Consider the following 57,671-nt stretch of genomic DNA (forward strand, 5'->3'; position numbering starts at 1 on the left):
CACTTATATTAATCATTCCTGGGTGGCTTACATTATGGTTAGCCATATTTGCTGACATGGGAGCTACCTTGATCGTTGTTCTTAATTCATTACGATTAATGAATGCGAAGTACAGTGATTAGTGGTTTCTAAAGAGGGGTAATTCGATTAAATTGAATTATCCCTCTTTTTAGATTGGATTAAGTAAAATTATTTCTAGATCATCGACATTAAAATCCAGTAAATCCACCGAACAAATAATTTGTTAAAAACGAGATGATTTTTCTCATCCAGTTAAAGTAAAGTATGATACCCATTAAAATCATTGTATAACCACCAATCTTCATGATTAGTTGACTATATTTATTAATACACCTTAACTTTCTTATAAAGAATGTTAAAAGAAGAAATGGTATGGAAAAACCAATAACATACCACATCATATAGAATAGACCTGCGCTTGGATTAGTCATCCCTAATGCGATAACAGCTGCTAAAATTGGTCCGGTACATGGTGTCCATCCAGCTGCAAATCCCATCCCTATCAAAACCGTTCCAATATAACCAGATGGTTTTTTCTTAAACTTTATCCTTTTGTCAACCATTAGAAAATCAAGTTTTAACAAACCTGTAATAACAAGGCCAAAAAAGAATATTAAAATTGCCCCTATTTGTCGTAATAGTTCTTTATTTTCAACAAAAAATGTACCTATAAAGGAACCCGATAATCCTAGAACTAAAAATATGACCGAAAATCCTAATAAAAAGAAAATTGAGTGTAAAATAGCTAGGCGCTGCATTCCTTTTTTATTGGTTAAATCTTCTACAGTCATTCCCGTTATGTATGATAAAAACGCAGGATAGATAGGTAATGTGCACGGAGATAAAAAAGATAAAAGTCCTGCAACAAACGCAAAAAGTATCGTTACATCTTGCATAGGAATGCCCCCTTCTACATTTATGGTTGAATTAATTTCATGTAATCTATTACACTTTGTTGAGTCATACTTCCTGTTATAATTTTAATTACCTTGCCATTTTTATCGATTAAATAGGTAGTAGGGATTGGACCAATTCCATATTGTTGTGTCACCGCTCCATTTCTATCCATCAATATAGGGAATGTTAAACCGTAATTATCAACGAAGCTTTGCGCGACTAAATTAGTTTCCTCAATATTTACAGCAAGGATTTCAACACCACTATCTTTTAACTTTTTATAGGCGTTCTCCATATATGGCATTTCCCGTTCACAAGGTTTGCACCATGTACCCCAAAAATTTAAAAATACCCCTTTACCTCTGTAATTTTTGAGCTGCACACGTTCACCTTGAAGCGTTTCTAATGAAAAGTTAGGTGCATAATCACCAACAATGACTGGAGAAGTGTCCTTTATTTGAGTAGAATAAATGGTATAGGCAATAGCTGATACCATAATCAGTAGCAACAGAGTTCTCAAATATTTTCTTTTTTTTCTTTTCTTCACTCTTTCTGTATTCATACATACCACCACCTAGTAGTCTTGTTAAAAATTGTATCTTTTTTCATTCTATATGTTGTTCGCAGCCAGCTACATCATTCTCTACATCTTCAAGCACTACATCAAACATAGTTAATAGATCACGAACCAACTGATTTCTCACTCGATAATAGACAAACTTTCCATCTTGTCGTCCCATAATAAGTCCACAACCTTTTAAACAAGCTAAATGTTGTGAAATGTTCGATTGATTTCCTTCAAGATCAGTGACAATTTGAGAAACAGTTTTTTCTTTTCCTTTTATGCATTCCAATATTTGAATGCGTGTCTTATGCGAGAATCCATGTAAAAATTTCATTTTTGTGTCCAAATCAACCTCTAACATGTATATCCTCCTATTATATTAGACTTTGCTAATATGATTTGCTATTATCACATTAGCAATACCTAATATGTGTGTCAATCTTATACCATTGAATATTTTTTGAACAATTCATGATTAAAACTATTACTATGAATTTTGATGGTAAAATTGTAATATCATAATAAGAGAGGTGCTTAGATGAAACAAAATAATTCACCATTTAAATTTGCTGTAATTATTACGTTAGTAGTTGTTGCTCTAGTCGCTGTTTTGATTGTTATTAATGGTGATGATACAGCAAGCGACAAAGATACACAGAACAAACAACCTTCAAGTACTGGTCAACCCACTTTAGGAGATCCTAATGCACCAGTTACAGTTGTGGAGTTTGGAGATTTCAAATGCCCTGCTTGTAAAGTTTGGGGAACAGATATTTTCCCACAACTAGTAAATGATTACGTTGAAACTGGTAAGGTAAAATTTTCTTTTATTAATGTGCTCTTTCACGGTGAAGAATCAAAATTAGCATCATTGGCAGCTGAATCGGTTTATAATCAAAATCCTGATGCATACTGGGAATTCCATAAGGCGCTTTTCAAAGCACAGCCTAGCCAAAACCATGACAGTAAATGGGTTACAACAGAAAAAATACTCGAGGTGGCGAGTGGAATTTCTGATATTGATACTAACAAACTAAAGTCACCTATTGAAAATCAGGAAGCAATAGATGAAGTGAATAAGGATGCAGAATTGGTAACCGACTTTGGTGTCGAACTTACACCAACAATCATGGTAAATGGAACCGTTATAGAGGATCCATTTGACTATGAGACAATTAAACAAGTCATAGAAAAAGAATTAGAGGACAAATAGTATATGAGTAAAACAGCTACTAATCAGCTTTTCTTATACATTGCTTGGTTGATTTCCATTGTTGCAACACTAGGAAGTTTATATTTTAGTGAAATTAGAGATTTTGTTCCATGTGAACTTTGTTGGTATCAACGTATAGTCATGTATCCCTTGGCACTAATACTTGGTATAGCTACATTTCGTAGCGATTTATCTATTAAAAAGTATGTACTACCGATGGGCGTTATAGGTGCTTCTATTTCACTTTTTCATTATTTAGAGCAGAAGGTGCCTGGTTTTGCCGAAATAAAACCATGTGCGAATGGTGTTCCTTGTAGTGTAGAATATATCAATTGGCTTGGATTTATCACAATACCCTTTCTTGCACTAACCGCGTTTATAACGATTATTCTTTTTGTAATTTTCATAAAACTACGTGATTAACTAGAAAGAGATGTGCTACTCATAATTGAGTGCACATCTTTTTGTTTGGTAATAAATAATTATTTTTCTCTCGAAGACGTTTTGTGTCCTTCTGGAGTAAATTTTTTACATTTGTCTCATTTCCAATATGATGTAATCTTTAGTACATTAATTTATAACGACTGTTACAAATGGAGTGAAACAATGAAAACCAATGAATGGCTATTGTTAACGTATAAAGTACCATCCGAACCCTCCAAAAACAGGGCTGCAATATGGCGTCAAATCAAAGGGCTTGGTGCGATATACATTCAAAAGGGGGTATGTATCGTACCGAAAACAGAAGAACATAAAAGGCATTTTAAAATCATTCAGAAAGAGATTACGTATATAAAAGGTGAAGCTTTTCTCTTAGAAACTGTTGGTTTCGATCAAAAGGAAGAAGAGCACATTATCTCACGCTTTAATGATGATCGTAATGCTGAATACCAAGAATTTTTGGGGCGGTGTGAGGGGTTTTTTGAAGAAATCAGGACGGAAACGGAAAACCAACATTTTATCTATGCAGAAGTACAAGAAAATGATGAGGACCTACAGAAATTGAAGCGTTGGCTGGAGAAAATAAAAAAACTTGATTTTTATGGTGCCCCCCTTTTAGCAGAGGCCGAGAAACAACTTAGCCATTGTGAAAAAATGCTTGAAGAATTTGCACAAAAGGTTTTTCATGCGGAAGAAAACGTTTAAAGCTTAAGGGGGAAGGAATTTGTGAAGTCTCTATATAAACCCCAACTGAATTCAATCGTTCGTTTGGCTGTCCCAACAATAATAGAAAGTTTTCTGTTTAGTATTGTTGGTGTGGTGGACATCTTTTTTGTTGTAAAGTTGGGATTAGTGGAAGTCACTGCCGTGAGGGTAGCGACGACGACCCTCCAAATTTATATTGCGGTTTTTATTTCGCTCGGGACTGCTGCAACCATTTTGGTATCCCGTTCAATTGGAGAGAAACGTGTAAAGATTATTATTCCCCAGACGATTTATATCTCAGCAATCATTGGAATGGTGACAGGTATCGTTTCCTTTGTTTTTGCGGAACCCATGCTTCAGCTAATGGGTACCGAATCAGAAGCCTTGTCTAGTGCAACCCTCTATTTCCGTATTGTTGCAACCTTTTCTGTCGTCATTTCACTCCAGACCGTATTGGGTAGTATATTACGTGGCGCCGGAGATACAAAATCTCCGTTAAAAGCCGGTTTGTGGATGAATGGGGTTCACCTCGTCTTGGATTATGTGCTTATTTTTGGTTTATGGTCCTTTCCCGGCTTTGGTTTAAAAGGGGCAGCAATTGCAACGGTTTTAGCTCGACTTACCGGTGTCTTTCTACTGATGTTTTATCTTTTCAAAAAACAAAAGATAATTGCCCCTCTAAAAATTCTGGTTGGAAATGGCAATGGTCCATTCAAAAAAGGGTCATTCGGTTTAGTTATCCGGCAGCCATTGAAAGACTGTTTAAGCGAACTGGACAGATACTGTACTTCGGGATGATCGTTCGTATGGGAACTTTGATGTTTGCTGCACATCGCTTGGCAGGGAACTTTACGATTTTTACTGATGTCGTTGGAGCTGGTCTGTCGGTTGCTGCCACGACGTTAATTGGACAGCATTTAGGAAAAAAACAAGAATCACAAGCCAAAAGTTATGTTCTTACTACGATGATTCTAACGATTTGCAGTATGACAGGTATTTTGTTGATTCTCTTTTTATTTATTAAACCAGGAGCCTCACTTTTTACAGATAACTCTTTTGTCATTCAGCAAATTGCTTGGGTGATTGGGATTGATGTCATCACGCAACCTGCAACAGCTGTCGTCCTTATTCTTACCGCAGCCTTACAGGCCGGCGGAGATACGAAATTCCCTATGTATGTAACGGGGGTTGGGATTTGGATTTTTCGAACGTTAGGTGTCTATATTTTTGGGCTATATCAGGGTTGGGGTCTTCCAGGGGCTTGGTTTGCAATCTTACTGGATAATTACTTCCGAGCAGCGGTGCTATTCTGGCGATATCGAAAAGGAAAATGGATCAAAGCGGTGTAATTATCGTGACAGGAGGGTCATTTGATGGGTAATGGAAAGGTTTTAGAACAAGTAAAAGCCTATGCCAAAAGATTAAAGAGAGAATTGTTTGTTCTTTACTTTGCTTATAAAGATCATCGCGTCCCTTGGTACGCGAAAGTATTTTCCATATGTATTGTAGCTTATGCGTTTAGTCCGATCGATTTAATTCCTGATTTTATACCAGTGTTAGGCTACCTTGACGAGCTCATTCTTATCCCGTTAGGTATTTCACTAGCGCTAAAAATGATACCAGATTCGGTCGTAGACGATTTAAGAGTTAAGGCTGATGAAATGGAGCAAAAAGAAAAACCAAGAAACTGGTTCGTAGGAATCTTGTTTATTTTTATATGGATTGTGCTTGCTTTATGGGTTGGTCAGATGATCTATCGTCTATTGAATTAAAATGAAAGTAATGAATCAACTGGATGGTGGAATAATGTTCATCGATACTCTTTACTGATACAGGAATAGTGACACTTGCATTCCCCCCTTTTTCAAAGGGTTCCGACAACCATACCCAAAAACGCTAACAATATCCCGGCTGAATAGCTGATAGCTAGGTAAATCACGAGGACCTTCCATTCCTTTTTAAGACACAGTTGAACATTTTCTAACTTAAATGTTGAGAAAGTGGCAAAAGCCCCCATAAAACCGGTTCTAAATAGCAATTCCCACGATGATTTCCAACCGTTTCCGATAATCAATCCAAGTAAAAATGCGCCGATTAGGTTGACAGTCAGTGTACCGTAAGGAAAAACAAAGTCAAAATGCCGGTTGACCCATTTACTCATTCCGAAACGTGACATTGCTCCAAAAAAACCGCCAATGGCGACAAGAGCACTATTCAAAATCATGATTTTTGGCCCTCCTTTGGCTAGTTTGAAACAAATAGTCTCCCGTTTTATAGCCAAGCCATGCCGTCAACAGGCCACCCCACAAACTTAATAATACATAAAGGATCGCTGTCCCCCAGCGATAGGATTGAATCAACGTCACAGTCTCCACGCTGAATGTCGAAAACGTCGTAAATGAACCAATCAACCCCGTTCCGAGGGCTGTTACAATATAGGGACGGATGGATTCTATTCTTGCTATGCGGGTAGTAAACCATCCAAGTACAAAACATCCGACCATATTGGCTAAAAATGTACCCAGAGGAAAATGACCCATCCACCAAAATCAAACTATCACCCCAACGAAATAACGAAGTAATGCACCAATAATCCCGGCAAAACCAACTACTAAATAAGTCATTTGTTGTTGTACGACTCCTTTTCTGCCTTTATCGATGTTTTAGCTAAATAATCAAACTCCTACCACCAAAATGTGGTAGGAGTCATCAGCCTTATGGCAATTCGGGCGAACTCCATCGCCTATCAATTTGATATAATATTACTACAATGACAAGGTAAAATCAACTGTGACACAGTATAAGAACATTTTGATTTAATAGACTTGACATTTATTTCGATATATCCTTTCATTTACATCAATTTTATTCTTGACTTTGAATTGAGAGATGAACCCATATTTTGGAGAGATAATCCATATGTGAACGGTGTGCTTGCAATGCAGAATAATATCAATTAGCCTTGATTTATCACAATTCCCTTTCTTGCACAAACTGGATTTATATTAAATTACTATCTTTAGGATCTTCATACTACTCGATTAACTGAAAACTTTCAAGACTTACTGAACACCAATCATGATTCCTAGGTATAGAGAAATAACCATTAACAAAGAAGTAAACATTGAAACTAATAATGACCTTCTTACGACTGCTGCAAAAAGTGTTACAGCAAGGAAAATAGCACATAACCCAAATAATACATAACTTTCAAGCCTAAAAGACATCGCTACATTAAATATTGCTAAACTATTTGCTTGTTGATAAGCATTAAGTATATCCCCATTATAAAGAGCTTTAAAAAGTGGTGAAGCTCCTTCTGTCTTTAATAAACTATAAATTTGATGTGGTGGCCAAGATTGACCCATAAATGCTGTCAATCCAAACACAATTAATGCATACACACTTTCCAACCGTGCCCATTTGAGTGGATTATATGAATCTATGTCATATTTTCTCCAAAAAAGTACACCATTGATACATGCAAATAGCACTAATGAAATGATAAATATGTGTTTTAACAGTAATGCTTGTCCGTAATTAACAAGAAGACTGTTTTGATAATCTTGAAAAATATATGGGCTTGGATCATCATTTGAATTAATATCAATTCCCATAGTGAAATAGCCTGCCACAAACGCAATGATTAGACACGTCAATGCAACCGGAGTAAACCATTTTATAAATGCTAACCAATTGGTTTTATTCTTCCCAAACCAACTAGCGACAAATAGGATACCAATCCAAACAACGACAGATAGAAAATGAAGCGTATGAAATACAAATCCTTTCCACTCGGTAATGGTGGCCGCGTGACTGGATTGTGTATACCCAAGTAGCATTAATAATGTAAGAACTAATGTCCACATAATTAAGTGCTTTTTCTTTGTACTATTTTTATTAAGTAGAACGATCATTAGAATGACGGACACAAATGCTATAAAAATCCACGATTTTCCTATTTCAAACGTCAATATAACATTTTTTAATACAAAGGCTAGTCCTAAATTTCCCTCGGCTAGAATATTTGCTGTTTGAAACACTGGTAAAAAAGCAGCAACAGGTATAAAGAAAGAAGCTAAAAAAGGGTTTTTTTAGGTATGGATACGGGGGGTTTCTTTTTTTCTGGAACCAGTAATAAAATCAAAGAACCAATTAGAATCGCAAAACAAATATATAAAATAAATTCTGCTAGCGTTACAAAAATCATCTAACTCCCCCTATTTCTTACGTTTACCAATGAAAAACCAAGCTAGTATTGCTATTGGTGCCACTACTAGAAAGAAAATTATTCCGTTGATAAATGGTTCTCCTTTATCATTATTTTTTTCTTGATCAGATACATATTGTATTGCTTTATCCTTTTGCTTCTCAGTATTATTATTCTTCGCAGTGTTCTTATCATCTTGAGTCGTATTATCATTTGATTCAGCAGTTTTCGTTCCAACTACAGTAAAGGAATACTTACCTTCTATGGGATGACCGTCAGCACCAACAATATTCCAATTCACCTTATAAGTTCCAGGCTCAAGTGCTTTTTCATATGTAGCCTTTAGTACATTATCAGTCACCTCAATGGATGCTGGTTCCAGTTTTTTTCCTTCCACATTTATCAAATAGAGTGTACTTAAGTTTTCAATCTTGGTATTGAAAGTTAATTCTATATTTTTTATTTCTTCTTCCACACTTTCCCCTGCACCAGGGGTTGCACTCTCGATTCCTGAATGTGCACTCGTAACATTTGGGATGAATAATCCCAATAATAATGTTACAAATAGTAATAAAGGCAATCTTGTCTTAAACATGATATCTTCCTTTCTTTTTTCATCTGTATAACGATTATTATAACTTTAATTAGTGGACAAAACGTTCACATTTGTAACTGTCCGATATTCGTCTAAAAAGCACAAATAATTGAGCCCCTGTCAAATTTATCAGGGGCATGTACGTGTGACCTACTATTTTAAAATCTAATGTTCATGATTGTGTGCTGATGATTCTTCATCGATTTGGCACATAAGTGAATCTCCATGAGGGTGTTCGTTATTTTCCATCTGCACCGTGACATGCCCAATGCCCTTATGCTCCAAATCGTGTTCAATTGTTCGTAATATTTGTTGACTTTCTTGGACTGATAAATTTCCATCCACGACCGCATGGCAAGAAAGTGCATTTTGACCACTAGTGATACTCCAAACGTGTAAATCATGAATACTTTTGACACCCATGATCTTTTCCATGGTATCTACAATGTCTTGTAAATCTACATTTTTTGGAGTACCTTCCATCAACACGTGGATAGCATCTTTGGTGACTTTCCAACCGCTTATCAATACAAGAACAGCTACAATTACGCTAGCAAGTGGATCAGCCCAACCCCAGTTGAAAAACATGATTAACAACGCAGCAACAATTGCACCAACAGAGCCTAATAAATCGCCCAATACATGCAGGAAAGCAGCGCGTAAATTTAAATTTTCTTTTGTATCCCCACCGCGCATTAATACCCACGCAACAATTATATTAACCAATAATCCTATAGATGCAATAATTAACATGCCTGTTGAAGCAACCTCTGGTGGATTGGTAAACCGTTGGTATGCTTCATAAAAAATGTATAGTGAAATAAGTACTAAAGTTACACCATTGAAAACAGCAGCTAATATCTCAAATCGTTTGTAACCATAAGTCTTACTATAGTTAGCTATCTTCTCTCCTAATGTAAATGCTAATAGTCCTACCCCTAACGATATGGAATCACTTAACATGTGCCCTGCATCTGACAAAAGAGCAAGACTGTTCGTAATAAATCCTCCGATTGCTTCAACAATCATATAACCGGTAATAATGAAGAAGCTAATCATTAAGGTTTTTTTGTTTGCGCCATGTGTGTGATCATGGCCATGATCATGTCCCATCTTAAAACCTCCTATACTTTTCATATATTAGTAATTGTACATATAACAATATTATTACTATATATACTTTTTAGTTATGACAAGCATGATCTATTGTTTGTCTTAACATATTCATAACATGCTCATCATCGTGCGAATAATACAAGGTTGTTCCTTCTCGACGATATTTAACTAAACGTAGATTCTTTAGAAACCGTAATTGATGCGAAACAGTTGACTGTCTAAGATGTAAATAATCCGCAATTGCGTTAACCGAATATTCTTTGTGAAAAAGCAAATGTAGAATTCGAATTCTTGTCGGATCTCCTAACGCCTTAAAAGTTTGTGATACTACAAATAACGTCTCTTCGTCTATGTCGTTATTGTTTTCACTCACGTCATTTTCTGAGTTCTCTTCCATATAATTCCTCCATCTAAAAGTTCCTGTAAATTTAATTAAATATAAAATAACTTCTTTATTTGCCTATATTAACATATGATCATATTACATACAATTATTAGCAAATATTAAGTGGTACTATAATAATTTCGCGACAATATAAATAAGTAAGGTCATTGTGAAGGAGCGATAAAATGAGTGCAGCATGGATAATCGGAGCGTTCGCTTCTGCTCTTGGTATTAGTTTCGGCGGTGTACTTGCATGGTTATTAAAAGGAATTCAACAAGGATTTGCCTTTATTTACGCACTCTGTGCAGGATTGATAATGGGTTTATTATTTTTTGAAATGATTCCAGTAAGTATTGAATTAGGAGGATGGGTTATCCTTGCTATCGGAATAATGATAGGAATATTATTTTTTCAAACCATTCATCATCTTATGGATAATGTTACAATCATCACAAGCAGTGCTCAAAAGGATATTTTTGTTCGTTCGGGAGTACTTCTTACGTTAAGTATTGCCTTTCATAATTTCCCTGTTGGCATTGCTCTTGGTCCAACAATTGGCACAGATATTGGTAGTTTGATGTTAACCACACTTGTATTACATAACATCCCAGAAGGAATAATTATATTTACACCATTGTTTTTAGCTGGATTTGGCATTCTCACTTGGTTTTTGTTTTCCATCTTTATAGCAATCCCTATTGCTCTCGGTGCCTTCGTTGGGCAACTTCTTAGTATTAGTATCCCGTCAGTACTTGCTTTTATGATAAACCTAGCAATTGCTATCATATTTATGGTAGCTATGAAGGAAATATTGGGGCATGCTATCAAAAACTCTTCCAGTTCTTATGCAATAAGTGTTGGAATGACAGGATTTGTATTAATTTACATTTATCTAAACTTTTTGGGATAATGATTAAATATGCTTATCCCATTTTACAAACAGGAAGTGTATAAACCCCTTTTCGATTGCAACTTCCGTCATTTCATACTATTATAGTGGTAGCAAGGATTATTATGTGAGGTGTAAAAGATGAAATTAGAAGTAAACGGAATTGAAGGTTCAGTTTTTGATTTGAAACCACTTGATCATTTTATGGGCGAACATGCATTCATCCGTGCAGGACAATGGGATTATGATCGTGTTACTTATGACTATAGAATTGATTCAAAAGAAAAAAATATTACATATTATATCCGTATTCTAGGTGAAGCTATAGAAGGGGATGTTGACCGTGGCAATGCGGTAATTAAACTGAAAACACCTTTATTAGGTAAACACTATTATCCTCACGGTGTTGAATATGGAGAAAATGAAAATTTCCCTAAAAGTTTAATTGAACGAGCTACTGGTATTGTGGAAAAATTAAAAGTGGATATTGAAAGCTATAAACAGTAAAATGATCAACTGCTCAGAATAATTTTGAGCAGTTGTTTTTATGAACAGTATGAATACAACTGTTCAACGTATTACCTAAGTGCTATATTCGTACTATAAGATAGAATGTGCGCTTATACAGACAGATTTCAGTAATACTTCTTTATTAATATGTAGGTAGTTGAAAGGAGAAATCTAACCACATTGTTCCGGAATATAACAAAACGCCAATGGACACTTATTTTTATCGCAATACTATTAATCCTAGCTTTATATTTTATTTTACCTATTTCTATACCATTAATCGTCGCCTTTGTTACAGCTTTGATGCTTAACCCCTTGGTTAGAATTACACAAACGCGCGGTAAATTTACCCGAAAATCGGCAGTAATCATTGTTTTTATGATCTTCCTGGTCATGGTTGGGCTTGCTGGTACATTTGTTGTTACAAAAGCTGTCACTCAAGTAGTCAATTTTGTAGAGGATGTCCCTGAACACTTCAACAACTTAAATGATATGTATGCGGAATGGGAAGCTAACTTTCAAAACTATTCCCAAAGCCTACCTCCAGAATTTGTAAAGCAAATTTCAAAAAGCCTTGAAGAAAACCTAACTTCTTTAAGTGATACAGCTAAGGAAAAAATTACAATTGATAACATTGCCGAAATTTTTGCAAAGGTGCCTCAATACTTAATTAGTTTTCTTGTATACTTAATTGCATTATTTTTGTTTATGCTTGAACTTCCGGTTTTAAAGTCGAACTTCTATAACCTTTTAACGAAAGAAACAGGGCAAAAAGTTGCTTACATGAATCAACGCTTGGCTAATGTTACATTAGGGTTTTTAAAGGCTCAGTTTCTTGTTAGTGTTATTATTTTTCTCGTATCCTTAATCGGGCTATTTATTATTGCACCTGAGGTTGCAATTATTATGTCGTTAATCATATGGATCATTGATTTTATACCTCTAATAGGGTCGATTATTATTCTTGGTCCCTGGTCTGTCTTTATGTTTTTATCAGGAGATATTTCAATGGGAATCAAGCTTGCTATATTAGCTATAATTCTACTTGCGATTAGACGTACAGTCGAACCTAAAGTAATGGGACGTCACATCGGTTTATCACCGCTCGCAACTTTAATAGCCATGTTTTTAGGAATACAGCTAATTGGAATTCTAGGATTTTTATTAGGACCCTTGTTTGTTATCACCTTTAACTCCGCTAGAGAAGCTGGGTTAATAAAATGGAATATCAAAATCTAAAAAAGTAAGAATCTAATTAGTACCATTATAGTGAAAGAAACATACGAAATATGGACCAAATCGTACTGATTTGGTCTTTTTTACTATAAAAATTAAAACTTGTATCATAAGATTATGTTCAATTGTCAAAGAAGCCGTTTATATAAAACAGTACAAATTAACTAAAGGAGAATAATGGTGATATTACTTGTATTAATTGCTCTAACAATCGGATTGTTTCTTGTATTTGATTTCCCAAGATTATTCAACTCGTTTTAAGCTAACTGAAATAATGTTCATTACTATTATTGAAAATAGAACTAATCAAAACCACCAGTGTGAACTGGTGGTTTGCTCTGCGGCTAGAAGCCTCTGTTACCGGCCTCGGCCTAAAAGGCCCACTGAATGGTTTTCCCTTTTGCACCACACTCACTCGCTGATTCTTAAAGAATCTCTTATTTCTCTTTATTTTTCTTTCCTGTGAAAGGGTCGAATTCCTCAAATAAAGTTAACTGATCGCTCATATAGTCTTCTCTGAGCTGATTCCGTATATATTCTTGAATTTGATTTTTATTTCTTCCCACTGTATCTACAAAGAAGCCTCGACACCAGAATTTGCGGTTGCCATATCTATTCTTTAAATTGGCGTGTCGATCAAAAATCATTAAACTACTTTTTCCTTTTAAATATCCCATGAATTGAGACACACTCAACTTGGGTGGTATACTGACTAACATATTAATGTGGTCTTTGCATGCATTTGCTTCATGTATGTCAACATTTTTTCTTTCGCAAAGTTCCCTTATTATTTCTCCTATACTTTTTTATTTTCCATATATTATTTGCCTTCTATATTTCGGTGCAAAAACAAGATGATACTTACATCTCCACTGTGTATGTGCTAAACTGTTCTTGTCCTACATTGGACATGCCTCCTTATATGGCGAGATTTGGTGGTCGGGAAACCAACCTTATCTTACCATGAAGAGAGGCTTTTTTTGACCCCACGCTAGAAGCTCTATGGAACCCCCGGCATAGCCGGGGGTTTTCAAAGACCATAAAAATGAAAACGCATGGATCCAATTGGATCCATGCGTTTTATCTGTTAGTATTTAGCACTGTTACTATTTTGCTTCAAGGCACCGGAAATTATTATCCTCCTAAAATAGCCTTCAGCATACTTGTCGTTTCTCCACCTTCAAATATGATATATAGTAGTAAATACACCATAATGCCAGTTATTGCGCTAAAAAACCAAATAATGCTCGTTACCGGTCCTAACTTCTGATGCAAACGAATATTTCGTTTTAATGCTAGCGTTATTGTTATAACCCCAAATATCGCACCAGTAGTAGCTAAGAAAATGTGAAAGATCAGAAAAATAGTGTAATAAATCTCAATATCCTCAGGTCCACCGAAGCTAGTGTTTCCAATAAAAGCTGTTCTGGATACATAAATAATAAAGAAAAGCAATGCACTAATAGCTGCTGCAATCATTGTTTTCTTATGTGTTTTCGGTTTCCCTTTAACAATGAAACGCCATCCAAATGCCACGAGAATGGCACTTAGAAGTATGAAAAAGGTACTGATTGTTGGTAATAATGGCATTGTTACAATTCCTCTCTTTTTCAACGAACTACTTGTTCAAGATACAAATTAGTAACTGGTTGACGACGGATCCGAAATGGGATCAACTTTCAAACTTTCTCGGTTAAACCACTTAAAGAATATACGTGCTAATATAAATCCGTACGTAGCTTCTTGCATTAATTTCATGATGATACCACCTAGCTGTTGATCCCCTAACGTACTCAATGGCGAAAACATTTCAGGTCCTGTAAGAGACCCAGAAATCCCCGTTAGAACATCAGCAGGTACACATAAGCTTAATGCCTGAATCCAAGAAGCACTATCACTATACGTCGCAAATATCGGCTCATCTGCAAAAATGATTAAAGCACAAGCTGGGGTAATTAACATTCCATTCGCGAATATGTATGCGATCTTTAATATAGGAGGTACTGTATCATATTCCTTGATTGGAGTAATGATAGGCCACCAAACGATAAAAGCAGTAATTAAAATGACTGTAGAAACAATTGCATGTATGATAGGTGACGATTTAGCAAAGTCAAAAACATCTGGAATATGATAAAGAGAAAATATTGAATTGAATAATAATAAAGAAATAATAGGTTTTGTTACTATTTTAAAAACTGGTTTTATTACAGGTAAAGAGATAAATTTACGCCATATCCATGCTGGTAACCCTTTAATAACAAGTATAGGGAATATCAAATAATAAATAGCCATTTGAATCATGTGTGCTGTTAGCATGATATGAGTTAGCAAATCGACTGGCGATCCCTTCACAAGATAAAGAAGAGTCATTGCACTGTAAAAACATGTTTGCTGTTTTATTGATGGCTTTTCATCTCCACCGAACTTATGTCGATACCGGACAGTTAATAAATAGTAAGTAACTGCTAGTGCTATAACAAAAATCATATAATACGGACTCCATAGACCACGGAACCCAAATATTTGCAACTCTAACCACATAATAATTCACTCCAAAATAACAGCTTGTTTTCCCTAGTATAACGCAAAATATAGTCTAACACAGTATTTTATTGTGACAAAATATAAACAATGATAATTAGCTAACTATATAGGAAAAGGCTAGGAGATGCCTAATCCCCCAGCCCTTCATCAATTTCTTACCACCAAACTAGAAGTCCTAATCCAGCTAATGTTAATATTGCTGCCCATATGCCACCATACATCATTGTGGCAGGCATTTCATGACCAGCGTGTTTCATATGCATGAAATAGTACAACTGAAAAGCAACTTGAATTATTGCCAACAAAAGAATTGTAGGAATGACATACATTTTCGGCATTAACTCACCTACTACAATACCAAATGCAATAAGTGTAAAGAAAATCATCAAAGCAAAAGTTATTAGTTGGCTTTTCATTTCTTCTTTATTTTTTCTTTTTTGAAACGTATCTACTTTGTTGGAACTGGTGTTATTAGCCATTTGTTAACCCACCTTTCCCATTAGGTAAACGACAGTAAAGATGAATACCCATACAACGTCTATAAAGTGCCAATAAAGACTTACAACATAAAATTTTGGTGCGTTATATAAGTTTAATCCACGTTTTGCATTACGAACTAGTAATGCTGTCATCCAGCATAGTCCAAATAATACGTGTCCCCCATGAAATCCAACCAAAGTATAAAAGGCGGAACCAAAAGCAGAAGACCTAAACGTAAAGTCATATTCATGAATATAATGCGTAAACTCGTAAATTTCACAACCCAAGAAAGCTAGGCCAAGAACAATTGTAATGACAAACCATATTGTCATTTTACCAAAGTTATTGTTCTTCATATGATATATAGCGTATACACTTGTCAATGAACTTGTTAATAGAAGAATTGTCATTATAAAGACTAATTCTAAACCAAATAATTCATTAGCAGCTGGTCCCCCTGCAGTTGAATTACGTAATGCAAGATAAGTACCAAATAAACTTGCGAAAAGTACAGTTTCCCCACCTAGAAAGAACCAAAATCCTATAAACTTATTCTTACCTTCAAGGGTGGCCTTTTCTGGTTCATTTGGCATTGTTTCTGGATTTAAGGAATGATCGTGACTCATATTAGTCAGCCTCCCTTTCTAGTTCTTCTTTGGTAATATGATATCCTAAATCATCCTTCAATGAACGAATTAACATACAACCTAATGTAATACCCATACCAATAAATACAAGCGTCAACCATGCATTGTTATCTACTTGGTAAATAAATCCAAATCCAGCAATGAATAATCCAAGAGACATCATGAATGGTAATACTGAGGCATTCGGCATATGGATATCACCAAGTGGCTCAGATGGTGTCATCTTACCTTTCCCTTCTGATTTTTCAATCCATAATGGATCAAGACCACGGACAAGTGGAACCTGCTTAAAGTTATAATGTGCAGGAGGTGAAGCCGTTGCCCATTCTAAAGTACGACCGTCCCATGGATCTGCAGGCGCTTTTTCACCTTTGAAAGCAGTGTAAAGCACGTTAATTACAAATACGATGACCCCAAAAGCCATGAAAAATGCACCAATCGTACTAATTAGGTTACCAAGGTCTAGTCCTTGGTTCGGTAAAAATGTTGAATATCTTCGTGGCATCCCCATTAATCCTAGGAAATGCTGGATAAAGAATGTTAAATGGAATCCGATTATAAATGTCCAGAAAGTTAGTTTCCCCATACCTTCATGTAAAATCTTACCGAACATTTTTGGCCACCAGTAATGAAGACCGGCAAAAATACCAAAGATTGTTCCACCCACAATTACGTAATGGAAGTGGGCAACCACAAAGTATGAATCATGATATTGATAATCAGCGGCTACTGAAGCTACCATTACACCTGTCATTCCACCCAATGTAAATGTAGGGATAAACCCTAAAGCCCATAACATTGCAGAGTTAATGGTAATTTTACCACCCCACATCGTTAAAAGCCAGTTAAATATTTTAATACCAGTTGGTACTGCAATAGCCATAGTGGCAATTGAAAATACTGAGTTTACTACTGGTCCCATACCTACCGTAAACATATGGTGACCCCATACCATGAAACCTAGAAAAGCAATTAGCATAGTAGCAAAAACCATTGCCGTATAACCAAATAAACGCTTTTTAGAAAATGTTGAGAATAAATCACTAAACAATCCGAATAACGGTAAAATCAAAATATAAACTTCTGGATGACCGAATACCCAGAATAAATGCTCCCAGATTATTGCGTTACCACCAAGCGTTACGTCGAAAAACGCTGAATCAAACATACGGTCAAACATTAACAAGAATAGTGCTACTGTTAATGCTGGGAAAGCAAATAAAATAAGTATACTTGTTATAAACGCTGCCCATGTAAATAGAGGCATACGCATATATGTCATACCAGGTGCACGCATATTAACAATGGTTACTAGAAAATTAATACCACCAATTAAGGTACCAGCACCTGCAATTTGGAGCCCTATTACGTAAAAATCAACTCCGTGACCCGGCGATGTAGTTGAAAGTGGGGCATATGCAGTCCAACCAGCATCAGGAGCTCCACCCATAAACCAACTACAGTTCAAAATTAAACCACCGAATAAAAATAGCCAAAATCCCAATGAATTAAGAAATGGAAACGCAACATCTCGTGCACCAATTTGCAAAGGAACTGCGATATTCATTAGAGCAAAAATTAAAGGCATGGCAGCTAGGAATATCATCGTTGTTCCATGCATCGTTAAAATTTCGTTGTACAAACCATTACTTAAAAACTCACTATTTGGTTTCATTAGTTGAATACGAATTAACATAGCCTCTAAACCGCCGACTAGGAAGAAAAAACCACCGCTGAACAAATATAGATGTGCAATCTTTTTATGGTCAACAGTTGTTATATAATCCCAAAGAACAGCTGCGAAGCTTCTTTTATGAGTAGCTGCATTACTCACTACTTTAACCTCCCTCAAACTTCTTCCAGTATAATTAGTAATTTATATTTTCTGATTATCCTGCATCTTCAGGCGATATTTCTGATGGTTTTAACTGTAATAGATAATCAGCAATTTTACTTGCTTCTTCTCTGGACACCTCAGGATATTTGCCGGCCATCTTATTGCCCGGTTTAACTTCATTCGGATCCATAATCCAGCGAATAAGGTTTTCTTTGTTGTATTCCATTACCCCAGCAATGGTTGTACGTTGTCCAAAGTTAGTTAAGTTCGGTCCAACTGCAACTGGAGAAGAACCGATAGCATGACAGCCCATACAGTTATTTTCTTGGAATAGCTTTTGTCCCTGCTGTGCAGTTTCACCTTCCGCTACTGCTTTCGAATCAACATTCTGCATATCTTGTACCCATTGATCAAACTCTTCTGGACTTACCGCAATTACCTTAAAGTCCATTAACGCATGTGAAGGACCGCATAACTCGGCACATTTACCATAGTAAACTCCCTCTTCATAAGCTTTAATAAACATTGTGTTTTCATTTTCAGGATTTACATCCATTTTCCCTGAAATTGCTGGTACCCAGAATGAGTGAATTACATCTGATGACTTCATATTCAAATATACTTTTTCACCTGTTGGGATATATAAATCTTGACTCGTTTGAATCTCCTTACCTTTATAGTTGAAGTGCCACCAGTATTGGTTACCAGTTACCTCAATATTAAGGCTTTCACTTGCTGCAGACTCATCTGCTAAATCAAATGTTGTTGTAACAGTAGGAACAGCAATTATAATTAGTAAAATGATTGGAATCACTGTCCATAGTGTTTCCAATAACTTATTTCCTTCAATTTGCTTTGGAATAAAGCTATCTTGTCCTTTCTTTTTACGGAAACGAACTAAAACTGTAACATATAAAATCATTACAATTATTAAAACAAACAACATTACAACTGTAGTTAGTATAATTAGATCTAACGACTGTTCTGCTCCATATCCCTTAGGTATTAGTGCACTTAAATTTTCCTGACCACATCCTGAAAGAATAAGCGCTAGTGAGCCAAATAGCGTAAAAGCTCGAAGTTTTCCCATCCAACCTTTCATGTAATCATACCTCTCTTTCTCTTGTTTCTTCCTTATATAATTTTGTGATTAAGGACAATTACGAAATTCAATACTTAACTAAAGGGGAAATTGAATGTTACTACTACCATCATTAAGAATAAGATTGTTAAATAGTTCAACGAATAAATAAACATCATATTTGCCCATTTCAAGTCATTTTTCATGAAAAAACCGCTTATACCAAGTGTTAGCCATCCAACGTTTAATAAAGATGCTATCACGACAAACGTCGTACCGAGTGATGTTAGATAGAACGGCAATGGTAAAAGACATGCGGTATATACGACCATCTGGCGTTTTGTAAATTCAAAACCATGTACAACTGGAAGCATAGGAATACCGGCAGCTTTATACTCATCACATTTTTTCATTGCTAGAGCTAGAAAATGTGGTGTCTGCCATATAAACATGATTAAAAACAAAACAATAGCTGCAATATGAAGATTAGGATCAATTGCTGCCCAACCAATTAATGGTGGCATTGCACCAGAAAAACTGCCTATCACTGTATTTAATGTATATCTTCTTTTAGACCACATGGTATATAAGACAACATATGTAAACCAGCCTAAAAATCCTAAAACAGCTGCTTCTATTGTTGTAAGTAATAAGAAGATAAAACCTAGTCCTGAAGTCCCTATACCCAATATAAAGACATGATTTAAAGCGATAGTTCCTGTAACAGTTGGCCTCTTTTTTGTGCGAGACATTACAGGGTCAATATCGCGATCATACCAGTTATTAAGTATACAACCACCAGCAATAACTAAAGCAGTACCAGCCATCGTTAGCAGAAAAGTAGCCCAGTGACTCACAAAAGATGCGTCTACAAAATAAAGCGCTAACCAAAAACCAGTAAAGGTTGTTATCAGATTGGAGTTGACAATCCCTACCTTAATGAGAGCCTTAACATCTGCAAATAATGTCGATTCCATTTCATCTGATGTAGCAACTTTCCCTATCATTCGTGAAGAGGTTGTCTCCACTTTGTTCATTCATATATCCCCCCTTACTTCCCAACACAAAGGCACAAAATTATATAGAACATATGATGGAACGATAGTGTTACTACTTACTATCTCCAAAAGTATCCTATGTATTACCCTAATTGTATCATGAATTTGTATTACATTCTATTTACTATAGATGTATATTTCAATTTTTCCAATTCTATCTGTGACAACATTGTGAAATCTGTGTCGACAATAAAATAAAAGGCATTTACGCCTTTCTTTTAATTGAAATAACTTATAGTATTCCCATTAATTAGGGCTTTATAATGGTTATTTAACAAAAATCCCCTACACTATTTCTAGCAAACAACCGTAAACAATGCAAGGGTTTTTTATTTTTTAACCGAAAATACCCGATAAAACCTGATAATATGACAATTATGTGGAAGGTGTTGATTTTAATTGATTTGCATCATATAGAAGTATTATGATTAGGTTACATTATGTAAAAGAGAGGCATTTTTTTATGATAAAAACAATAAAATGGCTATCCGTTCTTGCAACGATAGGCATGTTTTTAGTTTTAATAGGCGGGTCACTTGTCACCAAAACAGAATCAGGTGCAGGTTGTGGGTCTAGTTGGCCATTATGTGAAGGTCAGTTCATTCCTACTAACATAACACCCGAATTAGTAATAGAACTCAGTCATCGACTGGTGTCAGGAAGTGTTGGCTTTGTTGTTTTAGCATTATCCATTTTATCTTGGAAAAAAATTGGTCATATTCGCGAAGTAAAATTCTTAGCCTTTATGTCTGTTTTCTTTTTGTTTGCTCAAGCTTTAATAGGAGCAGCCGCAGTAAAATGGGGCCAATCTGATTGGGTTCTAGCAGCACACTTTGGTATATCTCTTATTTCGTTTGCATCTGTATTTCTACTTACCATACTAATCTTTGAGATCGATAAGAAATTTGATGCAACATCTTTAGTTATCAAAAGAAAACATCGAATTGAGATTTATGCCCTAACTATTTATACATTGATGGTTGTATACACAGGAGCATTGGTGCGTCACGTCGAGGCGAGCTTAGTATGTGGAGATTGGCCATTTTGCACAAATACTGCCCCACTTGAGCTTTCAGCACTTCGATTTGATCAATGGATCCATATGGGGCACAGATTAGCAGCCGGCTTATTATTTCTTTGGACCATTATTTTGTTTATAAAAATAATAAAGAACTATCGTTATAGCAAGATTATGGTTTGGGGATGGACGATAACGCTTGGACTAATTAGTTTACAGGTGTTTTTCGGCGCAATGATTATATTTACTTTGCTAAACCTAGGTGTAGCATTAATGCATGCATTTGTCATTTCTTGTTATTTTGCAATGCTAAGCTATTTTATCCTATTGTCCAATCGAAGCGCAAAATACGAGCAATCACAAAAGTAGTAGCGATCGCAATGATCGCTACTACTTTTTATGTGGGATTTATTAGCTTCGTAATTGAAGTGTAATGCGAACTAGTGAAAGTTTAAGTTTATGGTAACAGCAACGTTGATTTCCGCTGCAGGCAAGGCTAATGAAGTAACATATTCAACCGTACTGGAAAGGTTGCATGCAGGAAGTCAGCTAGCGGACTCAGGATTCCTTATTTGGGTAAAATAAGGGCAAATGCGGTTGTTATCGGACTGAGGATTCCTTATTTGGGTAAAAACAGTTGAAAATCATGTTTTTTAGCTTAATAAGGAATCGTGTGTCCGTTAACCCTCAAAATAAAGGTAAATAAAGTAAATAAGGAATCCTCAGTCCGATACCAAGCAGTCGCTAGCCCCCTGCTTAGTTGGCAGTTTACGGATACTGCGAAAAAACATTTAATGAAAATAAGTTTACAACTAAAAAAATGGAATTTTGAGGACACCAGATACCTTATTCGAGCAAAATTAGAGTAATGGGCTTGTTATCGGACACAGGATACCTTATTCAGTACAAATGGCCAGATTTCAACCTGTTTTTACTTAAATAAGGCATCCTGTGTCCTCTTAACCCATAAAACACGCACAAAAAGTAAAAATAAGGGCTTCTGTGTCCGCTACTACTGAGTATTCTCTTGTTCTAACTACTCCAGGTAATTACGTTGCAGTTTTAGTTATTCAAATTCAATTAACAGATCATTTACCTTGATGGTTTCCTGATTACTCACGTGAATTGCCTTGATTGTTCCATCAAACGGTGCTTGCACAGTAGTTTCCATTTTCATTGCTTCTGTAATAAGAAGATAGTCACCTTTTTTGACTTTATCGCCCTTTTCACACAGAACCTTTAACACTGTGCCTGGCATGGTTGCTCCAATGTGTTTTGAATTATTTTTATCAGCCTGAGGTTTCGTCGCTAATTGCGATTTAACATTTTCATCCTTAACGACTACCTCTCTTGACTGACCGTTTAATTCAAAATACATTACCCGTGTTCCGTCTGGGTGAGCCTGCGATATAGATACGAGTTTTACGATCAGGGTTTTACCTTTTTCAATTTCCACTTCAATTTCTTCACCAAGTTTCATTCCATATAAGAATGTAGGGGTATCCAACACTGACATATCACCATATGCTTCATAAAAACGGTGGTAATCCATGAATACTTTTGGATACAACGCGTATGAAATCATATCAAAACTAGATACTTGTCGGTCAAGTGTTTTAAATAATGATTCCTTTAATTCAGTAAAGTTCACAGGTTCAAGCAATTCGCCAGGTCTTACTGTAATCGCTTTTTTCCCTTTTAAAATAATGCGCTGAAGTTCTTTAGGAAATCCTTGATATGGTTGACCAATATACCCTTGAGCAAATTCGATTACGGAATCCGGAAAATCAATTGATTCTCCACGCTCATAGATATCATCTTCCGTTAAATCATTTTGTACCATGAACAACGTCATATCGCCAACAACCTTGGATGAAGGCGTAACCTTAATAAGATCACCAAACATTAGATTAACCTTTTGGAACATCGCTTTTACTTCATCCCATCGTTCTTCTAATCCAACTGCCTTCGCCTGCTGTTTTAAATTACTATATTGCCCACCTGGCATTTCATGAAAGTATATTTCTGTATGCGGAGCATTCATTCCGCTTTCGAAGTCTTGATAATATCCCCGTACACCTTCCCAATAATGTGCTAATTTTTCATACGATCCAACATTGATCCGTGGTTGTCTAGCTGTTCCTTCTAGAGCATGATATAACGTCTGAGCGCTAGGTTGGGATGTTAAACCAGCCATTGGACCATTTGCAACGTCAACTACATCTACTCCCGCATCAATTGCTCTTGCATACATATACGTTCCATTTCCACTTGTATCGTGCGTATGCAAATGAATTGGTATTGAAATAGAATCCTTTAGCGTTGAAATTAATTGATATGCCGCTTCAGGTTTCAAAAGACCTGCCATATCCTTTATTCCTAGAATGTGTGCACCTGACTTCTCTAGTTCTTTTGCTAGGTTTTTATAATAGTCGATGTCATACTTTGTTCGGCCTTTATCAAGAATATCACCTGTGTAACACATAGATGCTTCAGCAATTTTATTATTCTCTCTAACAGAGTCAATTGCTAACTTCATTCCTTCAACCCAGTTTAAACTATCGAAAATTCGAAAAACGTCAATTCCGCCATTTGCACTTTTTTCTACAAACTCTTTTATCAGGTTATCTGGGTAATTCTTATATCCTACAGCATTACTTGATCTTAATAGCATTTGGAAAAGTACATTTGGCATCTTTTCCCGAAGCTTTAATAGTCGGTGCCATGGATCTTCTTTTAAGAAACGATACGCAACATCAAACGTTGCCCCACCCCACATTTCAACTGAAAATAACTCTGGCAACAAACGTGCAGTTGGTTCCGCAATTTGCAATAAATCTTTTGTTCGGACTCTAGTTGCCAGTAAAGATTGATGTGCATCACGGAATGTTGTATCAGTAAGCAAGACTTCCTTCTGTTCAGTCAGCCATTTTGCTAATCCTTCAGGTCCTTTTTCATCTAATATTTGTTTAGTCCCGTTTATTATTGGTTGTTGATAATCAACCTTTGGAATCGGTGGTGTTAAGAAAGTTGGCTTTTTCTTCTTTGTCATTCCTTCGAATCCATTTACTGTCGTATGCCCTATATAGGTTAACATTTTAGTCCCACGGTCTTTACGTTTAGGAAATACAAACAGTTCAGGAGTGTGGTCGATAAACGTCGTACTATAATCACCAGATAAGAAATTAGGATGATGGATAACATTTTCTAGAAACGGTATATTTGTTTTAATTCCACGAATACGAAATTCCCTTAAATTACGAACCATCTTGTTAGCTGCTTGATCAAATGTTAATGCCCAAGTAGAAACTTTTACTAATAACGAGTCGTAATGTGGAGATATTTCTGCACCTTGGAATCCATTTCCAGCATCTAACCTTACGCCAAATCCTCCACCCGTCCGGTAGGCCATAATTTTACCGGTGTCAGGCATAAAATTGTTCAACGGATCTTCCGTTGTTACACGGGATTGTATAGCATAACCATTTGTCTTTATTTCGGATTGTGCAGGAATACCAATAGAATGATCATGAATATCTTGTCCTTGTGCAATTTTAATTTGAGTTTGAACAATATCAATACCCGTAATAAGTTCCGTTATCGTATGTTCCACTTGAACACGAGGATTTACTTCAATGAAGTAAAATTCGTTGCCAGTAACTAAAAATTCCACAGTCCCAGCATTGATATAATTTACATTTTTCATTAATTCCACAGCGGCTTCGCAAATTTCTAAGCGCAACGCTTCCGGTAATGACACACTAGGTGCAACTTCAACTACCTTTTGGTGACGTCTTTGTACGGAACAATCACGTTCAAATAAATGAACAATATTGCCGTTGCGGTCACCAATAATTTGAACTTCAATATGTTTTGGGTTTTCAATTAATTTTTCAACATAAACTTCGTCATTCCCAAATGCTGCCTTTGCTTCAGACTTAGCCCGGTCGTATGCTTCAGAAAGTCCACTTTCATTACGTACTATCCGCATACCACGGCCACCACCGCCAAGTGATGCTTTAATAATGATTGGATATCCAGCATTTTCACCAAATGCTTTTACTTCCTCCAATGAAGAAACCGGCCCATCACTTCCTGGAATAACTGGTAATCCAGCTTCTATAGCTTGTGTTCTAGCTTTTACTTTATCACCAAACATATCTAAATGGTCACTTGTTGGACCAATAAAAATAATTCCTTCTTCCTCACATCTACGCGCAAATTGAATGTTTTCAGATAAAAATCCATAACCAGGATGTATTGCATCGACACCAACATTCTTCGCAGTTTCAATGATTCCTTCAATATCTAAGTATGCGTCAATAGGTTTCTTACCTTCCCCTATTAAATATGCTTCATCTGCTTTATATCGATGATAGGAACCAGAATCTTCCCTAGAATAAATCGCAACAGTTCGAATATCTAACTCTGTACAAGCCCGAAAAACACGTATAGCAATTTCGCCTCTATTTGCTACTAACACTTTTTGTATCGTTTTTAACTCGGCCATGACCTTCCTCCTCTAGTGAATCTTTGATTTCGATTTGTCTCTTGATTAACGGCAATTGGTTCTTGTTCTTTTTTCTTAACAGATCTCGCAATGTTGTTTAAAATACCCATTGAAGCCATCATTACTAATAAAGATGACCCACCGTAGCTCACAAATGGTAGTGGTACACCTGTTATCGGTAATAACCCACTTATAGCTCCAAGATTAATGAATGCTTGAATTCCTACCATTGATGAAATACCAATTGCAAGTAAAGCACCAAAACTGTCCTCACATTTTCTCGCAATAAATATTCCACGTAACACAATAATAGAAAGCATACCTATGACGATTACTACACCTACAAAACCAAGCTCTTCTGCAATGACTGCCATAATAAAGTCAGTATGGGGCTCTAATAGATAACCAAGTTTCTGAATGCTATGACCTAGACCCTCGCCTGTAATTCCTCCAACTCCAATTGCTAAGTAAGATTGGATTAAATGGTACCCATCCGTTTTTGGTGTTTCAAACGGCTGATAGGCACCTGTAAATCTAGCCAATCGCTCGTCAGTTACCATTTGAGGCGCAGCCAAGGCGATTATTATCAATCCAGTTACAATTAGAATGGATAAATGTTTAAATTGTATCCCAGAACTAAATATAACTGTACAAGCAATCAAAAAAATAATGGAAGCTGTACCAATGTCTGGCTGCATAAGTATCAAACCTAAAAGAAGACCAGTCATAATTAATGGTGGTAAAACACCCTTTTTAAAATCATTAATATAGGCCTGTTTCTTTGAGTAGATACTTGCCAAATAAATAATTAATCCTACTTTGGCAAACTCAGCCGGTTGCATGCTTACTGGTCCAAAGTCAAACCATGATTTTGAATTATTAACCGTTTCCCCAAAAATCAATACACCTATTAACAATGCAAGCGCAACAAGCACAATTAATTTCATTAATTTTTGATAGTGCCTATAGGAAAAAGCACTACAGAAAATAAATCCAATCATACCTAATACGAACCACTGAATTTGTTTTACAAAATAATGTGTACTTTCATGTCCTTCCATTACTGCAATTACCATACTGGCACTGTAAATCATGACAATCCCAAAGCCCGCTAGAAGTATTGGTGTAATCATAAGCGTAAAATCGTATTCTTTTAATTTCTGTATCATCTTACTTCTCCCTAGTTATGTAATTAAGCAAAGACGAAATAGAAATTTTTAATAGTATAACACATTTAATTAAATAGTGTAACACAAAATAAATTCTTTTCCGTTTTGCTCCCCATATTTTATCTTTTTAATAGTTATTTTTCATAAATTTTATTGCTCGAGAAATCCTCGTATTTTACAAAATAGCCTTATAATAAAAAAACCTTGCCAAATATTATGTCGGCAAAGTTTTGCTACACAAAACAACCTAACATATGTTAAATTGAATTCTGTGCTGCTTCATGTAATATATTAAGCTGCCTCTCGAGATTTTCAAGAAGTGCTTTTCCTTCGTCCTCGCTGATTAACTCCAAGCGCACTGCGAAATCAATCTCTCTAGAAAGACCAAACATCTGAGTATCTAAAACCTCTTCATATAAAGGGCATTGTGGCATCGTTAAATTATCGATTTGAACCTCGATAAGCTTCAGAATTTTATCAGCATCAGCCTTAAGAAGGGCATACGCTCTTTCACGATGATTTACGGTCACCTCAGGAATCAATTGAATCCCTCCATTTAAAAGACTTTCTTATATTTTATATTATCGTTCAAGCCAACAAATTGCAAACGAAATTATTAAAAAAACGAATCTTTTCAATAAGCATCCTATATATGTTTGTGATAAAATGAGTCTCATGAGTAGAATAACATATTAAATAAGTTACATTGAAAGGTGGAAAATAAATGATAGTACCTATAATAGGAAACGTTACATATACGATCACTTTAGATCCAACTGTCTGGATATTTGATGACCGGAAAATAGAATTTGAACGCGCTTTTGATAATGTTACTGATCATCTCGAAGAAGAAGAGGATGTAGAAAGTGCTTCAAGACGTTGGGATCGAGCAGTATCTCAACAACATATTAATCCCCCTATTAATAGAAGCATTTCTAAACTTGAAGGCAAAAAAATATTAGAAGGAACCTATGTAATGCCAATTGATGTGTTTATCAATCATGCTGAACCAAAAGAAGATGCAAAAACAGTTATCTTACTTATCGAAAATGGTGATGATGTAAACATATCACTCGATCAATTGAGAAATTCTTACTTGTTATTTGCAGTTAAAGGAAAGCCAATTAAAGAAGAAGGACCTGTTCATTTATACTTCAAAGACGGTTCAAATAAAGACACTCCAGTGAAAGCAGTACAAAAAATTATTGTTAACTAAAGATATAAAGCTGTTGCTAAATATATAGCAACAGCTTTTTTAGATAGTGTATATTTTTTCAATAACAAACAAAATATAAGCCTAGTACAGTTCTTTCTATAAAGGAGGCAAAAACAATGAGAAAAAGCCTGCGTACAGGTATATATTTTGTAATTTCGTGCTTTATATTAACTGGTTGTCAGTCAAATAATGAAGATATTTCGATGTCAGATGAAGAAAGTAACAATCGTTTTTTGCAAGTTGAAAACTCTGATCCAACTGAAAAACAAACGTTAAGCGATCAAGAAATTGCGGACCATTTAGCTTCAATTGCTAGTGGAGTTGCAAACGTAAATGATGCCACAGCGGTTGTTGCCGGACCATATGCAGTTGTCGGAATTGATGTGGATAAAGATTTGGACCGCTCAAGAGTTGGTACAATTAAATATTCTGTTCTAGAGGCATTGCAACACGATCCCTATGGTAAAACAGCTGTTGTAGTTGCTGATGGCGATATAATGGAACGATTACGTCAAATGGGTGACAAAATGAATCAAGGTTATCCTACTCACGGAGTTCTAGATGAATTATCAGCAATTGTAGGTAGATACATGCCGGATTTCCCAATTAGTGATAACCAGCCAAAGGAAAAAGATCAAAATAAGAAAGTCATTCCAGAAAAAGATGAAAAAAAATTAGACGATATACAAGAAGAACAGTCAAATCATAAAAATAATGAATAAAAAAAGTTTCCTGATTATCGCTTTATAATCAGGAAACTTTTTATTTTTTGTTAAACATATGCTTCTTCCTATTATGTGGTCGTTACTTTATCCTCTTCGTTTTTTACTTCGTTGTAGTAATTTACACCAAATTGAGATCCCTCTGAGACCATTTTGGAATTCTCCAGTTGTGCACGATCTTTATTTTCAACCTGATCTGGAATTCCTGCATCATCTAGTGTTGATTCTTTGTTCATATTTTTAAATTTATTCGTCGTATTTTTCACTGTTGACTTTAGCTTGTCACGATTATTTTTATCCTTCAATAAGAATCCTGCAACGCCTGCTCCTACTGCACCTACACTTGATAATAAATATCTTTTCTTCATCTAATCGCCCTTTCACTTTTTTGTATAGTTATTTATTCCCCACATTAATTTTAATAAAACATGTAATAATTGTAACTTCAATCCAAATGTTCCCTATGTTATGATGGAATTAAATAGCCTAATTGAGGTGAAACAATGCAAGTAAAATGCGCAATATGTGATAAGATAGAGTCAATAGAAGAAAATTGTCTACAGGCGAAAAGACTACGAAACCGTAGAATTCATATGTATTTATGTGGGAATTGCTATGAACGTATAGACGAAAAAACCAAGGAGCGACATGCGACTGGAAATTTCCGATTATATAAAAAACCACAAAAGAAGGAAGATTTAATATAAAAAGGTTGTCTCAAAACAAAGAGGCTCTTTCCCTCATCTACACCTATGGTATCTACCAGGTGAGATTACAGTAGAGGAATGGCCCAAGTTTGAGACAACCTTTTTTAATTATTATTTTTTCTTTTTCGTTCATTATGCAAGCGTAGTCGATAAATGGCTAGAACGATTGCTATTATAATTAAACTTTCCGTAATCGGTAAGCCAAATATACTAAAAATCGTTAATATATATGTTCCAACTGCCAACATGATATAAACAAAGATCGTTTTCAACAGTGGTAATTGTCGAGCAAAACCAAGTTTAAATGCAATTGATCCAAATATAAGATTTAGTACATAAAAAATAGTGAAAATATGTTCCGATCCATATTGTGATAGTATAAATTCAAAAATAAAACTACTGTTCGAATCCATGTGTATCCCCCGTTAATAATAAATATGTATAGAAATTATGCCCTTTCCCTATCATACTAAATCTTCATCCACCTTGCTAGCTAGAACTAATATTTACACAAAAGATTAACATTTTGTATTAATGGATGGTATCATATATACTGGTTGATGTACGTATAATTGAGGTGAGATTCGTGAGTAAAATAAACTATCCAATGCTTTTGTTAGCTGCACTTGTCATTCTCTCATTCTTATCAGTCGGCATTGGCATTGCATATGAGAACATTTGGTTTATATTATTTTTCTTAGTATTAGGCTTTGCATTAATGGGCTTTGGCCTTACATTAAAACGAAAAAGAAAGTGACTCCCTTTGTAGAGTCACTTTCTTCCTTTCTGGATAAAATCGTTTGTGATCGTTTGATGAAGCGAAGAATGGCAAACGAGAATTGAATTTGTTGATACCATATTTAATTCTGCACCAGTTGCAGTAGTGGTAACACCACCAACTTCATTAACAATAATGATGCCTGCTGCAATGTCCCACGGTGAGAGTCTCATTGCCAAATAACCATCCATTATTCCTTCAGCAATATACGCGAACTCTAATGCAGCAGATCCATATGTACGTACTCCTCTTACCGTTCGAACAAATTGCTGCATTACTTTTTCATCAACAAAACGATTCTCGCACAACCAAAAATGGTTCATACCAATCATTGCTTTCTCTAGTGGTACTTCCTCAGACCTAAAAGGAAGTTTCTCTTCATTTTTGTATGCTCCTTCTCCCTTTAAGGCACTGTATAAGATGTCATCCATTACATTATATATAAAGCCAATTTCTCCAACTCCATCGATAAAAATCCCAAGGGAAATTGCAAAGTTTCGTTTTTGCTGAACAAAATTCATCGTTCCATCAATAGGATCTATAATCCAAACCGTCCCATCTAATTTCTCTACTCGATCTCCATAACCTTCTTCACTTAATATCAAATGATCAGGAAAGTTTTTCTTAATTTTATTGGCAAAAAATTTCTCTGTTTCTTTATCCATCGTTGTGACAAGGTCATTGGGGTCAGACTTCGTATCAATCGTTAATGGGTCATCTATCCGGTTGCGAATTGTAGCCCCTGCTTCTAACACCCACTCTTTTGCAGTTTGATACATTTTCTTTCGATTTATTTCATTCATGACGTGAGCCTCCACTATTTAAACTGCTTCTATCATACCAAAGTAAAAAACCAACCACCAAATAGAGCGATTTATATTTGTGGTCGGTTTAAGGATATAGCTTACTCATTTTCTATAGAATAGAGCTGAATTCGAAGTTGCTCTAGCCGTTCTTTTGCTTTTATAATTTCAACTGTATCATTTGCTTTTAATGCGTCAGAAAGTGAAACTAATTCATAATCAATTTCCATTCGAATTACCGGTATCTTTTCCAGTGCTTCTTTTTTCCTCAATGCTTCCATTACGTATTTCATATTCTCATCCTTTCAGATGCTTTTTTTATATATATGACGTTCAGCTGTATTTGGTTAATGACATTCATGTATTATTTTCATATATTCCCAAATACCCATGCTGTTAAACCTATTTACGGTAAGATGAAGTTCTTGACTGTCGATATATTTTGCATAATACTAACTAATAGATAGCTTGAAAAAGGAGAGTAATTATGGGATTCAGAGGATTTGCAAAACGAGACTTTCAAACATTTTCAATTAACGGTTTAGATAAACGAATGGATGCAATAAGAGAACGTATTCAACCGAAGTTTAAGGCAATAGGTGATGTATTAACTGATGATCTAACAACAATGACAGATCAAGACATGTTTTTGCACATAGCACAGCATGCTAGGCGTACGGTCAATCCTCCAAAGGACACGTGGTTAGCGATTTGCCACAATAAACGTGGATATAAGCAGCATCCACATTTTCAAATTGGCTTATTTGATGATCATGTTTTTGTTTGGTTAGCGTATATTTATGAACTGCCAAATAAAACAGATATTGCGCGATCATTTTTGTCGAACATAGATGATATGAAAAATACAATTCCGAGTAATTATGTTATTTCACTTGACCATACAAAAAAGGAAGCTACCACCATTGAAGAGGCTGACTTAAAAAAATCACTCGAACGGTTTCAAAATGTAAAAAAAGCGGAATTTCTTGTTGGTCGTCACTTTTCTTCCGATGATCCGCTTCTTAAAGATGGTAAAAGCTTTCTACAAGAAGTTCACCAGACTTTTGAAACATTATTACCTATATATAAACTTTCTATGAGGGAAGTAGTTAAATAATAGTATGAAAGAGGCTGGGACATAACTACTCCTACCAATTGAAATGACGAACAATAACCTAAATTAGCTCCGGAAATATACGTAGACTCCTGCGGGAGGGATGGCATCGGTGAGACCCCGGAGTGCGAAAGCACGAGGAGGCTCACCAGCCACCCGCGGAAAGCGAAGTATATTTCCGGAGCGGTTTTTTTATACCATTTTATATTATTGTTCGGATTCTATTTAATAAATTTAATTTTGTATGCTTAATTTTTCGCTTGTTTTATTACTGGAAATACCTTATAACCTGAGGCGGTTTCAAATTCTTTAAAATACGTTTTTTCTTCACTTTTTGATGGAACGATCTCTTTAAAACGTTTGTATGCATCCATTATCTCCGTATCATCAGCGGATTGCTCGTAATACTTCTCTATTACTGTGAAAAAATGGACTACGTCAACAATTTCCTGTTTTGACCACAATTCGTTTAATGGATATTGATAATTCATTCATTACACCTCTTTACATCCAGCTTTTTCTTACTGTCTCTGCGTCTTTGATCATCTTGGAGAATAACTCTTCCACCGTTGGAATGTCATCAATTCTAGCAGTTACTTGACCAGCCCAGCCAAATCCTTCTGTATCTTTACCATCATATATATATGCTCTATTTGCAGCACCATTTATAAACGGTTGTAACGTTTCAAAGTTTGCTTGCTTCGATTCCAACTCTAATATTTGATCTGTCCACGTATTTTTTAAAGCACGTGCAGGCGTCCCAAGTGAACGTTTTATCACCACTGTAGAATTTTCATCAGCATCCAACAACGCTTGCTTATATGTTTGATGAGCATCAACACATTCTTTTGTTGCAATGAATCTAGTACCCATCTCGATGCCGTCCGCGCCAAGTGCTAAGGCTGCCATCATGCTCTTACCATCCCCAATTCCACCAGAAGCTATAACTGGTATGGATACATGATCAACGACTTGAGGAGTAAGAATGAACGTTCCAACATCACCACGCCCTAAATGACCTCCCCCTTCCTGACCAACTACCATTACCGCATCTGCACCTAATTCTTCTGCTTTTTCTGCTTGTCTTCTTGCGGCTACAAGTACCAATTTTTTAATAGGATGGCCTTTTACCATATCAAGTACACCTTTAGGATTTCCTCCAGTAACTGAGATTACCGGCACTTTTTCATCTATGGCAGCTTGAACCATATGTTCAAACGGACGACCATGCTGTCCAATTGCAAAATTAACACCGAACGGTTTATCCGTTAAAGATTTAACACGTTTAATTTCCTCACGTAACCTTTCTTCATTCGGTAAACTCATCGCAGTAATTTGACCAAGCCCACCTGCATTTGAAACTGCCGCTGCTAAATCAGCATATGCTAAATAAGCAAGTCCCCCCTGAATTATTGGGTAATCAATAGATAAAAGTTCAGTAACTCTTGTTTTCCATTTCAATTTATACTCAACTCCCCTAATTTATGTATCGATAATCATATGCTAGCACATGTTGAATATTAGTTGCTACTTAAGTAGACTAGAATTATTGATTACAATTTGCTATACTACTCTGGTATTTTACAACGATATGGAGTGCATATAATGAATGAGCAATCACAAACACCGTTATTCAATGGTTTATTAGATCATATAAAGAAGAATCCTATACAATTTCATATCCCAGGTCACAAGCAGGGAAAAGCAGTTGATCCAGCATTCCGTAATTTCATTGGAGAAAATGCGTTTAAGATGGACCTGATTAATATTGGTCCATTAGATGACTTGCATCACCCGCACGGAATGATAAAAGAAGCACAGGACCTTGCCGCAAAAGCTTTTGGAGCAGATCATACTTTTTTTTCCGTTCAAGGTACAAGTGGTGCAATTATGACGATGGTAATGAGTGTATGTAGCCCTGGTGACAAAATTATTGTGCCAAGAAACGTACATAAATCAGTAACTTCAGCAATCATTTTTTCTGGCGCAACACCAATTTTTATCCATCCAGAACTAGACCATCGATTGGGTATTTCACACGGGATTACCCCTACTGCAGTTCGCCATGCATTAGAAGCACATCCAGATGCAAAGGCAGTATTGGTAATTAATCCAACTTACTTTGGAGTGGTTGCAGATTTACAACAAATCGTTGAAGTTTCCCATAGTTATGACATTCCAGTGTTAGTTGACGAAGCACACGGAATCCATATACATTTTCACGAAGAACTTCCACTCTCATCGATGCAAGCTGGAGCTGATTTAGCAGCGACAAGCGTTCATAAACTTGGTGGATCCCTTACACAGAGCTCAGTATTAAATTTAAAGGGCGACCGGGTATCACATGAACGTGTTCAAACAGTCATGTCAATGTTAACTACTACATCGACTTCTTACCTGTTATTAGCTTCACTGGACGTTGCTAGGAAGCGACTAGCTACGAATGGATATGAATTAATTGAAGGAGCTATTCAATTAGCAAACGAAGCAAGAAATGCAATAAATGATATACCACATATGTATTGTGTTGGAAATGAAATTATCGGAAGTGAAGCTATTTATGATTTTGATCCTACAAAGTTAATCATTTCAGTAAAAGATCTAGGAATTTCTGGTTACGATGCAGAAGTGTGGTTACGTGAGAAGTACGCAATTGAAGTAGAACTTTCCGACCTATATAATCTACTTTGTATCGTTACTCCAGGCGATTCTCAGGATACAATTAACAAACTTGTAACTGCATTACAGCAATTAGCAGATGAAAAAGTAGATCGACGCATAGAAAAAGAAATAACTGTTTCAATTCCTGAAATACCATTACTGGCACTTTCTCCTCGTGATGCGTTTTATGCTGAGACAGAAATTATTCCTTTCGTAGATTCAGCAGGTCGAATAAGTGCCGAGTCGATTATGGTGTATCCACCAGGAATTCCAATTTTTATTCCTGGAGAAATCATTACAGAAGACAACATTGCCTACATTCAAAAAAATATCAGTAATGGACTCCCTGTTCAGGGCTTAGAGGATGAAACACTAGAAACGATTCATGTAATAAAGGAACATAAACCATTCAAATAGGGAAAATAGTAGTTATGATAAAAATATAGTTAATAACGACGCAGGGACAAAATAAATGATAAACAGTAATAATGAAAAAACTAATTCCATATTTTCCCTCGTTTTTCATTATTATATAAAAAGGTACCTGGATTAATGCCAGGTACCTTTACATTTACTATTTTTTACAAGTCGGACAAGCACCATAGAGGGTTGTTACTTTTTCATCATCAAAATGTTCAATGACCTCTTGACAGTCTTGACATATGATTGTTCCCATTTCAGCCCAACTCCTTAATGTTTTTTATGATAGCGTATACATATTATAATATGTCACATTTAAATATTCAACCTAAAATAGTATAACTTATTTATTTTTATTACATACTATTAATTTTCATCTCATAACGTGAAAAAGCAGTCACCCAAAACTGGATAACTGCTCTGTTTTTATTATTTTGTTTTTATTAAATGTGGGTCCACAATTTCATAACCTTGTTCGCGTAGACCGATCACAATATCGTTTAACGCCTGTGCTGTCCATTCCCTATCATGCATCAATAGATTGGCACCTGGATTTAGCAGACTATACGTAATATCAATTTCAGGCGCTTTTCCAGTTACCATTGCTTTAGTCAGTTTTTCTGCATTCATATAAGGCTCAAAGTAATCGTATCCGTAAGACCAGTTCATTAAAACCATGCCCTCTTGTTCAACAGTTTGTTTCGTATATTCTGTATTCGCACCATTTGGCGCTCGAAAGAATAATGGTTTTTCATCAATTATTTCTTCAATCAACTTATTAAGCTTAACGATTTCTTCTTTCTGCTCCTCTTTCGATAAATCAGGTAAAAAAGCATGACTATATGTATGGTTACCAATCATAAATCCCATATCATGAATTTGTCTTAATGTTTCTTTTTCTTTAGGTGTATCTAAAAAATGACCGTTAACAAAAAATATTGCACCTGCTTTTAATTCTTTTAATGTTTTGGCCATCTCGAGCGCATATTTATCTGGAGCGTCATCAATCGTTAATAATACAACTTTTTCATTAACTGACTCGTTTATTGGTTCAACTAGCCAATTCGATTGGTTTATTGTATATTTAGGTTCCACCTTTTCTTCTTTAACTACTTCTTCATCATTCTCTTTTTCATTTTTTTCTTTCTGATCGTTGTTCTGTGAATCTGTTTGTATATCCTGCTCTTTTTGTTGTTGCGTGGTAGTATTCGCTTCTTTTTCTTGCGAATCACTGGAGGTGGTACTTCCATTTGTGCAGGCACTTAAGCTTATCAGAACAATTAATAACAGAACGCCTAGTTTTTTCATTCAAGTTCCCCCTTGATGTTAAATCTTCTAATGTAATTATAACGAAAATAGACAACCTTTTGTTACACTATTTCTGAATTTATTTTAATTTATGTGGGAAAGTAAGTTTACATTTTTAACAAGAGGGTAATTTAACACAGTTGAACAGTATCGTTTTTGCATGATATTTTTTCAATCGGAAATAGTAAGTACATTAGTTGAACTATTATTATTAATATGTTTTAATACATAATTGTGCATTTTTTCTATATCCGATAAAAAAATAAAATAAAGAAAGGAAGGAATTCAATGAATAAAGTGACGCGCGTTTTTTGGGTTTCTGCTATAGTTGCAGCGCTATTCATAATATGGGGTATAATTCCCGAAGACGTATTAAAATCAGGTAATCTTAACGATGTAACGGCAAGTATTCAAGGTTTCATTGTAGACAGATTTGGGTGGTTTTACCTTATAAGTGCAACTGGATTTCTAATCTTTGCCTTATTTCTTATTTTTTCAAAGTACGGCAATATAAGACTGGGTAAACCGGGTGACAGGCCAGAGTATTCCTATATAACATGGTTTGCTATGCTGTTCAGTGCAGGTATGGGAATTGGATTAGTTTTCTGGGGAGCTGCTGAACCGATATCACATTTTAATACCCCTCCATATGGAGAAGGCGGAACTGCTGAAGCAGCAAAAACTGCATTACAATACAGTTTTTTCCATTGGGGATTACATCCATGGGCAATATATGCAACGCTTGCGCTTGCACTTGCTTACTTCAAGTTTCGTAGACAATCCTCTGGACTTGTGAGTGCCATTTTAGAACCATTATTCGGTGATAAAATGAAAGGTTCTTGGGGTACGTTAGTTGACTTCATCGTTGTATTCGCAACTATTTTCGGTGTTGCTACATCGCTTGGTTTTGGAGCTATTCAAATTAGTGGTGGACTATCCTATGTATTCGGATGGGATAAAACAATTACCATGCAGTTTATCATTATCCTTATTGTTACGGTTCTATATTTAATTTCAGCGATGACAGGCTTAAATAAAGGAATAAAATATTTAAGTAATACGAATATCGTATTGGCAATCCTGCTCATGCTCTTTTTACTTTTCGCTGGACCAACAAACTTCATTATGAATTTGTTTACAAACACATTTGGTAGCTATATTCAAAATCTGCCTAGTATGAGCTTTAGAATGACGCCATTTGATACTGAAGATACATGGATCAAGGGCTGGACTATATTCTATTGGGCTTGGTGGATTGCATGGGCGCCGTTCGTAGGTACATTTATTGCGCGTGTTTCACGCGGTAGAACAATTAGAGAGTTTGTGTTAGGTGTTTTATTAGTGCCTACTATATTTGGAGCAGTATGGTTTGCTGTTTTCGGAGGATCTGCTATCCACTTAGAATTTATTCAAGATGTAAGTATTAGTAACATTGTTACAGATCTTGGTAAAGAAGCGGCATTATTTGCTGTACTGCAAGAATTTCCACTTGGAATAGTAATGTCAATCATTGCAATTTTACTGATTAGTACATTCTTTATCACCTCAGCAGACTCCGCTACGTTTGTGTTAGGTATGCAAACAACAGGCGGTAGTCTAGAGCCACCAAATAGTGTTAAATTGGTTTGGGGATTAATACAATCAGGTGCTGCTGCTGTACTATTATGGCAAGGTGGTTTACAAGCACTACAAACCGCTTCGATCATTGCAGCACTGCCATTTACGGTTATTATGATTTTGATTGTATTTTCTATGTTGAAGGCATTTAAAGAAGAAGGTAAGCACTCAGATATGAGAAGAAGTAAATAGTAATATAAAAGGGTTAGGTCACATTTATCATGTGCCTAACCTTTTTTAAATGTTAATTTACACTATTTCGATGAAGGATTAGCTACCACTTAATCGTCCTTCTTGATCAACCGAGGCAGAGGCCGCATATTAACGGACACAGGATTTCTTATTTAGGTAAAAATAGGATGAATTCACTATTACTTCAAACTATAACGGCTTCTGTGTCCGTGAATAGACGTATTTGCCCAGATTTTGTACGAATAAAGGATTTGGTGTCCGCTTATCTCAAATCTTCTGAGAGACACTACAATAACGTGATTTTGAATAGATGTTGCACGTAATTTGCAATTAATATCGACTGCGAATCTGTAAGCTTCAAAACAATTAGTTTCTATCACTTTTTGTTCTTAAAAAAATGAGAGCTACTCCTCAGCAGCTCTCATTTTTATTATTTCATTGTATGAATAGGCATTCCTAATGCTACTTCTGCAGCTTCCATCGTAATTTCCCCAAGGCTTGGATGTGGATGGATGGTTAATGCAATATCTTCTGCTGTCATACCAGCTTCAATAGCTAAACCTATTTCAGAAATCATATCACTGGCATTTGGTCCCGCAATTTGTGCACCAATTACCAATCCGTCTTCTTCTCTAGTAACAAGTTTCAAGAATCCATCACTATCGTTTAATGATAGTGCACGGCCATTAGCAGCAAATGGGAATTTAGAAGCTTTTGCTTTGTAACCTGCATCTTTTGCTTCTTTTTCCGTGTAACCTACTGACGCTAATTCTGGATCTGAGAACACTACAGCTGGCATACCAAGGTAATCAATTTCTGATTTTTCACCACTAATTGCTTCTGCAGCTACTTTACCTTCGTAAGAAGCTTTATGTGCAAGTGGCATTCCAGCAACGATATCACCAATTGCATAAATATTTTCTTTGTTTGTACGGCATTGTTTATCAATTTTAATAAGACCTTTATCGTCTACTTCAATACCAACTTGTTCTAATCCAAGTTCTTGTGTATTTGGACGACGTCCGACAGTTACTAATACATAATCTGCCTCAACTGTTTCTTCCTTGCCTTTTGCTTCGTAAGTAACCTTGACACCGTCTTTTGATTCTTCAACACCTTTAGCCATAGCTTCCGTGATGATTGTTACATCTTTTTTCTTCAGACGTTTCTTAACTACTTGTGTCATTTGTTTCTCAAATCCACCAAGAATGTCTTTCGTACCTTCTAATACAACGATTTCTGTACCGAAGTTGGCATAAGCAGAACCAAGCTCAGTACCAATGTATCCCCCGCCAATAACAACCATCTTTTTAGGGATTTCTTTTAAGTTCAACGCACCAGTTGAATCTAACACACGGTCAGAAAACTTGAAGCTTGGAATTTCGATTGGTGAAGATCCAGTAGCAACGATACAGTTGTTAAATGTATAGGTTTGAGAATTTTTATCGTCCATTACCTTAACTGTATTTTGATCAACAAAGTAAACTTCACCTTTTACGATATCTACTTTATTACCTTTAAGTAATCCTTCAACACCAGAAGTTAATTTGTTAACTACTTTCCCTTTCCATTCTTGTACTTTAGAAAAATCAACCGAAACATTTTCAGACTTAATTCCTAGTTCTTCGTTTCCGTGGGCATGTTCTGTTAAATGACCAGCTTGAATCATCGCCTTAGAAGGAATACATCCAACGTTTAAGCAAACTCCCCCTAGGTCACCTTTTTCAACAATTGTTACTTTTTGTCCTAATTGAGCAGCACGGATGGCAGCTACATAGCCACCCGGTCCTGCTCCAACTACTAATGTGTCTAATTCAATCGGGAAATCTCCTACTACCATAACTCTACGCCTCCATCATAATTAATTGTGGATCGTTCAACAAACGCTTAATTTGATTTAATGCTAATTGAGCAGTTGCGCCATCTACAATACGATGATCAAAGCTCAATGACAGTGCAAGTACAGGAGCGATAACAATTTCTCCGTCACGAACAACTGGTTTTTCAGCAATTCGTCCAATACCTAAAATAGATGCTTCCGGATAATTTAACACCGGTGTAAACCATTGTCCACCTGCTGAACCGATATTCGTAATCGTACTTGTTGCACCTTTCATTTCATCTGAAGATAGTTTACCATTACGTGCTTTATCTGCCAATTCGTTTACCTCTTGTGAAATAGCAAAAATAGATTTGCGATCTGCGTCTTTTACTACAGGTACTAGTAAACCTTTATCTGTGTCTGCTGCAATACCAACATTGTAGTAATGCTTGTAAATGATTTCATCTGTATCATCATCTACTGCAGCACCTAAGATAGGATATTTTTTCAACGTTGAAACAAGCGCTTTTGCTACATACGGTAGGTAAGTCAATTTAATATCTTGTTCAGCAGCAACTGCCTTAAATTTCTTACGATGTGCAACCAGTTCTGTCACATCTATTTCATCCATCAATGTAACATGTGGAGCTTTTGTTTTCGAGTTAACCATTGCCTTAGCAATTGATTTACGGATACCGCTCATCTTCTCACGAGTTTCTGGGTATTGTCCCTCAGAAACTTGCTTCTCTTTAGAAGCAGATTTTTCTTCTGTCTGTTCACCTTTTTCCTCGGTTGTTTCTTGTACTTCTGCTTTTTGATCACCATTTAAGAAATTATCAATATCTTCTTTTAATACACGACCATTCTTACCAGAGCCACTAACTTGTTGAATCTTTACATCGTTATCACGAGCATACTTTCTGACAGATGGCATTGCAATTACTCGTTTATCGTCAGAGGATGAGTCTTGATCATCTTTTGATTCTTTTTGCTCTTTCTTATCAGATTGATCCTTTTTATCATCTGATGAGTCTTCTTCTTTTGATTCATTCTTCTCATCAGATTTAGGAGACGCTTCTTTTTCTTCCTCTTCTGATTCATCCGCTTCATCCTCGTAGCCTTCAGCATCAAAAGTAATTAGCGTATCACCAACTACTGCAACTGAGCCTTCTTCTACGTGAATTTTTTTAACTGTTCCCTCTACTGGCGATGGGATTTCAACAACTGCTTTATCGTTCTGCACTTCGCATAACACGTCATCTTCTTTTAGTTCATCGCCTTCGTTTACAAACCATTTTACAATTTCGCCCTCGTGAATTCCTTCACCGATATCGGGCATTTTAAAGTTATATGCCATAAATTACTACCTCCCATCCTTTAATTAAAAGTTAATTACTTCATTCACTTTATTTATAATGTCTTTATGATCTGGTAGCCATACTTCTTCAGCTTGTGAGAAAGCATAAACAGTATCAGGTGCAGCAACACGCAGTATTGGCGCCTCAAGGTGTAAAATTGCACGCTCTTGAATTTCAGAGATTACATGTGAAGCAACTCCAGCTTGACGCTGAGCCTCTTGAACGAACACAACACGATTTGTTTTTTGAACCGATTCTATAATTGTGTCGATATCTATCGGTGAAACTGTACGCAAATCAATTACCTCTGCGTCAACGTCATTTTTCTCCAATTCTTCTGCTGCCTTTAGTGAAGCATGTACCATTGCTCCATAAGAAATGATTGTTACATCTTTACCTTCGCGTTTTACATCCGCTTTTCCAATTTCTACTGTATATTCCTCTTCTGGAACATCCGCTCTGAATGAACGATACAATTTCATATGCTCTAAAAATAATACTGGATCATTATCCCGTATCGCAGCAATTAATAGCCCTTTTGCATCGTATGGAGTAGATGGGATCACAACCTTAATACCGGGTTGTTGAGCAATTAAGCCTTCCAAAGAATCAGCATGCAATTCCGGCGTATGAACTCCACCACCAAAAGGTGAACGAATTGTTACTGGTGCAGTTTTTGTATTTCCTGAACGGTAGCGCATACGTGCCATTTGACCACTAATGGAATCCATTGCTTCGTAAACAAAGCCGAAGAATTGAATCTCTGGCACTGGTCGATAACCTTGAAGCGCTAGGCCAACAGCCAATCCGCCAATACCAGATTCAGCAAGTGGTGTATCAAATACACGATCTTCACCAAACTCATCCTGTAATCCTTCAGTTGCACGGAACACGCCGCCATTTTTCCCTACATCTTCACCAAACACTAGCACATTTTCATCATTTTTTAACTCGATGCGCATAGCGTCTGTGATTGCTTGAATCATTGTCATTTGTGCCATGAGTTACTTCGACTCCTTTTCTTTGTATTCTTCCATCTGCTCCTGCAGGTTACTAGGAAGTTCCTCGAACATATTTTCTATCAGATCAGTTACCTTCTGTTTTGGGTATTCATCTGCTTTTTTAATTGCTTTTTTAATGTCATCTTTTGCTTCTTCAATTACTTTGTTCTCTTCTTCTTCAGACCATAGTTTTTTACTTTCTAAAAACTTACGGAAACGAACTAATGGGTCTTTTTTCTCCCATTCATTGTCCAAATCGTCTGTACGATAACGTGTTGGATCGTCACCAGCCATAGTATGTGGCCCATAACGGTAAGTAAGTGTTTCAATCAAAGTAGGTCCTTCGCCTTTTACCGCACGCTCTCTAGCCTCCTTTGTAACTGCGTATACAGCTAACACATCCATACCGTCTACCTGAATTCCTTCAATACCTGCCGCAACAGCTTTTTGTGCTAATGTTTTAGCATTTGTTTGCAGTTCAACTGGCACAGAAATAGCAAAATAGTTATTTTGAACAAAGAATAGTGCTGGAGCTTTGTACGCACCTGCAAAGTTAATTCCTTCATAAAAATCACCTTGCGAAGTACCACCATCACCAGTATAGGTAATTGCAACAGACTCCTTACCACGCTTCTTCATTCCCAGCGCTACTCCAGCGGTTTGAGTGTATTGCGCTCCAATAATGATTTGTGGACTAAGTGCATTCACACCTTCAGGAAATTGGTTTCCGTGGAAGTGGCCACGTGAGAATAAAAACGCTTGATATAATGGAAGTCCATGCCAAATAATTTGTGGGACATCACGATATCCAGGTAAAATGTAATCATCTTTTTCTAGAGCGAATTGACTTCCAAGTTGTGAAGCTTCCTGCCCTGCAGTTGGTGCATAAAATCCTAGACGTCCTTGACGGTTTAACGCGATAGAACGTTGGTCTAGCATACGTGTATAAACCATTCTTCGCATAAGTTCTTTCAAATCATCATCTGAAAGATCAGGCATATCGTCCTTATTCACTATTTTTCCATTTTCGTCAAGAATCTGGAACATTTCGAACTGACTTTCAACACTTTCAAGTACGTGTTTCAAAATAGTTCACCTACCCTTTCTATACTATCCATTTATTTAGTCTTTTCTAGCCTTCCCAATATACATAAAAATCTGTACCAATTTGCTCCTAATCTTATTCCCTATTTTAAAAATATCTAATCAAAGTTGATTAGTACTTTCAAAAAAACTGTTACATAATCATCGCAAAAATAAATGGTACAATCGTAATGTACATAAAGTTTAGCTTATCTGCATCAACTTGGTCAATCACTTTGCATTAATTTATACATATTTTTTTGGCGTTTTCGTTGTTTTATTAGCTTTTAGTCAATCTGTTATATTAGGTAGACTAAACTGTACTAATCTCACCAAAAAACAGGGGCTAAACCCGATAATCGGATTTAGCCCCTGAAAATACATCTAATCTTGTTTCTTTTTTGCTTCTTCATATTTCACTTCAATTTTAGCAACTTCATAAAACTCTTTTTTCAGCTGATTATATTTTTCAGTATAGTTGTTAAAGCTTTCATTTGCTTCTAGCACTGCTTGGTAACTTTCGTTAATTTTCTTAATGTGCTCTGTTAACGTCTCTTGCTTTAAGTCTTTCTTTTGAAGCATTGTATACAATTCTTTTTCTAGTTTTAATGATTTATTATATGCTTCGTTTAGATTGAAATAGGTATCGTAACGCTTCATCATAACGTCATACATTTCATTTGCTTTATTTTTAGCATCTTCTTTTTCTAAATCATTAATTAGATCTTTGATTTTAGTAAATTCTTCTTTCGATGCTTCTATGCTTTCTTTTTCTATTTCAATTTTATCTTTTCTTTTTTCAATTATATCAAGTGCTTCTTGAGAAATTGATTTAATTTTATCAAATTCATCCATGCTTAAATCAATAATTTGACTATAAAGTTCTTGTTCTTTTTTCTCTAACTCGACAATCTCATCCTGTTGTTTCTCAAAGGCTTCTTCTAATGTAACTGCCTTTTCTAGATGGTTATAAATCTTTTCAGAAGCTGGTGCACCGTTGCATGCGGCTAACAATGCAAGCATACTAATAAATAAAATAATGATGGCTAGTTTTCTATATACCAATTGAGCCCTTCCTCCCTTTTTCAGCGCAAAAAATAGAACTATTTTTTATAGGTAGTATAACATATATATGGTACCTTAAAATATGATATTCGTAACTATATCATATTTCTCAATTATTAATAGTATTTATGTTAAAATATAAAAATATGTACAAAGTAGGGGTGAACATAACCATGATAACAATGAAAGATATCGTAAGAGAAGGACATCCTGCATTACGTGAAGTAGCTAAAGAAGTAGCTATTCCTCCAAATAACGAAGAAAAAGAACTTCTTGAAGATATGCTATTATTTTTAAAAAATAGTCAGGACGAGGAAACAGCAACTAAATATGAATTAAGACCAGGAGTAGGTCTTGCAGCTCCACAACTTGGAATATTAAAACGGATGATTGCTGTTCATTTTGAGGATGCAAAAGGAAAACAATATAGCTATGGGTTATTCAACCCAAAAATAATTAGTCACTCGGTTGAAAATGCCTATTTATCTGGCGGTGAAGGATGCCTTTCCGTAGATCGTAATGTTGAAGGGTATGTTCCAAGACCAGCAAGAATTACCGTTAAAGCAACCGATTTAGAAGGAAATGAACTAAAACTGCGATTAAGAGATTATGCAGCAATTGTATTTCAGCACGAAATTGACCACTTAAACGGCGTAATGTTTTATGACCACATTAATAAACAGAACCCGTTACTTGCTCCAGAAAATGCAAAAGCAATTGAATAGAACGTTTTCTGACTACCCTCTTCATCAGAAGGGTAGTTTTTTTATACTGAAAGGAAAGTGTAAATTTTTATGGATATCACTATAAGGACAACAAAGGCTTTCGTCATTAAAGCGTGGCGATAAGCCAAGCAAGTTTTCTAATAACTATTGTATAAGATTTTATTCTAGGTAAAAAATAACGAAACAGTTATATTTTCAAGTGAGTAAAAAAGATTTTTTGTTAGAAATCATGTATTTTCATTTCAATATTAAGCAAACCGTATTATACTATAAATAAGAGGGATTGGATCGGTAGGTTTTGTTGCTTTTTCTTAAGATCATGAAAGGAGATGCGCGAACCATGTTAAAACGCCTAAAAGAAAAGTTAAAGAAACGCTGGAAGGATTTTTTAGGCAGAGGACGAGTACCAACAACGTATAAAAAGGACTACCATAAATAAAGCCAATCACATTAAAAACTTGCTACGGACATTTTTGAAACTTTATTAGGCTTGACGTGCGGATTACAAAAAGAAAAGAATCAGCTGAGCAATATTTTCATTCTAGTTGCTAGATGATTCTTTTCGATATATCGTATATGAACCAGCTGTCTATCTACCGTCAGCTCTATTAAATAATGTTAAAAATAATCCATGCATAGGAATTAGAGGTTCCTTGGTAATAATCAGAATCAATAATTCTTATAGAAAAGCGCAAGCGCCCGTTTAGAAGCGGACGCATAAGCAAGGGACTGTAGAACGCATGGGTTTAGCGTTCGTAGTGTCCATTGCTTATGACGGCAGCTTCTGGGCGATGTAGCTAGACAGCTTTTCGTTTATACTTTCTTTGCTCTTTAGAAAAATTGGCTTATCGCCGGGCCTTTATGGCGAAAGCCTTCGTTGTACTTATGCAGTATGAAAGGAATTATACTTTCTTACCTGCTAAAATATAAAAAAGAAACCGATAGGAGAGATGAAATGATTTACAAAGTGTATTATCAGGAACTTAATACGGAGATTCCTGTACGTGAACGAACAAATAGTCTGTATGTTGAGGCAGAAACAGAACGAGCAGTACGAGATAAATTAGTTGACCGTAACTTCAATATTGAATTCATCCAACAATTAAACGAAGCCCATTTAGCGTATGAAAAAAAGTCAGAGAATTTTACATTGGAGAATGTGTAAAATTATGAAATTCGTAAAAAATGATCAAACAGCAGTATTCGCATTGGGTGGATTAGGGGAAATTGGTAAAAACACATACGCGGTCCAATTTCAGGATGAAATTATTTTAATCGATGCTGGAATTAAGTTTCCAGAGGATGAATTGTTGGGAATCGATTATGTAATCCCTGATTACACCTATCTAATACAAAATCAAGACAAAATTAAAGGATTAATTATCACACATGGTCATGAGGACCATATTGGTGGAATTCCTTACCTATTACGCGAAATCAATATACCAATATACGCTGGAAAGTTGGCAATTGGTTTAATTCGAAACAAACTTGACGAGCATGGTTTATTACGTAAAGCTAAATTAAACACAATCCAAGAAGACGATATAATTAAGTTTAGAAAAACATCTGTTTCGTTTTTCCGTACGACACACAGTATTCCAGATTCTTATGGTGTCGTTGTAAAAACACCTCCTGGCAATATTGTTCATACGGGTGATTTCAAATTTGACTTTACACCTGTTGGAGAACCAGCTAACCTAGCAAAAATGGCTGAAATTGGTAAAGAAGGAGTTTTATGTCTCCTTTCTGATAGTACCAATAGTGAAGTACCAGGATTTACGATGTCAGAACGTGTAGTTGGTAGTAACATAAATGACATTTTTAATCGTGTTGATGGTAGGTTAATATTTGCTACATTTGCATCAAATATTTATCGTCTACAACAAGTAGTAGAAGCTGCTGTTAAAAATAATCGTAAAGTGGCAGTTTTCGGACGTAGTATGGAATCTTCCATTGCAATTGGTCAAGAACTTGGTTACATTAACGCACCAAAAGAGACCTTTATTGATGCACATCAAATCAATCGTCTACCTGCGAATGAAGTTGTTATTCTTTGTACTGGTTCCCAAGGTGAGCCAATGGCAGCTTTATCACGGATAGCAAATGGTACACATCGTCAAATTCAAACAATCCCAGGTGATACGGTTGTATTTTCATCGTCACCAATTCCGGGCAACAATATCAGTGTAAGCCGAATTATAAATAAACTTTACCGCGCTGGCTCTGATGTTATCCACGGACCATTAAGTGATATTCATACATCAGGACATGGTAGTCAAGAAGAGCAAAAGTTAATGCTACGGTTAATTAGACCGAAATATTTCATGCCGATTCATGGTGAGTACCGTATGTTAAAAGAACATACTAAACTTGCCGAATCCTGTGATGTTAAGCCTGAAAATTGCTTCGTCATGGATATCGGTGATGTATTGGCACTTGGCAAAGATAACGCAACGGTTGCAGGCAAAATACCTTCTGGATCTGTTTATGTAGATGGAAGTGGTATAGGTGATATTGGAAATATTGTCTTACGTGACCGCAGAATTCTTTCTGAAGAAGGTCTTGTCATCGTAGTGGTTAGTATTGATATGAAAGAATTCAAAATATCTGCTGGACCAGACATTATTTCAAGAGGCTTCGTTTATATGCGTGAATCAGAAGATCTTATTAACGAGGCGCAAAAGCTTGTCTCCTCTCACTTAAATAAAGTGATGGAACGCAAAACAACACAATGGTCTGAGATTAAAAATGAAATTACCGATACGATCGCACCGTTCTTGTTTGAAAAAACGAAACGTCGCCCGATGGTATTGCCAATTATAATGGAAGTATAATATTCAAAAGCGGAAGTGCTCTTAAGCACTTCCGCTTTATACTTTTACTATTTTATTAGCTCTTTGTAGCAAAAATCATCTTTTCTTCGTATCGAATATACATCAAATACGGGTTTTTTAGAAAACAAACGTTAAAATGACCTCGCTTAAACTAAACCAAACGACGAGCAGTTTTCTTTACATCAGGAAATTCTACTTTTCCATTTGTAAAGAAGTCTTTTATTAAATATTGTCCATATTTAATAGCTTGATCGTACGTTATCTGTCCAGGTAATGGCGCCTGATCCTCCATCACGACATCAATAATAGCTGGTTTATCCGATAGAAATGCTTGTTTCATGGTGTTTTCCATATCAGCTTGTTTTTCTATTCGAAACCCTTCTCCCCCGCATGCTTTAGCAAAATCAGCGAAGTTTATGTTCCCTAATTCTGTTTCATTGTTAAGGTTACCTTTTAGTTGTTGTTCGTACTTAATCATACCAATCATGCTATTATTAAGTACGATTATTTTAATCGGCATATTATATTTGACCGCAGTAATAAAATCGTGCATAACCATTGTAAATCCACCATCACCACAAATGGCGACAGCTTGTTTATCTGGATACGCCTTTTGGGCAGCAATCGCACCGGGTAAACCAGATCCCATTGTTGCTAAGGCTCCAGAGATAACAAACTTTTGATTTGTGAATGGAAAAAATCGAGTAGTCCAAACAGTTACATTCCCGACATCGCATGATATGACAGCATCTTTTTCAACGTTCCTTTCTAGAGCATACATCACCTGTGGACCATGAATTGGATCGGCACTTTCTTTTTTCTGTTCTTGCATATGAATATGCCACCTTTTCATTTTATCTTGATATTTTTTCAAAAATTCCGCTGAACTGCTTGGAGATACAAGTGAAGTCAATTTCGGTAATACATGTTTAGCATCACCACATAATCCTTCCGTTATTGGATAAATCTTTCCAATAGCATCCTGTTGAATTTCTATTTGTATCGCGTCTACTTCATCAGGTAAATAGTCACGATATGGAAAAGTTGTTCCAATTAACAGAAGTAGATCCGTTTCCATTATTGCCTCATAGGCAGGTTTAGTACCTATTTGTCCGTGCTGTCCTAGATTTAATTCATGGTAATCTGGAAGTGCTCCCTTCCCTAACAAACTTAATACAATTGGAGCATTAAGTTTATTTGCAAATTCTACTAGTTCTAATCTAGCATCTCGCACCCCTTTTCCTGCTAAAATTACTGGTTTTTTAGCTTTATTTAGTAAACTAACAGTTCGTTCAACGGTTTCTTGATCTGGGATGATGGTAGGATTAACACGCGTTTGATTCGTTTCCTTTTTCTCACGCTTTTGTTTAACTGCAAATAAATCGTCAGGAACGACTAAAACAGATACTCCTTTCTGTGCGTATGCTTCACGAATAGCCATATTCAGCATATCTGGTAATTGGTCAGCAGCTTCTACACGTCGGTTGAAAACACCTACCCCATCAAACATCCGTTCGAGATTAATTTCTTGATGTGCATCGGTCCCTACTGCAGTACTAGTTACTTGCCCCACAATAGCAAGAACAGGTGCCTTGTCTTTTTTAGCATCGTATAAACCATTCATTAAATGTACAGCCCCAGGACCAGCAATCGACATACAAACTCCTATTTTGCCTGTCAGCTTAGCATAGGCTGATGCTGCAAGCGCACCTACCTCTTCATGTCTAATCTGTACAAAATCAATAGCATCTTTATTTTTACGTAGATCATCTATAAATTCGTTGATAGAGTCACCTGGCATACCATATAAATGATCCACTCCCCAGTCGACTAATTGATCGATTAATATCTCACCTGTACGCTTTTCAAACAAACTAACCCATCCTTTCGAAAAAAATTCTATAATTAACTATTTCCTTTAAAACAAATAAAGAAACCTGTATTCGAAAATACAGGTTTCTTTCCATTACTATTAGTTTTCATCCATTACAAGTTGTTTTTCAAATCTCGAGATATCTTTGTCTGAACCAATTACGATAAGTATGTCATTTTCTCGAAGTTTATCATCGGCTCTTGGTGAAACATTTATATCTTTATTTCGTTTAATTGCTACAACGTTACAGCCAAAATTGGCACGAATATCCAACTCTATTAATGTTTTTCCAAGCATTTTTTCTCCAACTTTAACTTCGACAATACTATGATCATCTGACAATTCTAGATAATCAAGTATGTTACTAGAGATGATATTGTGGGCAATTCTTTTTCCCATGTCACGTTCTGGGTGTACAACTTGGTCAGCACCAATTTTATTTAGAATTTTTTCATGATAGTCATTTTGTGCTTTAACGGTGATTTTTTGAATACCCAAGTCAGTAAGGATAACCGTTGTTAAGATACTAGCCTGAATATTATCCCCAATAGCAACAATGACATGATCAATATTCTTTATTCCTAATTCTTTTAATGTTGCTTCATCGGTAGAATCAGCAATTACAGCGTGTGATGCAATATTCTTAAATTCATTCACTTTATCTTCATCATTGTCAATTGCTAAAACTTGCATTCCCTCTGCACTCAACTCGCGGCATATACTTCCACCGAATCGACCTAAACCAATTACTGCAAATTCACGTTTCATTGTGTATCCTCCATCATTCGCGATTCTTTTCATAAGTGTATCATACTACGATTCGAAGGAAAAAATCTAGGTGATATTATATAGCATCTAGCATTTGAAACTGCGATTTTACTAAATCAAAATACTCGCCTTTATATTGCATTAACTGCTGGTGGTTGCCGTGTTCGAGAACTTTACCTTGTTCAAGTACATAAATCGTATCCGATTCCCGGATAGTTGAAAGACGGTGTGCAATGATAATAGCTGTTCTACCTTTTAAAAGACGTTTTAAAGCCGCTTGAATTTTAACCTCTGTTTCCGTATCAATACTTGCTGTTGCCTCATCTAGTATTAGTATTTTAGGATCAGCTAGCAACGCTCGTGCAAATGATAATAGCTGTCTTTCACCGGCTGATAAAATATTACCTCGTTCTTCAACCTCTGTAGCGTATCCATCCGCAAGACGGCTAATAAATTCGTCTGCACCAACTACTTTAGCAGCCTCAATTACTTGTTCATCTGTAGCATCTGGCTGTCCAAAACGAATGTTTTCCATGATTGTACCAGAAAAAATAAATGTATCCTGCAACACAACACTTATTTGTTGGCGTAATGTATCGATTTGCACATCGCGTAAATTATGACCGTCGATTTTTACGACACCTTTAGTCGGATCATAAAAACGACTGATTAGGTTAGCTATTGTTGATTTACCGCTACCAGTGTGACCAACTAGAGCAATGGTCTGACCTGATTTAATATCCAATGAAATTTCATGTAATGCAATCCGATCGGAATCATAAGAGAATTGAACTTTATCGAATTCAATATGTCCCTTCATATCCTTTAACTCATGGGCATTTTCTTTTTCTGCAACGTTTGGCTGTTCGTCCAGAAATTCAAAAATTCGTTCTGATGCAGCCATCGCCATTAACAATTGGTTATACATTTGCCCGAGTCTTGATATTGGCTCCCAGAACATTCCTAGGAAGAAAGCAAATGCTACAAAACCTCCAACTTCAATACCCCCGTTTTCTGGGCCAATAATAATCAAGTGAGCCCCATAAGTTATTAAAATGATTGTACCTATTGCATTACTTAATTCTACAAACGGACGAAAAAGTGCACTCTTTTTTGTTGCGTTTTGCCAGCTTTCAAAGTTATCCGTATTTATACCATCAAAAAACTCCGAGTTCTCTTTTTCCTGAGAAAATGATTGTGTAATACGAATTCCCTGTATGCTCTCATTCAAGTGTGAGTTTAACCTTGATTGTTGTATACGAACATCCTGCCAAGAACGGCGAATATTACGACGTAATTTGGTAGAGATATAGAACATGATTGGAAGAATAACCATTATTGCTAAAGCAAGTTTCGGACTTAACACTAGCAATATCACAACAATTCCAACAAGTGTTACGACGTCCATTAACAAATTTATAATACCGTTTGTAAACAATTCCTGCAGTGAGTTAATATCGTTCATAATTCGAACGAGTATTGACCCTGCCGACCTAGAATCAAAAAAGCGGTGAGATAATCGCTGCACATGTGAGAATAAATGTTTTCGTAAATCGTAAATAACATTCTGTCCAAGTATATTTACCCACCTAATACGAAAGATGTTACCGATATAGTTAACTAAATATAAGACACCAATTATTATAACCAAATTAGTCAGTAATCCAGTATCTTTATCTTTAATTGCAACATCGATTGCTACCTTACCAATTAAAATCGGTACTGCCAATCGCACTGCTGTTGAAATCAGCATTGCGATTATCGCACCCGGTAAGTATGTTTTTGAATATGGTCGTAAATATTCTAATAGCCTCCACATTTGTTTCCAGTTAAACTGCTTTTCTATTGCCTGATCTACCGTATAGTGAAATCGTTTTAAATGCCGACTATTTCTTACCTGTTCTTTTGATTTAGCCATCATTATCCCCCCTTACTGATTAGCTGCTTCCATAATCGCTTCACGGTCTTGATATTGAATATCATAAATACGCTGATAAGGTCCGTGATTAACAATTAAATGATCGTGGGTGCCGCGTTCTACAACTTCCCCATCTTCCAGTACTAAGATTTCATCTGCATGCTTTAAGGAAGAAATACGGTGGGCAATGATAAACGTTGTACGCCCTTTCATTACTTCTTTAAGCGCTTTTTGAATTTTAAATTCTGTCTCCATATCAACTGCTGAGGTTGCATCATCAAGTACTAGAATACTAGGATTAATACAAATAGCTCGTGCAATCGCAATCCGTTGTTTTTGACCACCTGACAATCCCATACCACGTTCGCCAAGCATTGTGTCATAACCTTTAGGCATTTCCGTTATGAAATCATGTGCTTGTGCGCGTTTTGCAGCGTTTATAATTTGTTCATCAGTCAAATTCGGATTTCCGTACGCAATATTTTCACGAATTGTAGTTGAAAAGAGGAAAGATTCCTGCAAGACAAATCCAATGTGACTGCGTAATGTTTTCAATTTATATTCTTCTACTGGAATTCCGTCAACTAAAACATTTCCTTTTTCCGGTTCGTAAAATCGAGTTATTAGTTGAGTAATACTAGTTTTTCCTGACCCAGTTGCTCCAATTAACCCAATCACTTTACCAGGAGGAGCGTCAAAGCTAATATTTTTCAGCGCTGAATCGTCATCCTCAATATATGTTAATGTGACGTCATCAAAGGTTACATGACCATTGATATGGGTATCTTTAGCGTTTTCTTTTTCTACTACATCTTCTTTTGCATGTAAAATTTCTATTAATCGCTCACCTGATGCCTTCGATTGAGAGAACAAATTAATAACAAATCCTAAGTTCATCAACGGTCCTAAGATGTACCAAACCAGACTAAAAAATGCTACTAATTCTCCGAGTCCCAGCCTTCCTTCAATTACTAAGTGTCCGCCATATGCAAGTAACACTACTGCACAGACATTCCCAATAAATTCCATGAGTGGAAAATATTTTGCCCAAATGTCTGAGGTTTTCAAATAGTGTTGACGATAATTATCGTTGTTAGATAAGAATCTTCCAATTTCAAAGTTTTCACGTGACAATGATTTAACTGTTGTCATACCACTAATATTTTCTTGTACACGTGTGTTTAAATTACCAAATGACTTTCGTATTCCTCGAAACGCAGGGTGAACACGTTTGTCAAATTGATAAACTACGACGCCAAGAAAAGGCATCGCTGCCATCGTTACTAACGCAAGTGGGACAGAATAATAAAACATAACACCTAAACTGATAACAATTAGAAGTGTAATTCGAATAAGTTCTGAAAAACCTACTGATAGAAAAAAACGAAACCCTTCCACATCTGCGGTTAGTCTAGACATTAAGTCACCAGTCTTTGCATTATCATAATACTTAAAAGATAACACTTGGAGTTTCTTATACAATGCATCCCGTAATGTGTACACACTTCGAATACCAAACATATCCCCCAAATATTGGTGATAAAAAGTAGCAAAACCTTTAATGACCATCAAAAGTAAAAACGTAATTGCAATATATGGTATCAATGAATAACGTTCTTTTCTTACTACTTCATCAATCGTTATCTGCAATATAATTGGATAAGTCAATGTAATGGTCGTTACAAAAATCAAAAACAATAAAGATGTAAAAAAGTATTTCTTAAAAGGCCAATAAAATTGCTTTAATTTTCTAAAAGTATCCATGAATTTCCCCCCTCTGTTGTTTTCCGTACCTACTAATATAACGGGTCTCGAAATAAATATCCACTCATTTTGCTCACTTTTTTAAAATTTTTTATAATTATTTTTTTTGGATATGTTTTGGTTATTTTATGTATTTTAATTCCTTGTTTTTACTAGTTGTATTTATCCGCAAACCTTGATCTAAACATAGTAGTCAGACAATGCACTGGCGCGGACACAGAAGCCTTTATTTTTACTTTTCGGGTGTGTTTTATGGTTTAGAGGACACAGGATACGTTATTTAAGTAAAAACAGGTTGAAATCTGACCCTTTGTACTAAATAAGGTTTCCTGTGTCCGCGAACAACCACATTTACCTTTATTTTGTTCAAATAAGATATTTGGTGTCCACTAATATCAATTCACAGTAGTTAAGTGCTTTCTCCTATTATCTTTAACTGCGAACTATTTTGATGCATAATAATCGCATCTGAAACACACTATGCTTTCCGCGGACTTGCGTTGAGCCTTCATATTTCCAGGACACTGCTTGTATCGGACTTAGGATGCCTTATTTGCCATTTTTAGCTTTATTTAGAGGATTATCGGACACACGATACCCTATTCAGCTAAAAAACACGATTTCAACTACTTTTTACCCAAATAAGGAACCCTGAGTCCGATAACATCCGCATTTACCTTTATTTTTCACAAATAAGGAATCGTGTGTCCACTAGCTGCAATCCTGCACGTAATCATTCCAGTACAATCAAAAATGTTACTTCCTAGCCTTGTTCGAAACGGAATTTAACGTTGTAGTTACGATAAACATAAATTTTTACTGTTTCTCAGTTCTCACCGACTATGAATCTGTCTACATTAAAAAACACTCCTATCAAATAGGAGTGCTGCTGTTAAATAATTTATTTTTCAGTTGTTCCAAGTACACGATTTACTCGTTTACGAAGCATCTTCATGCCTCCGCCGCCTGCCTGGAAATGTCTAAGCTTGCCTTCTGTATCAAACACATAATAGGCAGGTACATATTGATTTTCAAATGCATCTGTTAATTTATGTTCATTATCTACAAATATTGGCTGCGTAATATCATGTTCATTTGCTACTTCTTGTATTTGATCTAAATCAAGGTCCTTTTCGGAACGTGGCATATGAACAGCTATTACATTTAATTCTTCCTTGTATTCATCACGAAACTCATTTACATTCGGCATAGCCTCTTTACATAATCCACAGCTAACTGACCAAAAGTGTATTAATGTAGGTTTGTTTCCGATTAAATCGCTTTTACTAATTGATTCACTATTAAACCATTTTGTTGCGCCATCAAGTTCTGGCATGTCTGCACGCAATCGCATAAATTTCTACCTCCAATGTTTTTCTATTGAAAAAGCTGACTCAGCAATAGTCTTATTAAAGAGTCAGCTTATAGCATTTATATAATACGCTACGATTGATTATAGTGTTTCTTGTCCAGGTTTCCAGTTTGCTGGACAAAGTCCACCAGTTTGAAGTGCTTGTAGTACGCGTAATGTTTCATCCACATCACGACCAATATTGTTATGGAATACTGTTTGATATTGAAGTTCACCTTCAGGGTTGATAATGAATAATCCGCGTAAAGCAACACCTTCATCTTCAATTAGTACGCCGTAATCCTTTGAAACGATATGATTTGTATCTGCAGCTAATGGATAACTTAACTCGCCCAAACCATTGTCGTCTCTTGATGTATTAATCCAAGCTTTATGTGTATGGATTGTATCAGTTGAAACACCGATAACTTCTGCATCTAAATCTTCAAATTCATCATAACGATCAGACATTGCAGTTATTTCTGTTGGACATACAAACGTGAAATCCATTGGGTAAAAGAAAAGCACTGTCCATTTATCGTTTTTCATATTTTCTTCTAAAGTAACTTTACCAAACTCTTTATTAGGCATTACAGCATCCATTGCAAAGCGTGGTGCCTGTTTTCCTACCATACGTTCTGCCATTAATAATCCCTCCAACATTTTCTAAATTATATCCATAAACGATTATAGGCAACCTTCTAATTTTAGTCAATGTTAACTAATAATTAATTTAAAAAAGACTAAAGAATTGTCACATTATGGTCACTTATTTTATTCATGCAATAATAAGTATAACCAGACATATCAACTATAAAACAAAATTCTACGTGAGCGTTGCACAAATATAACCGTAACATTAAGTTAGCGTTTTTGTCTATTAATGAGAATTGGAGGTATGTTTAAGTTAGATAACTTAAGGATATTAATTGAATTGGTTACGAGGTTTCGATATGATAAAAAACATAGAAAAACGGAAAGGAGTTTTAAATTGGATATTTTTAAAGAAGGACTAGATATTAATATCGGAGGAATTTTAGACAGTGTAATACCAGTTGCGTTAGAAATTGGTCTAATTATTCTTGCATTTATTATTTTTGTACCAATCGGTAAGAAAATAATCGAAAAAACAATACAAAGAGCTGGTAAAAATGAAAAACTCTCACCAGGTAGAGTAAGAACACTGGAAAAATTACTTGTTAATGTTTTCTCCTATGTAATGATTTTCGTATTAATCCTTATGATTTTCGGAGCATTTAATTTAGATATCGCTCCCCTTCTAGCTGGAGCTGGAATTATTGGATTAGCTATTGGTTTTGGTGCTCAAGGTCTAGTAAGTGATGTTGTAACTGGTTTTTTCATTTTACTGGAACGTCAAGTTGAAATTGATGACTATGTAACGGCTGGCGGATATGATGGAGTTGTCGAAGAAGTTGG

59 protein-coding genes, 2 pseudogenes and 1 riboswitch (1 of these 62 running past the window's edge) are annotated in these 57,671 nt (G+C 35.8%); of the genes and pseudogenes, 21 read left to right on the forward strand and 40 right to left on the reverse strand.

Annotated elements, in window-relative coordinates:
• Nucleotides 1-209: 209 nt before the first annotated feature.
• Genes ACY9Z2_RS16365 through ACY9Z2_RS16375 form a run of 3 tightly spaced genes read right to left on the reverse strand, consistent with a single transcriptional unit; the run spans nt 210 to nt 1,844 of the window.
• Nucleotides 210-917, reverse strand: a complete 708-nt coding sequence (locus ACY9Z2_RS16365; RefSeq protein ID WP_463610739.1) for a cytochrome c biogenesis CcdA family protein — start codon at nt 915-917, stop codon at nt 210-212.
• A gap of 20 nt (nt 918-937) precedes the next feature.
• Entirely contained in the window at nt 938-1,480 is a 543-nt protein-coding gene (gene resA, locus ACY9Z2_RS16370) for a thiol-disulfide oxidoreductase ResA (RefSeq protein WP_463610740.1), read from the reverse strand.
• Nucleotides 1,481-1,523: 43 nt separating this feature from the next.
• On the reverse strand, nt 1,524-1,844 hold the full coding sequence (locus tag ACY9Z2_RS16375) for an ArsR/SmtB family transcription factor (protein ID WP_463610741.1): 321 nt from the start codon (nt 1,842-1,844) through the stop codon (nt 1,524-1,526).
• 177 nt (nt 1,845-2,021) lie between these two features.
• Between ACY9Z2_RS16375 and ACY9Z2_RS16380 the strand changes: the two genes are divergently transcribed.
• The 6 genes from ACY9Z2_RS16380 to ACY9Z2_RS16405 all read left to right on the forward strand — a co-directional run bounded on the left by ACY9Z2_RS16380 (nt 2,022) and on the right by ACY9Z2_RS16405 (nt 5,614).
• Complete coding sequence (locus ACY9Z2_RS16380) at nt 2,022-2,696, forward strand: DsbA family protein (RefSeq protein ID WP_463610742.1); 675 nt, start codon at nt 2,022-2,024, stop codon at nt 2,694-2,696.
• A 3-nt stretch (nt 2,697-2,699) separates the two neighbouring features.
• Nucleotides 2,700-3,119, forward strand: a complete 420-nt coding sequence (locus tag ACY9Z2_RS16385) for a disulfide oxidoreductase (RefSeq protein ID WP_463610743.1) — start codon at nt 2,700-2,702, stop codon at nt 3,117-3,119.
• A 183-nt stretch (nt 3,120-3,302) separates the two neighbouring features.
• Complete coding sequence (locus ACY9Z2_RS16390) at nt 3,303-3,842, forward strand: Chromate resistance protein ChrB (protein WP_463610744.1); 540 nt, start codon at nt 3,303-3,305, stop codon at nt 3,840-3,842.
• A 21-nt stretch (nt 3,843-3,863) separates the two neighbouring features.
• A complete protein-coding gene (locus ACY9Z2_RS16395) occupies nt 3,864-4,640 on the forward strand; it encodes an MATE family efflux transporter (protein WP_463610745.1) in 777 nt (258 codons plus the stop codon).
• Entirely contained in the window at nt 4,637-5,191 is a 555-nt protein-coding gene (locus ACY9Z2_RS16400) for an MATE family efflux transporter (protein ID WP_463610746.1), read from the forward strand. The genes ACY9Z2_RS16395 and ACY9Z2_RS16400 overlap by 4 nt, the downstream gene beginning before the upstream one ends.
• A gap of 24 nt (nt 5,192-5,215) precedes the next feature.
• Complete coding sequence (locus ACY9Z2_RS16405) at nt 5,216-5,614, forward strand: YkvA family protein (RefSeq protein WP_463610747.1); 399 nt, start codon at nt 5,216-5,218, stop codon at nt 5,612-5,614.
• Nucleotides 5,615-5,706: 92 nt separating this feature from the next.
• Here ACY9Z2_RS16405 and crcB (ACY9Z2_RS16410) read toward each other — a convergent pair whose 3' ends face one another.
• From crcB (ACY9Z2_RS16410) to ACY9Z2_RS16440, 7 genes and pseudogenes are all read right to left on the reverse strand, one after another.
• A complete protein-coding gene (gene crcB / locus ACY9Z2_RS16410; protein ID WP_463610816.1) occupies nt 5,707-6,063 on the reverse strand; it encodes a fluoride efflux transporter CrcB in 357 nt (118 codons plus the stop codon).
• Nucleotides 6,053-6,466: pseudogene (gene crcB, locus ACY9Z2_RS16415) on the reverse strand (fluoride efflux transporter CrcB). The gene crcB (ACY9Z2_RS16410) and the pseudogene crcB (ACY9Z2_RS16415) overlap by 11 nt, the downstream one beginning before the upstream one ends.
• 69 nt (nt 6,467-6,535) lie before the next feature.
• A riboswitch (Fluoride riboswitch) is annotated at nt 6,536-6,595 on the reverse strand.
• A gap of 309 nt (nt 6,596-6,904) precedes the next feature.
• On the reverse strand, nt 6,905-7,816 hold the full coding sequence (locus tag ACY9Z2_RS16420; RefSeq protein ID WP_463610748.1) for a copper resistance D family protein: 912 nt from the start codon (nt 7,814-7,816) through the stop codon (nt 6,905-6,907).
• Nucleotides 7,817-7,920: 104 nt separating this feature from the next.
• Nucleotides 7,921-8,052: a hypothetical protein gene (locus ACY9Z2_RS16425; protein WP_463610749.1), complete on the reverse strand. Its 132-nt coding sequence runs from the start codon at nt 8,050-8,052 to the stop codon at nt 7,921-7,923.
• Nucleotides 8,053-8,062: 10 nt separating this feature from the next.
• Entirely contained in the window at nt 8,063-8,647 is a 585-nt protein-coding gene (locus tag ACY9Z2_RS16430; RefSeq protein WP_463610750.1) for a copper resistance CopC family protein, read from the reverse strand.
• 165 nt (nt 8,648-8,812) lie between these two features.
• On the reverse strand, nt 8,813-9,760 hold the full coding sequence (locus ACY9Z2_RS16435; protein ID WP_463610751.1) for a cation diffusion facilitator family transporter: 948 nt from the start codon (nt 9,758-9,760) through the stop codon (nt 8,813-8,815).
• A gap of 70 nt (nt 9,761-9,830) precedes the next feature.
• The gene (locus ACY9Z2_RS16440) at nt 9,831-10,160 is read right to left on the reverse strand and encodes an ArsR/SmtB family transcription factor (RefSeq protein ID WP_463610752.1); all 330 of its coding nucleotides are present in this window, start codon (nt 10,158-10,160) and stop codon (nt 9,831-9,833) included.
• 173 nt (nt 10,161-10,333) lie between these two features.
• Between ACY9Z2_RS16440 and ACY9Z2_RS16445 the strand changes: the two genes are divergently transcribed.
• The 3 genes from ACY9Z2_RS16445 to ytvI all read left to right on the forward strand — a co-directional run bounded on the left by ACY9Z2_RS16445 (nt 10,334) and on the right by ytvI (nt 12,787).
• Nucleotides 10,334-11,059 carry a ZIP family metal transporter gene (locus ACY9Z2_RS16445; RefSeq protein WP_463610753.1) on the forward strand — a complete coding sequence of 242 codons (726 nt, stop codon included), beginning with the start codon at nt 10,334-10,336 and terminating at the stop codon, nt 11,057-11,059.
• A gap of 120 nt (nt 11,060-11,179) precedes the next feature.
• Entirely contained in the window at nt 11,180-11,545 is a 366-nt protein-coding gene (locus tag ACY9Z2_RS16450) for a YugN family protein (protein ID WP_463610754.1), read from the forward strand.
• A 183-nt stretch (nt 11,546-11,728) separates the two neighbouring features.
• Nucleotides 11,729-12,787 carry a sporulation integral membrane protein YtvI gene (ytvI, locus tag ACY9Z2_RS16455; protein ID WP_463610755.1) on the forward strand — a complete coding sequence of 353 codons (1,059 nt, stop codon included), beginning with the start codon at nt 11,729-11,731 and terminating at the stop codon, nt 12,785-12,787.
• 434 nt (nt 12,788-13,221) lie between these two features.
• On the opposite strand, the pseudogene tnpA reads toward ytvI, so the two are convergent.
• The 8 genes and pseudogenes from tnpA to cyoE form a co-directional block, all read right to left on the reverse strand.
• A pseudogene (tnpA, locus tag ACY9Z2_RS16460) lies at nt 13,222-13,683 on the reverse strand (IS200/IS605 family transposase); the annotation flags it as partial.
• Between the two features lie 235 nt (nt 13,684-13,918).
• Nucleotides 13,919-14,374: a DUF420 domain-containing protein gene (locus ACY9Z2_RS16465; protein WP_463610756.1), complete on the reverse strand. Its 456-nt coding sequence runs from the start codon at nt 14,372-14,374 to the stop codon at nt 13,919-13,921.
• A gap of 48 nt (nt 14,375-14,422) precedes the next feature.
• Complete coding sequence (gene ctaG / locus ACY9Z2_RS16470) at nt 14,423-15,328, reverse strand: cytochrome c oxidase assembly factor CtaG (RefSeq protein ID WP_463610757.1); 906 nt, start codon at nt 15,326-15,328, stop codon at nt 14,423-14,425.
• A gap of 158 nt (nt 15,329-15,486) precedes the next feature.
• The gene (ctaF, locus tag ACY9Z2_RS16475; protein WP_463610758.1) at nt 15,487-15,810 is read right to left on the reverse strand and encodes a cytochrome c oxidase subunit IVB; all 324 of its coding nucleotides are present in this window, start codon (nt 15,808-15,810) and stop codon (nt 15,487-15,489) included.
• A gap of 3 nt (nt 15,811-15,813) precedes the next feature.
• Nucleotides 15,814-16,437, reverse strand: coding sequence for a cytochrome (ubi)quinol oxidase subunit III (locus tag ACY9Z2_RS16480; RefSeq protein ID WP_463610759.1), 624 nt, complete (start codon nt 16,435-16,437; stop codon nt 15,814-15,816).
• A 1-nt stretch (nt 16,438) separates the two neighbouring features.
• Entirely contained in the window at nt 16,439-18,292 is a 1,854-nt protein-coding gene (ctaD, locus tag ACY9Z2_RS16485; protein WP_463610760.1) for a cytochrome c oxidase subunit I, read from the reverse strand.
• Nucleotides 18,293-18,347: 55 nt separating this feature from the next.
• On the reverse strand, nt 18,348-19,397 hold the full coding sequence (gene coxB, locus ACY9Z2_RS16490) for a cytochrome c oxidase subunit II (RefSeq protein ID WP_463610761.1): 1,050 nt from the start codon (nt 19,395-19,397) through the stop codon (nt 18,348-18,350).
• 74 nt (nt 19,398-19,471) lie between these two features.
• Nucleotides 19,472-20,413 (reverse strand): heme o synthase, encoded by a 942-nt coding sequence (cyoE, locus tag ACY9Z2_RS16495; RefSeq protein ID WP_463610762.1) that lies wholly within the window; start codon nt 20,411-20,413, stop codon nt 19,472-19,474.
• Nucleotides 20,414-20,897: 484 nt separating this feature from the next.
• On the opposite strand from cyoE, the gene ACY9Z2_RS16500 reads away from it, so the two are divergent.
• Nucleotides 20,898-21,821, forward strand: a complete 924-nt coding sequence (locus ACY9Z2_RS16500; protein ID WP_463610763.1) for a COX15/CtaA family protein — start codon at nt 20,898-20,900, stop codon at nt 21,819-21,821.
• A 697-nt stretch (nt 21,822-22,518) separates the two neighbouring features.
• Here ACY9Z2_RS16500 and pyc read toward each other — a convergent pair.
• From pyc to ACY9Z2_RS16515, 3 genes are all read right to left on the reverse strand, one after another.
• The gene (pyc, locus tag ACY9Z2_RS16505; RefSeq protein WP_463610764.1) at nt 22,519-25,962 is read right to left on the reverse strand and encodes a pyruvate carboxylase; all 3,444 of its coding nucleotides are present in this window, start codon (nt 25,960-25,962) and stop codon (nt 22,519-22,521) included.
• On the reverse strand, nt 25,950-27,131 hold the full coding sequence (ftsW, locus tag ACY9Z2_RS16510) for a putative lipid II flippase FtsW (protein ID WP_463610765.1): 1,182 nt from the start codon (nt 27,129-27,131) through the stop codon (nt 25,950-25,952). The genes pyc and ftsW overlap by 13 nt, the downstream gene beginning before the upstream one ends.
• Nucleotides 27,132-27,388: 257 nt before the next feature.
• Nucleotides 27,389-27,673, reverse strand: coding sequence for an Fpa/YlaN family protein (locus tag ACY9Z2_RS16515; RefSeq protein WP_463610766.1), 285 nt, complete (start codon nt 27,671-27,673; stop codon nt 27,389-27,391).
• 182 nt (nt 27,674-27,855) lie between these two features.
• Between ACY9Z2_RS16515 and ACY9Z2_RS16520 the strand changes: the two genes are divergently transcribed.
• The gene (locus tag ACY9Z2_RS16520; protein ID WP_463610767.1) at nt 27,856-28,347 is read left to right on the forward strand and encodes a molybdopterin-binding protein; all 492 of its coding nucleotides are present in this window, start codon (nt 27,856-27,858) and stop codon (nt 28,345-28,347) included.
• 116 nt (nt 28,348-28,463) lie between these two features.
• Entirely contained in the window at nt 28,464-29,069 is a 606-nt protein-coding gene (locus tag ACY9Z2_RS16525) for a YhcN/YlaJ family sporulation lipoprotein (RefSeq protein ID WP_463610768.1), read from the forward strand.
• A gap of 71 nt (nt 29,070-29,140) precedes the next feature.
• Here the strand turns inward: ACY9Z2_RS16525 and ACY9Z2_RS16530 are convergent, their stop codons facing one another.
• Nucleotides 29,141-29,437: a YbyB family protein gene (locus ACY9Z2_RS16530; protein WP_463610769.1), complete on the reverse strand. Its 297-nt coding sequence runs from the start codon at nt 29,435-29,437 to the stop codon at nt 29,141-29,143.
• A gap of 135 nt (nt 29,438-29,572) precedes the next feature.
• Here ACY9Z2_RS16530 and ACY9Z2_RS16535 point away from each other — a divergent pair, with 135 nt between their 5' ends.
• Nucleotides 29,573-29,776 (forward strand): YlaI family protein, encoded by a 204-nt coding sequence (locus tag ACY9Z2_RS16535; RefSeq protein ID WP_463610770.1) that lies wholly within the window; start codon nt 29,573-29,575, stop codon nt 29,774-29,776.
• A 104-nt stretch (nt 29,777-29,880) separates the two neighbouring features.
• On the opposite strand, the gene ACY9Z2_RS16540 is transcribed toward ACY9Z2_RS16535, so the two are convergent.
• Nucleotides 29,881-30,189, reverse strand: a complete 309-nt coding sequence (locus tag ACY9Z2_RS16540; protein WP_463610771.1) for a YlaH-like family protein — start codon at nt 30,187-30,189, stop codon at nt 29,881-29,883.
• Nucleotides 30,190-30,362: 173 nt separating this feature from the next.
• Between ACY9Z2_RS16540 and ACY9Z2_RS16545 the strand changes: the two genes are divergently transcribed.
• The gene (locus tag ACY9Z2_RS16545) at nt 30,363-30,533 is read left to right on the forward strand and encodes a DUF5325 family protein (RefSeq protein WP_463610772.1); all 171 of its coding nucleotides are present in this window, start codon (nt 30,363-30,365) and stop codon (nt 30,531-30,533) included.
• 14 nt (nt 30,534-30,547) lie between these two features.
• Here ACY9Z2_RS16545 and ACY9Z2_RS16550 read toward each other — a convergent pair whose 3' ends face one another.
• Together ACY9Z2_RS16550 and ACY9Z2_RS16555 are read right to left on the reverse strand one after the other, a co-directional pair.
• On the reverse strand, nt 30,548-31,357 hold the full coding sequence (locus ACY9Z2_RS16550) for an inositol monophosphatase family protein (RefSeq protein WP_463610773.1): 810 nt from the start codon (nt 31,355-31,357) through the stop codon (nt 30,548-30,550).
• A gap of 101 nt (nt 31,358-31,458) precedes the next feature.
• Nucleotides 31,459-31,650 carry a YkzI domain-containing protein gene (locus tag ACY9Z2_RS16555; protein ID WP_463610774.1) on the reverse strand — a complete coding sequence of 64 codons (192 nt, stop codon included), beginning with the start codon at nt 31,648-31,650 and terminating at the stop codon, nt 31,459-31,461.
• Nucleotides 31,651-31,844: 194 nt separating this feature from the next.
• On the opposite strand from ACY9Z2_RS16555, the gene ACY9Z2_RS16560 reads away from it, so the two are divergent.
• Nucleotides 31,845-32,474: a YktB family protein gene (locus tag ACY9Z2_RS16560; RefSeq protein WP_463610775.1), complete on the forward strand. Its 630-nt coding sequence runs from the start codon at nt 31,845-31,847 to the stop codon at nt 32,472-32,474.
• 245 nt (nt 32,475-32,719) lie between these two features.
• Here ACY9Z2_RS16560 and ACY9Z2_RS16565 read toward each other — a convergent pair whose 3' ends face one another.
• Both ACY9Z2_RS16565 and ACY9Z2_RS16570 read right to left on the reverse strand, forming a co-directional pair.
• A complete protein-coding gene (locus tag ACY9Z2_RS16565) occupies nt 32,720-32,962 on the reverse strand; it encodes a UPF0223 family protein (RefSeq protein WP_463610776.1) in 243 nt (80 codons plus the stop codon).
• A 13-nt stretch (nt 32,963-32,975) separates the two neighbouring features.
• Nucleotides 32,976-33,932: an NAD(P)H-dependent flavin oxidoreductase gene (locus tag ACY9Z2_RS16570; protein ID WP_463610777.1), complete on the reverse strand. Its 957-nt coding sequence runs from the start codon at nt 33,930-33,932 to the stop codon at nt 32,976-32,978.
• A 144-nt stretch (nt 33,933-34,076) separates the two neighbouring features.
• On the opposite strand from ACY9Z2_RS16570, the gene ACY9Z2_RS16575 reads away from it, so the two are divergent.
• A complete protein-coding gene (locus ACY9Z2_RS16575; RefSeq protein WP_463610778.1) occupies nt 34,077-35,549 on the forward strand; it encodes an aminotransferase class I/II-fold pyridoxal phosphate-dependent enzyme in 1,473 nt (490 codons plus the stop codon).
• Between the two features lie 157 nt (nt 35,550-35,706).
• Here the strand turns inward: ACY9Z2_RS16575 and ACY9Z2_RS16580 are convergent, their stop codons facing one another.
• Nucleotides 35,707-35,808: a GapA-binding peptide SR1P gene (locus ACY9Z2_RS16580; RefSeq protein WP_463610779.1), complete on the reverse strand. Its 102-nt coding sequence runs from the start codon at nt 35,806-35,808 to the stop codon at nt 35,707-35,709.
• A 173-nt stretch (nt 35,809-35,981) separates the two neighbouring features.
• Entirely contained in the window at nt 35,982-36,860 is an 879-nt protein-coding gene (locus ACY9Z2_RS16585) for a polysaccharide deacetylase family protein (protein WP_463610780.1), read from the reverse strand.
• A gap of 288 nt (nt 36,861-37,148) precedes the next feature.
• On the opposite strand from ACY9Z2_RS16585, the gene ACY9Z2_RS16590 reads away from it, so the two are divergent.
• A complete protein-coding gene (locus ACY9Z2_RS16590) occupies nt 37,149-38,669 on the forward strand; it encodes a glycine betaine uptake BCCT transporter (protein ID WP_463610781.1) in 1,521 nt (506 codons plus the stop codon).
• A gap of 430 nt (nt 38,670-39,099) precedes the next feature.
• On the opposite strand, the gene lpdA is transcribed toward ACY9Z2_RS16590, so the two are convergent.
• From lpdA to ACY9Z2_RS16615, 5 genes are all read right to left on the reverse strand, one after another.
• The gene (gene lpdA / locus ACY9Z2_RS16595; protein WP_463610782.1) at nt 39,100-40,509 is read right to left on the reverse strand and encodes a dihydrolipoyl dehydrogenase; all 1,410 of its coding nucleotides are present in this window, start codon (nt 40,507-40,509) and stop codon (nt 39,100-39,102) included.
• 4 nt (nt 40,510-40,513) lie between these two features.
• Nucleotides 40,514-41,848, reverse strand: coding sequence for a dihydrolipoamide acetyltransferase family protein (locus ACY9Z2_RS16600; protein ID WP_463610783.1), 1,335 nt, complete (start codon nt 41,846-41,848; stop codon nt 40,514-40,516).
• Between the two features lie 24 nt (nt 41,849-41,872).
• Nucleotides 41,873-42,850 carry an alpha-ketoacid dehydrogenase subunit beta gene (locus tag ACY9Z2_RS16605; RefSeq protein WP_463610784.1) on the reverse strand — a complete coding sequence of 326 codons (978 nt, stop codon included), beginning with the start codon at nt 42,848-42,850 and terminating at the stop codon, nt 41,873-41,875.
• Nucleotides 42,851-42,853: 3 nt separating this feature from the next.
• Nucleotides 42,854-43,936, reverse strand: a complete 1,083-nt coding sequence (gene pdhA, locus ACY9Z2_RS16610) for a pyruvate dehydrogenase (acetyl-transferring) E1 component subunit alpha (RefSeq protein WP_463610785.1) — start codon at nt 43,934-43,936, stop codon at nt 42,854-42,856.
• Between the two features lie 381 nt (nt 43,937-44,317).
• Nucleotides 44,318-44,998 carry a YkyA family protein gene (locus tag ACY9Z2_RS16615; protein ID WP_463610786.1) on the reverse strand — a complete coding sequence of 227 codons (681 nt, stop codon included), beginning with the start codon at nt 44,996-44,998 and terminating at the stop codon, nt 44,318-44,320.
• Between the two features lie 173 nt (nt 44,999-45,171).
• Here ACY9Z2_RS16615 and def point away from each other — a divergent pair, with 173 nt between their 5' ends.
• The 3 genes from def to rnjA all read left to right on the forward strand — a co-directional run bounded on the left by def (nt 45,172) and on the right by rnjA (nt 48,560).
• A complete protein-coding gene (gene def / locus ACY9Z2_RS16620; protein ID WP_463610787.1) occupies nt 45,172-45,723 on the forward strand; it encodes a peptide deformylase in 552 nt (183 codons plus the stop codon).
• A gap of 955 nt (nt 45,724-46,678) precedes the next feature.
• Nucleotides 46,679-46,888, forward strand: coding sequence for a DNA-dependent RNA polymerase subunit epsilon (locus tag ACY9Z2_RS16625; RefSeq protein ID WP_463610788.1), 210 nt, complete (start codon nt 46,679-46,681; stop codon nt 46,886-46,888).
• A 4-nt stretch (nt 46,889-46,892) separates the two neighbouring features.
• Entirely contained in the window at nt 46,893-48,560 is a 1,668-nt protein-coding gene (gene rnjA, locus ACY9Z2_RS16630) for a ribonuclease J1 (RefSeq protein WP_463610789.1), read from the forward strand.
• A 151-nt stretch (nt 48,561-48,711) separates the two neighbouring features.
• Here the strand turns inward: rnjA and ACY9Z2_RS16635 are convergent, their stop codons facing one another.
• From ACY9Z2_RS16635 to ACY9Z2_RS16660, 6 genes are all read right to left on the reverse strand, one after another.
• Nucleotides 48,712-50,433 carry a pyruvate oxidase gene (locus ACY9Z2_RS16635; RefSeq protein ID WP_463610790.1) on the reverse strand — a complete coding sequence of 574 codons (1,722 nt, stop codon included), beginning with the start codon at nt 50,431-50,433 and terminating at the stop codon, nt 48,712-48,714.
• 99 nt (nt 50,434-50,532) lie between these two features.
• Entirely contained in the window at nt 50,533-51,201 is a 669-nt protein-coding gene (locus ACY9Z2_RS16640) for a potassium channel family protein (protein WP_463610791.1), read from the reverse strand.
• 76 nt (nt 51,202-51,277) lie between these two features.
• Complete coding sequence (locus ACY9Z2_RS16645) at nt 51,278-53,119, reverse strand: ABC transporter ATP-binding protein (protein WP_463610792.1); 1,842 nt, start codon at nt 53,117-53,119, stop codon at nt 51,278-51,280.
• Nucleotides 53,120-53,131: 12 nt separating this feature from the next.
• On the reverse strand, nt 53,132-54,883 hold the full coding sequence (locus ACY9Z2_RS16650) for an ABC transporter ATP-binding protein (RefSeq protein ID WP_463610793.1): 1,752 nt from the start codon (nt 54,881-54,883) through the stop codon (nt 53,132-53,134).
• Nucleotides 54,884-55,784: 901 nt separating this feature from the next.
• Complete coding sequence (locus ACY9Z2_RS16655) at nt 55,785-56,237, reverse strand: TlpA disulfide reductase family protein (RefSeq protein WP_463610794.1); 453 nt, start codon at nt 56,235-56,237, stop codon at nt 55,785-55,787.
• A gap of 99 nt (nt 56,238-56,336) precedes the next feature.
• Nucleotides 56,337-56,879 (reverse strand): peroxiredoxin, encoded by a 543-nt coding sequence (locus ACY9Z2_RS16660; RefSeq protein WP_463610795.1) that lies wholly within the window; start codon nt 56,877-56,879, stop codon nt 56,337-56,339.
• Between the two features lie 346 nt (nt 56,880-57,225).
• Between ACY9Z2_RS16660 and ACY9Z2_RS16665 the strand changes: the two genes are divergently transcribed.
• On the forward strand, nt 57,226-57,671 hold the 5' portion of the coding sequence (locus ACY9Z2_RS16665) for a mechanosensitive ion channel family protein (protein WP_463610796.1). 394 nt of this gene lie beyond the right edge of the window; only the first 446 of its 840 coding nucleotides appear in the window; the start codon lies at nt 57,226-57,228; the stop codon falls past the right edge of the window.

The organism is Virgibacillus sp. GM2-2 (assembly GCF_055329585.1).

Excerpts from the sequence above, each read along its gene's own strand:
- ACY9Z2_RS16380 (WP_463610742.1), top strand. The coding sequence starts at position 2,022 with ATGAAACAAAATAATTCACCATTTAAATTTGCTGTAATTATTACGTTA.
- ACY9Z2_RS16605 (WP_463610784.1), bottom strand. The coding sequence starts at position 42,850 with ATGGCACAAATGACAATGATTCAAGCAATCACAGACGCTATGCGCATC.
- ACY9Z2_RS16430 (WP_463610750.1), bottom strand. The coding sequence starts at position 8,647 with ATGTTTAAGACAAGATTGCCTTTATTACTATTTGTAACATTATTATTG.
- ACY9Z2_RS16375 (WP_463610741.1), bottom strand. The coding sequence starts at position 1,844 with ATGTTAGAGGTTGATTTGGACACAAAAATGAAATTTTTACATGGATTC.
- ACY9Z2_RS16500 (WP_463610763.1), top strand. The coding sequence starts at position 20,898 with ATGATAAAAACAATAAAATGGCTATCCGTTCTTGCAACGATAGGCATG.
- ACY9Z2_RS16580 (WP_463610779.1), bottom strand. The coding sequence starts at position 35,808 with ATGGGAACAATCATATGTCAAGACTGTCAAGAGGTCATTGAACATTTT.
- ACY9Z2_RS16660 (WP_463610795.1), bottom strand. The coding sequence starts at position 56,879 with ATGGCAGAACGTATGGTAGGAAAACAGGCACCACGCTTTGCAATGGAT.
- ACY9Z2_RS16400 (WP_463610746.1), top strand. The coding sequence starts at position 4,637 with ATGATCGTTCGTATGGGAACTTTGATGTTTGCTGCACATCGCTTGGCA.
- ACY9Z2_RS16480 (WP_463610759.1), bottom strand. The coding sequence starts at position 16,437 with ATGAGTCACGATCATTCCTTAAATCCAGAAACAATGCCAAATGAACCA.
- ACY9Z2_RS16650 (WP_463610793.1), bottom strand. The coding sequence starts at position 54,883 with ATGGATACTTTTAGAAAATTAAAGCAATTTTATTGGCCTTTTAAGAAA.
- rnjA (WP_463610789.1), top strand. The coding sequence starts at position 46,893 with ATGAAATTCGTAAAAAATGATCAAACAGCAGTATTCGCATTGGGTGGA.
- ctaG (WP_463610757.1), bottom strand. The coding sequence starts at position 15,328 with ATGTGGTTAGAGTTGCAAATATTTGGGTTCCGTGGTCTATGGAGTCCG.
- ACY9Z2_RS16365 (WP_463610739.1), bottom strand. The coding sequence starts at position 917 with ATGCAAGATGTAACGATACTTTTTGCGTTTGTTGCAGGACTTTTATCT.
- pyc (WP_463610764.1), bottom strand. The coding sequence starts at position 25,962 with ATGGCCGAGTTAAAAACGATACAAAAAGTGTTAGTAGCAAATAGAGGC.
- ACY9Z2_RS16655 (WP_463610794.1), bottom strand. The coding sequence starts at position 56,237 with ATGCGATTGCGTGCAGACATGCCAGAACTTGATGGCGCAACAAAATGG.
- ACY9Z2_RS16540 (WP_463610771.1), bottom strand. The coding sequence starts at position 30,189 with ATGGATTCGAACAGTAGTTTTATTTTTGAATTTATACTATCACAATAT.
- ACY9Z2_RS16565 (WP_463610776.1), bottom strand. The coding sequence starts at position 32,962 with ATGAATTATCAATATCCATTAAACGAATTGTGGTCAAAACAGGAAATT.
- ACY9Z2_RS16390 (WP_463610744.1), top strand. The coding sequence starts at position 3,303 with ATGAAAACCAATGAATGGCTATTGTTAACGTATAAAGTACCATCCGAA.
- ACY9Z2_RS16645 (WP_463610792.1), bottom strand. The coding sequence starts at position 53,119 with ATGGCTAAATCAAAAGAACAGGTAAGAAATAGTCGGCATTTAAAACGA.
- ctaF (WP_463610758.1), bottom strand. The coding sequence starts at position 15,810 with ATGGCTAATAACACCAGTTCCAACAAAGTAGATACGTTTCAAAAAAGA.
- ACY9Z2_RS16555 (WP_463610774.1), bottom strand. The coding sequence starts at position 31,650 with ATGAAATACGTAATGGAAGCATTGAGGAAAAAAGAAGCACTGGAAAAG.
- ACY9Z2_RS16520 (WP_463610767.1), top strand. The coding sequence starts at position 27,856 with ATGATAGTACCTATAATAGGAAACGTTACATATACGATCACTTTAGAT.
- ACY9Z2_RS16450 (WP_463610754.1), top strand. The coding sequence starts at position 11,180 with ATGAAATTAGAAGTAAACGGAATTGAAGGTTCAGTTTTTGATTTGAAA.
- ACY9Z2_RS16575 (WP_463610778.1), top strand. The coding sequence starts at position 34,077 with ATGAATGAGCAATCACAAACACCGTTATTCAATGGTTTATTAGATCAT.
- ACY9Z2_RS16440 (WP_463610752.1), bottom strand. The coding sequence starts at position 10,160 with ATGGAAGAGAACTCAGAAAATGACGTGAGTGAAAACAATAACGACATA.
- ACY9Z2_RS16530 (WP_463610769.1), bottom strand. The coding sequence starts at position 29,437 with ATGAAGAAAAGATATTTATTATCAAGTGTAGGTGCAGTAGGAGCAGGC.
- ACY9Z2_RS16585 (WP_463610780.1), bottom strand. The coding sequence starts at position 36,860 with ATGAAAAAACTAGGCGTTCTGTTATTAATTGTTCTGATAAGCTTAAGT.
- ACY9Z2_RS16560 (WP_463610775.1), top strand. The coding sequence starts at position 31,845 with ATGGGATTCAGAGGATTTGCAAAACGAGACTTTCAAACATTTTCAATT.
- ACY9Z2_RS16535 (WP_463610770.1), top strand. The coding sequence starts at position 29,573 with ATGCAAGTAAAATGCGCAATATGTGATAAGATAGAGTCAATAGAAGAA.
- coxB (WP_463610761.1), bottom strand. The coding sequence starts at position 19,397 with ATGAAAGGTTGGATGGGAAAACTTCGAGCTTTTACGCTATTTGGCTCA.
- ACY9Z2_RS16640 (WP_463610791.1), bottom strand. The coding sequence starts at position 51,201 with ATGAAACGTGAATTTGCAGTAATTGGTTTAGGTCGATTCGGTGGAAGT.
- ACY9Z2_RS16405 (WP_463610747.1), top strand. The coding sequence starts at position 5,216 with ATGGGTAATGGAAAGGTTTTAGAACAAGTAAAAGCCTATGCCAAAAGA.
- ACY9Z2_RS16445 (WP_463610753.1), top strand. The coding sequence starts at position 10,334 with ATGAGTGCAGCATGGATAATCGGAGCGTTCGCTTCTGCTCTTGGTATT.
- cyoE (WP_463610762.1), bottom strand. The coding sequence starts at position 20,413 with ATGAACAAAGTGGAGACAACCTCTTCACGAATGATAGGGAAAGTTGCT.
- ACY9Z2_RS16590 (WP_463610781.1), top strand. The coding sequence starts at position 37,149 with ATGAATAAAGTGACGCGCGTTTTTTGGGTTTCTGCTATAGTTGCAGCG.
- resA (WP_463610740.1), bottom strand. The coding sequence starts at position 1,480 with ATGAATACAGAAAGAGTGAAGAAAAGAAAAAAAAGAAAATATTTGAGA.
- ftsW (WP_463610765.1), bottom strand. The coding sequence starts at position 27,131 with ATGATACAGAAATTAAAAGAATACGATTTTACGCTTATGATTACACCA.
- ACY9Z2_RS16625 (WP_463610788.1), top strand. The coding sequence starts at position 46,679 with ATGATTTACAAAGTGTATTATCAGGAACTTAATACGGAGATTCCTGTA.
- def (WP_463610787.1), top strand. The coding sequence starts at position 45,172 with ATGATAACAATGAAAGATATCGTAAGAGAAGGACATCCTGCATTACGT.
- ACY9Z2_RS16385 (WP_463610743.1), top strand. The coding sequence starts at position 2,700 with ATGAGTAAAACAGCTACTAATCAGCTTTTCTTATACATTGCTTGGTTG.
- ACY9Z2_RS16600 (WP_463610783.1), bottom strand. The coding sequence starts at position 41,848 with ATGGCATATAACTTTAAAATGCCCGATATCGGTGAAGGAATTCACGAG.
- ACY9Z2_RS16550 (WP_463610773.1), bottom strand. The coding sequence starts at position 31,357 with ATGAATGAAATAAATCGAAAGAAAATGTATCAAACTGCAAAAGAGTGG.
- ACY9Z2_RS16435 (WP_463610751.1), bottom strand. The coding sequence starts at position 9,760 with ATGGGACATGATCATGGCCATGATCACACACATGGCGCAAACAAAAAA.
- ACY9Z2_RS16465 (WP_463610756.1), bottom strand. The coding sequence starts at position 14,374 with ATGCCATTATTACCAACAATCAGTACCTTTTTCATACTTCTAAGTGCC.
- ACY9Z2_RS16525 (WP_463610768.1), top strand. The coding sequence starts at position 28,464 with ATGAGAAAAAGCCTGCGTACAGGTATATATTTTGTAATTTCGTGCTTT.
- ACY9Z2_RS16425 (WP_463610749.1), bottom strand. The coding sequence starts at position 8,052 with ATGATTTTTGTAACGCTAGCAGAATTTATTTTATATATTTGTTTTGCG.
- lpdA (WP_463610782.1), bottom strand. The coding sequence starts at position 40,509 with ATGGTAGTAGGAGATTTCCCGATTGAATTAGACACATTAGTAGTTGGA.